General features: G+C 40.1%; 69 protein-coding genes, 1 rRNA gene and 2 other annotated features. All 70 genes read left to right on the forward strand.

What is annotated here, in order from left to right; translation table 11 throughout:
- Positions 1 to 156 precede the first annotated feature (156 nt).
- The 70 genes from rrf (at position 157) to rplM (ending at position 55790) form a co-directional block, all read left to right on the forward strand.
- Positions 157 to 272 (forward strand): 5S ribosomal RNA (gene rrf, locus ACFFHF_RS17345).
- Between the two features lie 255 nt (positions 273 to 527).
- On the forward strand, positions 528 to 989 hold the full coding sequence (locus tag ACFFHF_RS17350) for a CtsR family transcriptional regulator (RefSeq protein ID WP_066058665.1): 462 nt from the start codon (positions 528 to 530) through the stop codon (positions 987 to 989).
- A 52-nt stretch (positions 990 to 1041) separates the two neighbouring features.
- On the forward strand, positions 1042 to 1596 hold the full coding sequence (gene mcsA, locus ACFFHF_RS17355) for a protein-arginine kinase activator protein McsA (protein ID WP_377058710.1): 555 nt from the start codon (positions 1042 to 1044) through the stop codon (positions 1594 to 1596).
- Between the two features lie 3 nt (positions 1597 to 1599).
- Positions 1600 to 2664: a protein-arginine kinase McsB gene (gene mcsB, locus ACFFHF_RS17360; protein ID WP_160547985.1), complete on the forward strand. Its 1065-nt coding sequence runs from the start codon at positions 1600 to 1602 to the stop codon at positions 2662 to 2664.
- A gap of 20 nt (positions 2665 to 2684) precedes the next feature.
- Complete coding sequence (gene clpC, locus ACFFHF_RS17365; protein ID WP_160547984.1) at positions 2685 to 5120, forward strand: ATP-dependent protease ATP-binding subunit ClpC; 2436 nt, start codon at positions 2685 to 2687, stop codon at positions 5118 to 5120.
- Positions 5121 to 5258: 138 nt separating this feature from the next.
- On the forward strand, positions 5259 to 6635 hold the full coding sequence (gene radA, locus ACFFHF_RS17370; RefSeq protein WP_160547983.1) for a DNA repair protein RadA: 1377 nt from the start codon (positions 5259 to 5261) through the stop codon (positions 6633 to 6635).
- Positions 6636 to 6831: 196 nt separating this feature from the next.
- A complete protein-coding gene (locus ACFFHF_RS17375) occupies positions 6832 to 7923 on the forward strand; it encodes a PIN domain-containing protein (RefSeq protein ID WP_160547982.1) in 1092 nt (363 codons plus the stop codon).
- A 20-nt stretch (positions 7924 to 7943) separates the two neighbouring features.
- Positions 7944 to 8642: a 2-C-methyl-D-erythritol 4-phosphate cytidylyltransferase gene (gene ispD / locus ACFFHF_RS17380; RefSeq protein WP_160547981.1), complete on the forward strand. Its 699-nt coding sequence runs from the start codon at positions 7944 to 7946 to the stop codon at positions 8640 to 8642.
- Between the two features lie 5 nt (positions 8643 to 8647).
- Positions 8648 to 9130 (forward strand): 2-C-methyl-D-erythritol 2,4-cyclodiphosphate synthase, encoded by a 483-nt coding sequence (ispF, locus tag ACFFHF_RS17385; protein WP_160547980.1) that lies wholly within the window; start codon positions 8648 to 8650, stop codon positions 9128 to 9130.
- Positions 9131 to 9195: 65 nt separating this feature from the next.
- Positions 9196 to 10656 (forward strand): glutamate--tRNA ligase, encoded by a 1461-nt coding sequence (gene gltX / locus ACFFHF_RS17390; RefSeq protein WP_160547979.1) that lies wholly within the window; start codon positions 9196 to 9198, stop codon positions 10654 to 10656.
- A gap of 43 nt (positions 10657 to 10699) precedes the next feature.
- Positions 10700 to 10928: a binding site (T-box leader), on the forward strand.
- Positions 10929 to 10991: 63 nt separating this feature from the next.
- Entirely contained in the window at positions 10992 to 11660 is a 669-nt protein-coding gene (gene cysE, locus ACFFHF_RS17395) for a serine O-acetyltransferase (protein ID WP_160547978.1), read from the forward strand.
- Positions 11641 to 13038, forward strand: a complete 1398-nt coding sequence (gene cysS, locus ACFFHF_RS17400) for a cysteine--tRNA ligase (RefSeq protein WP_340901777.1) — start codon at positions 11641 to 11643, stop codon at positions 13036 to 13038. Before cysE ends, cysS begins: the two co-directional genes overlap by 20 nt.
- Before the next feature lie 3 nt (positions 13039 to 13041).
- Positions 13042 to 13446 carry a ribonuclease III domain-containing protein gene (locus ACFFHF_RS17405; protein ID WP_160547977.1) on the forward strand — a complete coding sequence of 135 codons (405 nt, stop codon included), beginning with the start codon at positions 13042 to 13044 and terminating at the stop codon, positions 13444 to 13446.
- A 16-nt stretch (positions 13447 to 13462) separates the two neighbouring features.
- Positions 13463 to 14206, forward strand: coding sequence for a 23S rRNA (guanosine(2251)-2'-O)-methyltransferase RlmB (gene rlmB / locus ACFFHF_RS17410; protein WP_160547976.1), 744 nt, complete (start codon positions 13463 to 13465; stop codon positions 14204 to 14206).
- Between the two features lies 1 nt (position 14207).
- The gene (locus ACFFHF_RS17415) at positions 14208 to 14714 is read left to right on the forward strand and encodes an NYN domain-containing protein (RefSeq protein WP_160547975.1); all 507 of its coding nucleotides are present in this window, start codon (positions 14208 to 14210) and stop codon (positions 14712 to 14714) included.
- Positions 14715 to 14839: 125 nt separating this feature from the next.
- Positions 14840 to 15451 (forward strand): RNA polymerase sporulation sigma factor SigH, encoded by a 612-nt coding sequence (gene sigH / locus ACFFHF_RS17420; protein WP_377058716.1) that lies wholly within the window; start codon positions 14840 to 14842, stop codon positions 15449 to 15451.
- A gap of 94 nt (positions 15452 to 15545) precedes the next feature.
- Entirely contained in the window at positions 15546 to 15689 is a 144-nt protein-coding gene (gene rpmG, locus ACFFHF_RS17425) for a 50S ribosomal protein L33 (RefSeq protein WP_119706256.1), read from the forward strand.
- 49 nt (positions 15690 to 15738) lie between these two features.
- On the forward strand, positions 15739 to 15918 hold the full coding sequence (secE, locus tag ACFFHF_RS17430) for a preprotein translocase subunit SecE (RefSeq protein WP_160547973.1): 180 nt from the start codon (positions 15739 to 15741) through the stop codon (positions 15916 to 15918).
- A 166-nt stretch (positions 15919 to 16084) separates the two neighbouring features.
- Positions 16085 to 16618 (forward strand): transcription termination/antitermination protein NusG, encoded by a 534-nt coding sequence (nusG, locus tag ACFFHF_RS17435; RefSeq protein WP_160547972.1) that lies wholly within the window; start codon positions 16085 to 16087, stop codon positions 16616 to 16618.
- A 174-nt stretch (positions 16619 to 16792) separates the two neighbouring features.
- Entirely contained in the window at positions 16793 to 17218 is a 426-nt protein-coding gene (gene rplK / locus ACFFHF_RS17440; RefSeq protein ID WP_251523673.1) for a 50S ribosomal protein L11, read from the forward strand.
- 163 nt (positions 17219 to 17381) lie between these two features.
- Positions 17382 to 18080 (forward strand): 50S ribosomal protein L1, encoded by a 699-nt coding sequence (gene rplA / locus ACFFHF_RS17445; RefSeq protein ID WP_119706258.1) that lies wholly within the window; start codon positions 17382 to 17384, stop codon positions 18078 to 18080.
- 57 nt (positions 18081 to 18137) lie between these two features.
- Positions 18138 to 18284, forward strand: a sequence feature (ribosomal protein L10 leader region).
- Positions 18285 to 18316: 32 nt separating this feature from the next.
- A complete protein-coding gene (gene rplJ / locus ACFFHF_RS17450) occupies positions 18317 to 18817 on the forward strand; it encodes a 50S ribosomal protein L10 (RefSeq protein ID WP_160547971.1) in 501 nt (166 codons plus the stop codon).
- Positions 18818 to 18877: 60 nt separating this feature from the next.
- The gene (gene rplL, locus ACFFHF_RS17455) at positions 18878 to 19243 is read left to right on the forward strand and encodes a 50S ribosomal protein L7/L12 (protein WP_160547970.1); all 366 of its coding nucleotides are present in this window, start codon (positions 18878 to 18880) and stop codon (positions 19241 to 19243) included.
- A gap of 110 nt (positions 19244 to 19353) precedes the next feature.
- Entirely contained in the window at positions 19354 to 19956 is a 603-nt protein-coding gene (locus tag ACFFHF_RS17460) for a methyltransferase (RefSeq protein ID WP_160547969.1), read from the forward strand.
- A gap of 318 nt (positions 19957 to 20274) precedes the next feature.
- Positions 20275 to 23844 (forward strand): DNA-directed RNA polymerase subunit beta, encoded by a 3570-nt coding sequence (gene rpoB / locus ACFFHF_RS17465; protein ID WP_445677899.1) that lies wholly within the window; start codon positions 20275 to 20277, stop codon positions 23842 to 23844.
- A gap of 169 nt (positions 23845 to 24013) precedes the next feature.
- Complete coding sequence (rpoC, locus tag ACFFHF_RS17470; RefSeq protein ID WP_160547967.1) at positions 24014 to 27610, forward strand: DNA-directed RNA polymerase subunit beta'; 3597 nt, start codon at positions 24014 to 24016, stop codon at positions 27608 to 27610.
- 147 nt (positions 27611 to 27757) lie between these two features.
- Positions 27758 to 28006 (forward strand): 50S ribosomal protein L7ae-like protein, encoded by a 249-nt coding sequence (locus ACFFHF_RS17475; protein WP_119706264.1) that lies wholly within the window; start codon positions 27758 to 27760, stop codon positions 28004 to 28006.
- Positions 28007 to 28112: 106 nt separating this feature from the next.
- Positions 28113 to 28535 carry a 30S ribosomal protein S12 gene (gene rpsL / locus ACFFHF_RS17480; RefSeq protein ID WP_066058589.1) on the forward strand — a complete coding sequence of 141 codons (423 nt, stop codon included), beginning with the start codon at positions 28113 to 28115 and terminating at the stop codon, positions 28533 to 28535.
- Positions 28536 to 28585: 50 nt separating this feature from the next.
- Positions 28586 to 29056: a 30S ribosomal protein S7 gene (gene rpsG, locus ACFFHF_RS17485; RefSeq protein WP_119706265.1), complete on the forward strand. Its 471-nt coding sequence runs from the start codon at positions 28586 to 28588 to the stop codon at positions 29054 to 29056.
- Positions 29057 to 29119: 63 nt separating this feature from the next.
- Positions 29120 to 31198 carry an elongation factor G gene (fusA, locus tag ACFFHF_RS17490; protein ID WP_160547966.1) on the forward strand — a complete coding sequence of 693 codons (2079 nt, stop codon included), beginning with the start codon at positions 29120 to 29122 and terminating at the stop codon, positions 31196 to 31198.
- A 131-nt stretch (positions 31199 to 31329) separates the two neighbouring features.
- Complete coding sequence (gene tuf / locus ACFFHF_RS17495; protein ID WP_160547965.1) at positions 31330 to 32517, forward strand: elongation factor Tu; 1188 nt, start codon at positions 31330 to 31332, stop codon at positions 32515 to 32517.
- Between the two features lie 170 nt (positions 32518 to 32687).
- On the forward strand, positions 32688 to 33407 hold the full coding sequence (locus tag ACFFHF_RS17500; RefSeq protein WP_160547964.1) for a phosphoadenylyl-sulfate reductase: 720 nt from the start codon (positions 32688 to 32690) through the stop codon (positions 33405 to 33407).
- A gap of 13 nt (positions 33408 to 33420) precedes the next feature.
- On the forward strand, positions 33421 to 34500 hold the full coding sequence (cysP, locus tag ACFFHF_RS17505; RefSeq protein ID WP_160547963.1) for a sulfate permease: 1080 nt from the start codon (positions 33421 to 33423) through the stop codon (positions 34498 to 34500).
- A gap of 2 nt (positions 34501 to 34502) precedes the next feature.
- Positions 34503 to 35651, forward strand: a complete 1149-nt coding sequence (gene sat / locus ACFFHF_RS17510) for a sulfate adenylyltransferase (RefSeq protein WP_160547962.1) — start codon at positions 34503 to 34505, stop codon at positions 35649 to 35651.
- 13 nt (positions 35652 to 35664) lie between these two features.
- Positions 35665 to 36264 (forward strand): adenylyl-sulfate kinase, encoded by a 600-nt coding sequence (gene cysC / locus ACFFHF_RS17515; RefSeq protein ID WP_119706271.1) that lies wholly within the window; start codon positions 35665 to 35667, stop codon positions 36262 to 36264.
- Between the two features lie 372 nt (positions 36265 to 36636).
- A complete protein-coding gene (gene rpsJ, locus ACFFHF_RS17520; RefSeq protein WP_009336571.1) occupies positions 36637 to 36945 on the forward strand; it encodes a 30S ribosomal protein S10 in 309 nt (102 codons plus the stop codon).
- Positions 36946 to 36984: 39 nt separating this feature from the next.
- Positions 36985 to 37611 (forward strand): 50S ribosomal protein L3, encoded by a 627-nt coding sequence (gene rplC / locus ACFFHF_RS17525; protein WP_066058566.1) that lies wholly within the window; start codon positions 36985 to 36987, stop codon positions 37609 to 37611.
- A 29-nt stretch (positions 37612 to 37640) separates the two neighbouring features.
- Positions 37641 to 38264, forward strand: a complete 624-nt coding sequence (rplD, locus tag ACFFHF_RS17530) for a 50S ribosomal protein L4 (RefSeq protein WP_066058564.1) — start codon at positions 37641 to 37643, stop codon at positions 38262 to 38264.
- Complete coding sequence (gene rplW / locus ACFFHF_RS17535; RefSeq protein ID WP_066058561.1) at positions 38264 to 38548, forward strand: 50S ribosomal protein L23; 285 nt, start codon at positions 38264 to 38266, stop codon at positions 38546 to 38548. Before rplD ends, rplW begins: the two co-directional genes overlap by 1 nt.
- Before the next feature lie 31 nt (positions 38549 to 38579).
- Positions 38580 to 39410, forward strand: a complete 831-nt coding sequence (rplB, locus tag ACFFHF_RS17540; protein ID WP_066058560.1) for a 50S ribosomal protein L2 — start codon at positions 38580 to 38582, stop codon at positions 39408 to 39410.
- Between the two features lie 60 nt (positions 39411 to 39470).
- Positions 39471 to 39749 carry a 30S ribosomal protein S19 gene (gene rpsS / locus ACFFHF_RS17545; RefSeq protein ID WP_066058557.1) on the forward strand — a complete coding sequence of 93 codons (279 nt, stop codon included), beginning with the start codon at positions 39471 to 39473 and terminating at the stop codon, positions 39747 to 39749.
- A gap of 18 nt (positions 39750 to 39767) precedes the next feature.
- The gene (rplV, locus tag ACFFHF_RS17550; RefSeq protein ID WP_119706273.1) at positions 39768 to 40109 is read left to right on the forward strand and encodes a 50S ribosomal protein L22; all 342 of its coding nucleotides are present in this window, start codon (positions 39768 to 39770) and stop codon (positions 40107 to 40109) included.
- A gap of 2 nt (positions 40110 to 40111) precedes the next feature.
- The gene (gene rpsC, locus ACFFHF_RS17555) at positions 40112 to 40768 is read left to right on the forward strand and encodes a 30S ribosomal protein S3 (protein ID WP_119706274.1); all 657 of its coding nucleotides are present in this window, start codon (positions 40112 to 40114) and stop codon (positions 40766 to 40768) included.
- A gap of 1 nt (position 40769) precedes the next feature.
- Positions 40770 to 41204 (forward strand): 50S ribosomal protein L16, encoded by a 435-nt coding sequence (gene rplP / locus ACFFHF_RS17560; RefSeq protein WP_160547961.1) that lies wholly within the window; start codon positions 40770 to 40772, stop codon positions 41202 to 41204.
- A complete protein-coding gene (gene rpmC / locus ACFFHF_RS17565; protein ID WP_119706276.1) occupies positions 41194 to 41397 on the forward strand; it encodes a 50S ribosomal protein L29 in 204 nt (67 codons plus the stop codon). The genes rplP and rpmC overlap by 11 nt, the downstream gene beginning before the upstream one ends.
- A gap of 20 nt (positions 41398 to 41417) precedes the next feature.
- Positions 41418 to 41681, forward strand: a complete 264-nt coding sequence (gene rpsQ / locus ACFFHF_RS17570; RefSeq protein WP_066058542.1) for a 30S ribosomal protein S17 — start codon at positions 41418 to 41420, stop codon at positions 41679 to 41681.
- A gap of 42 nt (positions 41682 to 41723) precedes the next feature.
- Complete coding sequence (rplN, locus tag ACFFHF_RS17575) at positions 41724 to 42092, forward strand: 50S ribosomal protein L14 (protein WP_066058539.1); 369 nt, start codon at positions 41724 to 41726, stop codon at positions 42090 to 42092.
- A gap of 35 nt (positions 42093 to 42127) precedes the next feature.
- Positions 42128 to 42439: a 50S ribosomal protein L24 gene (gene rplX, locus ACFFHF_RS17580; protein WP_160547960.1), complete on the forward strand. Its 312-nt coding sequence runs from the start codon at positions 42128 to 42130 to the stop codon at positions 42437 to 42439.
- A gap of 24 nt (positions 42440 to 42463) precedes the next feature.
- The gene (rplE, locus tag ACFFHF_RS17585) at positions 42464 to 43003 is read left to right on the forward strand and encodes a 50S ribosomal protein L5 (protein WP_066058530.1); all 540 of its coding nucleotides are present in this window, start codon (positions 42464 to 42466) and stop codon (positions 43001 to 43003) included.
- A 25-nt stretch (positions 43004 to 43028) separates the two neighbouring features.
- Complete coding sequence (gene rpsN, locus ACFFHF_RS17590; protein WP_001085700.1) at positions 43029 to 43214, forward strand: 30S ribosomal protein S14; 186 nt, start codon at positions 43029 to 43031, stop codon at positions 43212 to 43214.
- Positions 43215 to 43244: 30 nt separating this feature from the next.
- Entirely contained in the window at positions 43245 to 43643 is a 399-nt protein-coding gene (gene rpsH, locus ACFFHF_RS17595; protein ID WP_066058527.1) for a 30S ribosomal protein S8, read from the forward strand.
- A 31-nt stretch (positions 43644 to 43674) separates the two neighbouring features.
- Entirely contained in the window at positions 43675 to 44211 is a 537-nt protein-coding gene (rplF, locus tag ACFFHF_RS17600; protein WP_119706279.1) for a 50S ribosomal protein L6, read from the forward strand.
- 33 nt (positions 44212 to 44244) lie between these two features.
- Complete coding sequence (rplR, locus tag ACFFHF_RS17605) at positions 44245 to 44607, forward strand: 50S ribosomal protein L18 (RefSeq protein ID WP_066058521.1); 363 nt, start codon at positions 44245 to 44247, stop codon at positions 44605 to 44607.
- Positions 44608 to 44631: 24 nt separating this feature from the next.
- Positions 44632 to 45132 carry a 30S ribosomal protein S5 gene (rpsE, locus tag ACFFHF_RS17610; RefSeq protein WP_066058517.1) on the forward strand — a complete coding sequence of 167 codons (501 nt, stop codon included), beginning with the start codon at positions 44632 to 44634 and terminating at the stop codon, positions 45130 to 45132.
- Positions 45133 to 45146: 14 nt separating this feature from the next.
- The gene (rpmD, locus tag ACFFHF_RS17615) at positions 45147 to 45329 is read left to right on the forward strand and encodes a 50S ribosomal protein L30 (RefSeq protein ID WP_119706280.1); all 183 of its coding nucleotides are present in this window, start codon (positions 45147 to 45149) and stop codon (positions 45327 to 45329) included.
- Between the two features lie 34 nt (positions 45330 to 45363).
- Positions 45364 to 45804, forward strand: coding sequence for a 50S ribosomal protein L15 (gene rplO, locus ACFFHF_RS17620; RefSeq protein ID WP_066058511.1), 441 nt, complete (start codon positions 45364 to 45366; stop codon positions 45802 to 45804).
- Positions 45804 to 47096: a preprotein translocase subunit SecY gene (gene secY, locus ACFFHF_RS17625; protein ID WP_340901799.1), complete on the forward strand. Its 1293-nt coding sequence runs from the start codon at positions 45804 to 45806 to the stop codon at positions 47094 to 47096. The genes rplO and secY overlap by 1 nt, the downstream gene beginning before the upstream one ends.
- A 58-nt stretch (positions 47097 to 47154) precedes the next feature.
- Entirely contained in the window at positions 47155 to 47805 is a 651-nt protein-coding gene (locus ACFFHF_RS17630; RefSeq protein ID WP_377058711.1) for an adenylate kinase, read from the forward strand.
- Positions 47806 to 48552, forward strand: a complete 747-nt coding sequence (gene map, locus ACFFHF_RS17635; RefSeq protein ID WP_160547958.1) for a type I methionyl aminopeptidase — start codon at positions 47806 to 47808, stop codon at positions 48550 to 48552.
- 202 nt (positions 48553 to 48754) lie between these two features.
- Complete coding sequence (infA, locus tag ACFFHF_RS17640; RefSeq protein WP_034676129.1) at positions 48755 to 48973, forward strand: translation initiation factor IF-1; 219 nt, start codon at positions 48755 to 48757, stop codon at positions 48971 to 48973.
- A gap of 36 nt (positions 48974 to 49009) precedes the next feature.
- Complete coding sequence (rpmJ, locus tag ACFFHF_RS17645) at positions 49010 to 49123, forward strand: 50S ribosomal protein L36 (RefSeq protein ID WP_000868344.1); 114 nt, start codon at positions 49010 to 49012, stop codon at positions 49121 to 49123.
- A 23-nt stretch (positions 49124 to 49146) separates the two neighbouring features.
- Entirely contained in the window at positions 49147 to 49512 is a 366-nt protein-coding gene (gene rpsM, locus ACFFHF_RS17650) for a 30S ribosomal protein S13 (RefSeq protein WP_160547957.1), read from the forward strand.
- A gap of 21 nt (positions 49513 to 49533) precedes the next feature.
- Entirely contained in the window at positions 49534 to 49923 is a 390-nt protein-coding gene (gene rpsK / locus ACFFHF_RS17655) for a 30S ribosomal protein S11 (protein WP_160547956.1), read from the forward strand.
- Positions 49924 to 50095: 172 nt separating this feature from the next.
- Positions 50096 to 51040, forward strand: a complete 945-nt coding sequence (locus ACFFHF_RS17660) for a DNA-directed RNA polymerase subunit alpha (RefSeq protein WP_160547955.1) — start codon at positions 50096 to 50098, stop codon at positions 51038 to 51040.
- Between the two features lie 77 nt (positions 51041 to 51117).
- Positions 51118 to 51480, forward strand: a complete 363-nt coding sequence (gene rplQ, locus ACFFHF_RS17665; protein WP_066058495.1) for a 50S ribosomal protein L17 — start codon at positions 51118 to 51120, stop codon at positions 51478 to 51480.
- Positions 51481 to 51863: 383 nt separating this feature from the next.
- Positions 51864 to 52712, forward strand: coding sequence for an energy-coupling factor ABC transporter ATP-binding protein (locus ACFFHF_RS17670; RefSeq protein WP_377058712.1), 849 nt, complete (start codon positions 51864 to 51866; stop codon positions 52710 to 52712).
- Entirely contained in the window at positions 52688 to 53554 is an 867-nt protein-coding gene (locus tag ACFFHF_RS17675; protein ID WP_160547954.1) for an energy-coupling factor ABC transporter ATP-binding protein, read from the forward strand. The genes ACFFHF_RS17670 and ACFFHF_RS17675 overlap by 25 nt, the downstream gene beginning before the upstream one ends.
- Positions 53551 to 54348, forward strand: coding sequence for an energy-coupling factor transporter transmembrane component T family protein (locus ACFFHF_RS17680; protein WP_340906125.1), 798 nt, complete (start codon positions 53551 to 53553; stop codon positions 54346 to 54348). The genes ACFFHF_RS17675 and ACFFHF_RS17680 overlap by 4 nt, the downstream gene beginning before the upstream one ends.
- Before the next feature lie 13 nt (positions 54349 to 54361).
- Positions 54362 to 55102 carry a tRNA pseudouridine(38-40) synthase TruA gene (gene truA / locus ACFFHF_RS17685; RefSeq protein ID WP_160547952.1) on the forward strand — a complete coding sequence of 247 codons (741 nt, stop codon included), beginning with the start codon at positions 54362 to 54364 and terminating at the stop codon, positions 55100 to 55102.
- 250 nt (positions 55103 to 55352) lie between these two features.
- The gene (gene rplM / locus ACFFHF_RS17690) at positions 55353 to 55790 is read left to right on the forward strand and encodes a 50S ribosomal protein L13 (protein ID WP_066058483.1); all 438 of its coding nucleotides are present in this window, start codon (positions 55353 to 55355) and stop codon (positions 55788 to 55790) included.
- Positions 55791 to 55800 lie beyond the last annotated feature (10 nt).

A 55800-nucleotide genomic window follows, 5' to 3' on the forward strand; every position in this document is an offset into this window, starting at 1 on the left:
TAAGACGAATCACGCAAGAAGGCCTGCCTTCTGGAGGGATTTGGCTTATGACCTCGAGCGGCTAGGCGCTGTAGCTGGACAACGATGAAACGTATTTCTTTCTTCTTCATTCATTATCTAGTTTTGAAGGAATGATTTTCTTCAATTGAATACTGGTCTAGTGGCGATAGCGAAAAGGTCACACCCGTTCCCATACCGAACACGGAAGTTAAGCTTTTCAGCGCCGATGGTAGTTGAGGGTTTCCCTCTGTGAGAGTAGGACGTCGCTAGGCAAAGAAAGAAGCACCTGATTGGGTGCTTTTTTTGTTGTGTATTTTTCTAATTAACCGTAAGATCTTATCTTTAAATGAAAATAAAAAGGTTCTATCATCTCAAAAAGTAATAAAGAAATATAATTATGAATTCCTTCCTAGTTTGAGAGCACGAAATTTGGGGAAAAATTTATAAGGTGTTGTTCATTGCATGAAACTACGTTCATCATGTATAATTAATGTCAAATATAGTCAAAGTCAGAGAGGGGGGATATGGTGAGGAACATCTCCGATATCATTGAGCAGTACTTAAAGGAAGTACTCGATATGAGTGAAAGAGAACTCGTTGAAATTAAGCGTAGTGAAATAGCCGATAAGTTTCAGTGTGTACCATCACAAATCAACTACGTAATTAACACACGATTTACCATTGAAAAAGGGTATGTTGTAGAAAGTAAACGAGGTGGTGGTGGATATATTCGAATCATGAAAGTTCAATCACACGATAACGCTCACCTTATTGACCAGCTGCTAACTGTGATCTCTTCTAGAGTGTCACAAAGTAGTGCAGAGCATGTGATTTTTAGGCTCGTTGAGGAAGATGTGATCTCAACGAGAGAAGCAAAAATTATGCTCAGTGTCATTGATCGCTCCGTCCTGTATATTGACTTACCATATCGTGATGAACTTCGTTCGAGAATGCTAAAGGCTATGTTAACAACATTGAAATATAAATAATAAGATCTTACGCCTTTAGAAAAAAGTAAAGCCATTTATTGAGGTGAGTAACATGATTTGTCAGGAGTGTAATGAAAGGCCAGCTACACTTCATTTTACAAAGATTAACAATGGTAAGAAAACTGAGTTCCACTTATGTGAGGTGTGTGCCCAAGAAAAAGGAGAGCACTTTGTAGTCACTAATACTTCTGGTTTTTCCATTAATAATCTATTGGCTGGACTATTAAACTTCGATCATAAATATCAGCTTGCTCAACAAAAAGCTTCACTTTATGAGCAACAACAAGTATTGCAATGTGAAAGCTGTTCGATGACATATAAGCAATTCAGTCAAGTCGGGCGGTTTGGATGTGCACAGTGCTATGAGACGTTTAAGGATCAACTTCAACCGATACTACGACGGCTCCATAGTGGAAACTCCACACATAACGGAAAGATACCTAAGCGTATAGGTGGCAACATTCACTACAAAAAGAAAATGGAAGAACTAAAGGTTGATTTGAAGTCTGCAATAGAAAATGAAGAGTTTGAACAAGCAGCCATTGTAAGGGACGAAATAAGAGAAATTGAAAAGCTGTTACGCAGTGAAAGTGAAGGAGAGGAATAGTACATGTCTCTTGAAAAATTTATTAATCAAGCCATAAGCTCATGGATGAGTGCAGAAGGGCCTGATTCAGACATTGTTCTAAGTTCTCGAATTCGGCTCGCGCGGAATATAAATGAGTATAAGTTCCCAACCCTCTTCTCTAATGAAGAAGCACAAGAGGTTATTCAGACAATGGAGAAGGCATTATTAAATCATTCCATTCCTAACTTAAGTCCATTAGAACTTCTAAGAATGGAAGAACTTCAGCCAATACAAAAACGAGTATTAATGGAGAAGCATTTAATCAGTCCTCATCTAGTTGAAAACTCTACTTTAGGTGCCTGTCTTTTATCAGAAAATGAAGAAGTTTGCATTATGGTTAATGAAGAAGACCATATTCGAATTCAATGCTTATACCCTGGATTCCAGGTAAGCGAGGCGTTGACTCTGGCTGATCGAATTGATGATGAATTAGAAGAGCATATCAATTATGCATTTGATGAACAGGTAGGATACTTAACGAGCTGTCCGACAAATGTGGGAACAGGGATGCGCGCTTCTGTAATGATGCATCTACCAGGTTTGACATTAACGCAACAAATGAATCGTATTATTCCAGCCATCAATCAACTGGGCCTCGTCGTCAGAGGCATATATGGAGAGGGTAGTGAGGCGTTAGGCAACATCTTTCAAATATCCAATCAGATCACGTTAGGTAAATCTGAAGAGGATATTGTTGAAGACTTAAAGGGAGTTGTCACCCAACTAATTGCCCAGGAAAGGTCAGCACGTGGGGCATTAGCAAAGACTTCTAACATACAATTAGAAGATAGAGTTTTTCGCTCCCTAGGTGTTCTAACACATAGTAGAATCATTGAAACAAAGGAAGCAGCCAGCTGTTTGTCTGATGTAAGATTAGGGATTGATATGGGCTATATTGAAAACATATCAAAAAATATATTGAATGAATTAATGATATTAACACAGCCAGGATTTCTCCAGCAATATGCGGGAGGACCACTAAGACCCAACGAGCGTGATATTCGTCGCGCCTCTTTAATAAGGGAAAGAATAAAAATGGAAAATTAACCTTAGAGGAGGATGTTCATATGATGTTTGGACGTTTTACAGAGAGAGCTCAAAAGGTACTTGCACTAGCACAGGAAGAAGCTATTCGTTTAGGTCATAACAATATTGGAACAGAGCATATTTTACTTGGATTGGTAAGAGAAGGCGAAGGTATCGCAGCAAAAGCATTATATGCTTTAGGATTAGGATCAGAGAAAATACAAAAAGAAGTAGAAAATCTGATTGGTAGGGGGCAAGATGCTTCTCAGACCATTCACTATACACCACGAGCAAAAAAGGTGATTGAACTTTCCATGGATGAAGCAAGAAAGCTTGGCCATTCATATGTAGGAACAGAGCATATATTGCTTGGTCTTATTCGTGAAGGTGAAGGGGTAGCAGCGAGGGTATTAAACAATTTAGGCGTAAGCTTAAACAAAGCAAGACAGCAAGTGCTTCAACTGTTAGGTAGCAGTGAGTCAAGCAATCACCAAGGGGGTACGGCAGCTAGTGCGAATACACCTACCTTAGATAGCTTAGCACGTGACTTAACAGCTATTGCTAGAGAAGGAAGTCTTGATCCTGTTATTGGTAGAAGCAAAGAAATTCAACGTGTGATCGAGGTATTAAGCCGACGTACGAAAAATAACCCAGTGTTAATTGGGGAGCCTGGAGTAGGGAAAACGGCTATTGCTGAAGGTTTGGCTCAACAAATTGTAAATAATGAGGTTCCTGAAACATTAAGAGATAAGCGTGTTATGACGCTTGATATGGGTACGGTTGTAGCGGGTACAAAGTATCGAGGTGAGTTTGAGGACCGTTTAAAGAAAGTAATGGATGAGATCCGTCAGGCAGGAAATATCATTTTATTCATCGATGAGTTGCATACACTTATCGGTGCTGGTGGAGCAGAAGGTGCGATTGATGCTTCAAATATCTTAAAGCCTTCATTAGCTCGTGGAGAACTTCAATGTATTGGGGCAACAACCCTCGATGAGTACCGTAAATATATTGAAAAGGATGCCGCTTTAGAAAGACGTTTCCAGCCAATCATGGTAGATGAACCAACAGCGGATGAATCTGTACAAATTTTAAAAGGATTGAGAGATCGTTACGAAGCACATCATAGAGTGTCCATTACGGATGAAGCGATTGAGGCAGCTGTAAAATTGTCAGACCGTTATATTTCGGATCGCTTCCTTCCTGATAAGGCCATTGATTTAATTGATGAAGCAGGATCAAAAGTAAGATTGCGTTCTTACACGACTCCTCCAAACTTAAAGGAGCTTGAAGCCAAGCTTGAAGAAGTTCGCAAGGAAAAGGATGCTGCAGTTCAAAGTCAAGAATTTGAAAAGGCTGCATCTTTACGAGATTCAGAGCAAAGACTTCGTGAACAACTTGAGGAGACAAAGAAAACCTGGAAAGAGAAGCAAGGGAAAGAGAACTCAGAGGTTACGGTCGATGATATTGCTACGGTTGTGGCAAGTTGGACGGGAATTCCTGTTTCACGACTGGCACAAACAGAAACAGATAAGTTATTAAAGCTTGAAGAAATTCTTCATTCTCGTTTAATCGGTCAAGAGGAAGCTGTAAAGGCTATTTCAAAGGCTGTCCGTCGTGCTCGTGCTGGTTTGAAAGATCCAAAGCGCCCTATCGGCTCGTTTATTTTCCTTGGTCCAACAGGTGTTGGTAAAACCGAGCTTGCACGTGCATTAGCAGAAGCGATGTTTGGCGATGAGGACGCAATGATTCGCGTTGATATGTCAGAGTATATGGAAAAACATTCGACTTCCAGACTAGTAGGTTCTCCTCCAGGTTATGTAGGATACGATGAAGGTGGACAATTGACAGAAAAGGTAAGAAGAAAGCCTTACTCTGTTATTTTATTAGATGAAATTGAAAAAGCTCATCCAGATGTATTTAATATTTTGCTTCAAGTACTTGAAGATGGACGTTTAACGGACTCAAAAGGAAGAAGTGTTGACTTCCGAAATACAGTTGTAATTATGACATCTAACGTTGGAGCAGAAGCGTTAAAGCGTAATAAGTATGTTGGATTTAACATTCAAGATGGAGAGCAGGACTTTAAAGATATGAAGGGCAAGGTAATGGAAGAGCTGAAAAAGGCATTCCGTCCAGAGTTCCTAAACCGTATCGATGAGATTATTGTTTTCCATTCATTAGAGAAGAAGCACTTGAAACAGATCGTAACTTTAATGTCTGATCAGCTAATTAAGAGATTAAATGAACAGGATATTACATTAGAGCTAACCGATGCTGCAAAAGAGAAAATTTCTGAAGAAGGATACGACCCTGAATACGGTGCTCGACCTTTAAGAAGAGCGATTCAGAAGCATATTGAAGACCGTCTATCAGAAGAGTTATTAAGAGGTACGGTACTGACAGGACAAAAGGTTGTCATTGATTATGTGGATGGTGATTTTGCTGTTAGGGCAGGAGAACCTATTCATAAATAATCATAAAAATAGGAGCACACGTAAGAGATTACGTGTGCCTTCTATTTTCTTTTGGGAAATACTTATCACTGCAATGGATTTATAACATGTCTTATAATAAGAGAGTATGGCAAGGAAGGTGTAAAGGGGGATATACGTTTGGCAAAAGTAAAAACAAAATTTATGTGTAATGATTGCGGCTATGAATCTCCCAAATGGATGGGGAAATGCCCTGGGTGTGGACAATGGAATACGATGGTGGAAGAGATAGAAAAGAAGGTATCCAATCACCGTGCAACCTTTGCTCATTCCGTAGGTTCAACAACCATGTCTAAAGCAACACCAATTACCTCTATTGAAACGATGACAGAGCCCCGTATACAAACGGACTTGGTTGAGTTAAATCGTGTGTTAGGTGGCGGAATCGTTAAGGGCTCCCTTGTGTTAATAGGCGGTGATCCTGGAATTGGGAAGTCCACTCTGCTTCTACAGGTTTCTTCTCAACTGGCAAAAAAGCAACATTCCGTTCTTTATATATCAGGGGAAGAGTCCATGAGACAAACGAAGCTAAGGGCCGATCGCCTAGGAGTCACATCAGAAAACTTACTCGTCTATTCTGAAACGGACCTAGAAGAGATCAGTCGAACAATTGAAAAGGAAAACCCGAGTTTTGTCATTGTGGATTCTATCCAAACCATATTCCACCCTCAAGTAACCTCTGCACCAGGAAGTGTTTCTCAAGTAAGAGAGTGTACAGCTGAGCTTATGAGGATAGGGAAGACAAAGGGGATTGCCATTTTCATCGTAGGTCATGTGACAAAGGAAGGCTCGATTGCGGGTCCTAGACTTCTCGAACATATGGTCGATACCGTGCTCTATTTTGAAGGAGAGCGTCACCATACGTATCGGATTGTCAGAGCGGTGAAAAATCGTTTTGGTTCCACAAATGAAATGGGAATTTTTGAAATGAAGGAATTTGGATTAGAAGAGGTTCATAATCCATCTGAAATATTCCTTGAGGAGCGATCACAAGGGGCGGCAGGATCGACAGTAGTTGCTTCGATGGAAGGTACACGACCGGTTTTAGTAGAGATACAAGCACTTATTTCACCAACTAGTTTTGGAAATCCTAGGAGAATGGCTACAGGAATTGATCATAACAGAGTTTCACTGCTAATGGCTGTGTTGGAGAAACGAGTTGGGTTGTTGCTTCAAAATCAGGATGCCTACTTAAAGGTTGCTGGTGGAGTGAAGTTGGATGAACCAGCAATTGATTTAGCGGTAGCAATTAGCATTGCTTCAAGTTTCCGTGATAAGCCAACCAGACCAACCGATTGTATTATAGGTGAAGTAGGTTTGACAGGGGAGATAAGAAGGGTATCTAGAATAGAGCAGCGTGTTCAAGAAGCAGCTAAGTTAGGGTTTGAACGAGTCATTATTCCTGCCAATAACATAGGTGGATGGTCAGCCCCAAAAGGGATTCAGTTGATTGGAGTATCTACTGTAGCGGATGCACTAAAAGCGACATTTGAATAAGTGAAAGATAAAGGGTAAAAAATTGACACCAATATTTGCTAGGTGCTACCCTTAGTAATAATAATCATTAGAAATCACCCGCAATTATACTGAAATAACAAAGAGATTACAGGATAATGACAAACAATAATTTTCTATGTAATATTACGTTTCAATTTATAGAATTTGTTTATAATGTATAAAAGGAGGTGAAGGAATGTTAAAGCGTATTGTTCAAGCCTGTTTCTTAATTACAGGTGGTACTTTAGGGATCTTTTTAATCTCTGATTTATTAACTCTTATCTCATTAGACGACATTCCTCTGATAAATAATCATTATGTTACCGCTATTTTAGGTGCTATTATTTTTTATCTTATTACTTTTTGGGCGGTCGAGTATGTCGTCAATTTCGTGAAATGGGTAGAAGAATCCCTTGTGAAAGTACCTATAACAGATATTATTTTTGGTAGCGTAGGATTAGTGTTTGGATTAATCATTGCCTTTTTAGTTGGTTATGCTTTAACGGGTATTGAAGTACCTATTTTAAATACGGTTGCTCCCGTACTATTGACACTTCTATTTGGTTATTTAGGTTTCCAGGTTGGTTTTAAAAAGAGAGACGAGTTATTAACCCTTTTTACAAAATCGAAAAAGAAGTCTAGTGACGAAGAAATAGAGGCTGAGCCTACTAATGCTAAAAATGAATTAAAAATATTAGATACAAGTGTTATTATTGATGGACGTATTGCTGATATCTGTCAAACAGGTTTCTTAGATGGAACGATTGTCATTCCACAATTTGTCCTTGAAGAATTGCAGCATATTGCTGATTCCTCAGATGTATTAAAGCGAAACCGTGGTAGAAGAGGTCTTGATATTTTAAATCGAATTCAAAAAGAGCTAGCGATGAATGTTGAAATATATGAAGGCGATTTTGAGGATGTACAAGAGGTAGATTCAAAACTTGTTAAGCTTGCTAAGTTAACAAGTGGGGTAGTTGTAACTAATGACTTTAATCTTAATAAAGTGTGTGAACTTCAAAAGGTCGCCGTATTAAACATTAATGACTTGGCAAATGCTGTTAAGCCAGTGGTATTACCTGGAGAAGAAATGAATGTTCAAGTCATTAAAGATGGCAAGGAGCATAATCAAGGGATTGCTTATCTCGATGATGGCACGATGATTGTGGTGGAAGATGGTAGAGATTATATTGGTAAGCAGCTTGATGTATTGGTAACAAGTGTATTACAGACATCAGCTGGTCGAATGATTTTTGCTAAACCGAAGTTACTAGAAAAAGCATTATAGAAATAGTTAGGGGATATCTTATGTCTTACCAAGTTATTATCCCTGCAGCAGGACAAGGGAAAAGAATGCGGGCAGGCAAAAATAAGGTGTTGCTTCAGCTAAAGGATATTCCTATATTAATTCATACTCTGAGAGTATTTGAATTAGATGACGCATGTAAGGGAATTATTTTAGCTATTTCAGCCGGAGATGAAGATCATTTTTCCAGTCTCTTAAAAAAGTATCGAATTAAAAAGGTTACCTCTCTTGTTGCTGGTGGGAACGAAAGACAGCATAGTGTATACAATGGGTTGCAGGCAGCAAAGAAAGAGGGAATTGTACTCGTACATGATGCAGCTAGGCCATTTATTGAAAAAAGAGTGATCCATGAATTAGTATCGGTAGCTGAAAAGGATGGAGCGGCTGTAGTAGCGGTGCCTGTTAAGGATACGATTAAGAAGGTAAATAATTTTGAAGTAGTTGAGACGATTGAGCGTTCAAGCTTGTGGGCCATTCAAACCCCACAAGCTTTTCGCGTGTCGTTGCTAGAAGAAGCTCATAACCTAGCGTTGGTACAGAATTTTTTAGGGACGGATGAAGCCAGTTTAGTAGAACGACTACATATACCTGTAAAAATTGTTGAGGGCGACTACGATAATATCAAACTGACGACACCAGAAGATTTGTATTTTGCAGAGGCAATCATTAAGCAACGTGACTACCAAAAGAGGGGACTTTAATAACGATGTTTAGAATTGGACAAGGATTTGACGTTCATCAGCTCACAGAAGGTAGACCTTTGATATTAGGAGGTATAACGATTCCTTATGAAAAAGGATTGTTAGGGCATTCTGATGCAGATGTCCTTCTTCACACAGTGACAGATGCAGTTTTAGGGGCGATTGGTGAAGGAGATATTGGAAGACACTTCCCGGATACGGACCCAGAGTTTAAGGATGCCGATTCAGCGAAACTTCTTGAACATGTATGGTCATTAGTTGAGAATCGAGGGTATGAGCTTGTGAATGCAGATTGCACCATTATTGCACAAAAACCTAAGATGGCACCATATATTGAGCAAATGAAGAACCGAATCGCTGAATTATTGAAAGCTACACCCGATCAAGTAAATGTGAAAGCAACAACGACAGAAAAGCTTGGGTTTACCGGAAGAGGAGAAGGAATTGCCTCTCAAGCAGTGGTGCTCTTAAAAAAGAAAGAGCTCTAGGAATTGTCTTTTCACAATGATAAAATAAATGTCAAAAATAGATTGAACTCTTAGGAGGAAAAAGAATGTCTAACACTGTACGTGTTCGTTATGCACCAAGTCCAACGGGGCATTTACATATTGGAAACGCTCGTACTGCGCTATTTAACTACTTGTTTGCGCGTCATCAAGGTGGAAAGTTTATTATCCGAATTGAAGACACTGATAAGAAGCGTAATATTGCTGGTGGGGAAGAGAGTCAGCTAAAATACTTAAAATGGTTAGGGATCGATTGGGATGAGAGCGTTGATGTCGGTGGATCATATGGTCCATATCGACAATCAGAACGTAACGACTTATATGAAGTGTATTATAAGCAACTTCTAGAAGAGGGCAAAGCTTATAAATGCTATTGTACAGAAGAAGAATTAGAAGCAGAACGTAATGAGCAAGCGGAGAAGGGTGAGATGGGTGGCTATTCAGGCAAATGTCGTCATCTAACGAGTGAGCAGCGTGAAGGTTTAGAAAAAGAAGGCAGACAGCCAAGTGTTCGCTTTCTAGTTCCTGAAGGAAAGGTTTTCAGCTTTAACGATATGGTTAAAGGGGACGTTTCTTTTGAGGCAGATGGAATCGGCGGAGATTTTGTTATTGTAAAAAAGGACGGAACACCAACATATAATTTTGCTGTAGCCGTTGATGATCACTTAATGGAAATCACACATGTGTTGCGTGGTGATGATCATATCTCAAATACACCAAAGCAAATGATGATCTACGAAGCATTAGGTTGGGAAACACCGGTGTTTGGACATATGACATTGATCGTGAATGAAAGCCGAAAGAAGCTGAGCAAACGAGATGAGTCCATTATTCAGTTCATTGAACAGTATGAGGAATTAGGATATCTTCCTGAAGCATTATTTAATTTTATTACTTTACTCGGCTGGTCACCATCTGGAGAAGAAGAGATTTTCTCGAAGGAAGAGTTGATTTCTATTTTTGAAGCGAATCGACTTTCGAAATCTCCGGCTCTATTTGATAAGCAAAAGCTTACGTGGATGAATAACCAATACATGAAGAAGCAAGAGGTTGATGTCGTGTATGAGCTTGCTCTGCCACATCTTCAAAAGGCGGGTCTTATTAGTGAGGCAATGACTCCAGAGGAAATAGAATGGACGAAAAACCTCGTAGCACTTTATCAAGAGCAGTTGAGCTATGGGGCTGAAATTGTCGAGCTATCTGAGTTATTCTTCAAGGAAGAGCTGGAGCTAGAGGAAGAAGCAAAGGCGGTTCTTCAGGAGGAAGGCGTGAAGGAAGTATTATCTACTTTTGCGAATGAGATTGAAAAGCTTCCAAGTCTCCAGCCAGAGGATGTTCAAGCAACGTTGAAGAGTGTTCAAAAAGCAACGGGGCAAAAGGGTAAGAAGCTCTTTATGCCGGTTCGTGTGGCTGCTACTGGTCAAACACATGGTCCCGATCTACCGAAAGCCATTGCGCTAATCGGAAAAGAAAAAATATTACAGCGAATTGTGAGCATTATTGGTTAACAGATTGGAAAAAATGTAATATAGTAAAGATAATTATATAATTTAGAAAATGTTGAAGAGGAAAAGTAAAAAAGCAATGCTTTTTAGAGAGAACCATCATCGGCTGAAAGTGGTTTAAGTCCCTTGTTTTTTGAAGTGCCCCTCTGAGTCCTGATTCGAAACGGGGTCATTCCCTTAGTAGAATGAGGCGGATTTCTTCCGTTACAAGAGTTGAGTTGAAGTAACTTAGGTTACTTAAACAGAGTGGAACCGCGCAACAAAGCGTCTCTGTCATTTTTGACAGGGGCGTTTTTATTTTTATAAAAAAGCAGCATTTACGTTTAGGGGGAACGATAATGTTTAAAATGCTAAGGGAAGATGTTGAAGTAGTTTTTGAACAAGATCCAGCGGCAAGGACGTATTTGGAGGTTATCTTAACATATTCAGGTTTGCATTCCATCTGGGCTCATCGAATGGCACATGCTCTATATAAGAGAAAATTTTATTTTATGGCAAGGGTCATTTCGCAGGTAAGTCGCTTCTTCACAGGGATAGAAATTCACCCAGGTGCAACCATCGGAAGACGTTTTTTTATCGATCATGGCATGGGGGTTGTCATTGGTGAAACATGTGAAATTGGTGACAATGTGACGGTGTTTCAGGGAGTTACACTCGGAGGAACTGGAAAAGAGAAAGGAAAGCGACATCCAACGATAAAGGACAATGCTCTTATTGCAACGGGTGCGAAAGTATTAGGGTCAATCACGGTTGGTGAAAATTCTAAGATAGGCGCAGGTTCTGTTGTACTAAAGGATGTCCCTCCGAATTCGACAGTAGTTGGTATTCCTGGGAAAGTGGTAATAAGGGATGGAAAGAAAGTAGAGAAAGATTTAAATCACTGTGATCTACCAGATCCAACTGGTGATCGTTTTAAAGCATTAGAATCCGAAATTAACCATTTAAGAAGACAACTAGAACAGGTAGAGAAGGAAAGGAGTTACGAGCGTGAGCATTCAAATATATAATACATTGACTCGTTCAAAAGAGCCGTTCATACCTCTTGAAGAAGGTAAAGTAAAGATGTATGTTTGCGGACCTACAGTTTATAACTATATCCATATAGGAAACGCTAGACCACCTATTGTGTTTGATACAGTAAGAAGATACTTAGAGTACAGGGGCTATGAGGTTCAATATATCTCCAATTTCACCGATGTGGATGATAAGCTTATTCGCGTAGCAAATGAGCTGGGTGAAGATGTCCCAACGATTGCTGATCGTTTTATTAAAGCGTACTTTGAAGATGTTACAGCACTTGGATGCAAAAGAGCAGATGTGCATCCTCGAGTTACAGAAAGTATGGATATTATTTTAGATTTTATTTCTACATTGATTGAAAAGGGATATGCCTATGAGTCCGAGGGAGATGTATACTATCACACTCGCAAATTTAAGGAGTATGGTAAACTGTCTCACCAATCAATTGATGAACTGCGACTAGGAACGAGAATTGCCATCGGTGAAAAGAAACAAGATTCCTTAGACTTTGTCCTTTGGAAGGCAGCAAAGCCGGGTGAAATCTTCTGGGAAAGCCCATGGGGGAAAGGAAGACCGGGTTGGCATATTGAGTGCTCTGCCATGGCGAAGAAGTATTTAGGTGATACCATTGACATTCATGCAGGAGGACAGGATCTGGCTTTCCCTCATCATGAGAATGAAATTGCCCAATCAGAAGCGCTAACAGAAAAAACATTTGCGCGCTATTGGATGCATAACGGGTACATTAATATTGATAATGAAAAAATGTCAAAATCACTAGGAAACTTTGTTCTCGTTCACGATATTATCAAAAAACATGATCCGCAGGTACTACGCTTCTTCATGTTAGCAGTCCATTATCGCAATCCTATTAACTATACTGATGAATTGTTAGAAAATACAAAAGCAGGACTTGAACGATTGAAAACTTCGTACCAAAACTTAAAACATCGACGGGATGCAAGTACCAACTTAACGGATAATGATCAAGAGTGGTTGACAAAAGTTACCACCTTACATGATGAGTTTGTTCGTGATATGGATGATGATTTTAATACAGCAAATGGGATCACTAAGTTATTCGACCTATCTAAGTTGGCTAACATGTATCTTATAGAAAAAAATACATCTATTGTTGTAATCGATGCATTTATGAGAGAGTTTGAAGTGTTATTTGGAATCTTAGGTTTAACGCTTGAAGCGGATCAACTGCTTGACGAAGAAATAGAAGCATTAATTGAACAACGAATCCAGGCTAGAAAAGATCGGAATTTCCAGTTATCTGACCAAATTCGTGATCAGTTAAAAGAGATGAATATTATTTTAGAAGATACGCCTCAAGGCACAAGATGGAAAAGAGGCTAAAATATGCTTCACTTTGAAAATACGATAGATGCGAAACAATTGAATAGTCTCGCTTTAGCATATATAGGGGACTCCATTTTTGAAGTTTATGTTAGAAGATATCTCCTTGAATCAGGGAAGGTAAGACCAAATCAGCTTCATAAGGAGTCAACCAAGTATGTTTCAGCAAAAGCTCAGTGTCAATTCATCCATCACTTTCTGGATTCGAAGCTTTTGAGTGAGGAAGAAGAGGCTGTTGTTAGAAGGGGCAGAAATGCAAAATCTGGAACAGTGCCAAAGAACACAGATGTACAGACATATCGCTATGGGACAGCGTTTGAAGCATTAATCGGATATCTATATTTGATGAACAGAGAGGAGCGACTTGATGAGTTGATCACAGTCGCCCTCTCTCAAGTTGGAGAATGAAAGGAGGAACAATAAGATGAGCCAAGACTTTATTATTGGAAAAAACCCAGTTATAGAAGCACTAAAGTCAGAACGCGATGTGAATAAAATATTTATCGCAGAAGGTTCCCAAACGGGTCAAATGCAACAGGTCATTGGGCTAGCAAAAGCACAAAATGTCATCGTTCAATTTGTTCCTAAAAAGAAAATCGATCAGATGGTAGAAGGAAATCACCAAGGGGTCGTTGCGGCAGTGGCTGCCTATCAGTATGCGGAGCTGGATGACTTGTTTAAGGCAGCAGAAGCAAAAGGAGAAACACCTTTTTTCCTTCTGTTAGATGAAATTGAGGATCCACATAATCTAGGATCCATTATGAGAACAGCGGATTCCACTGGTGCACACGGAATCATCATTCCGAAACGAAGAGCAGTTGGGTTAACAGCAACCGTAGCAAAAGCATCAACGGGTGCCATTGAGTATGTTCCTGTTGTCCGAGTGACGAATATGGCACAAACCATTGATGAACTAAAGGAACGAGGATTATGGATTGCAGGTACCGATGCGTTGGGAAAACAGGACTTTCGTTCGCTCGATGGGACAATGCCTTTAGGTCTTGTGATTGGTAGTGAAGGTAAAGGAATGGGGAGACTCATCCGTGATAAATGTGACTTTTTGGTTAGCCTGCCAATGAAAGGACATGTCACCTCTTTAAATGCTTCGGTAGCAGCTGCCCTTTTAATGTATGAGGTGTATCGAAAACGATATCCACTAGAGGGATAAAATGGACATTCTGTTAGTGGATGGATACAATATCATCGGAGCCTGGCCAGAGCTTCGAGAGCTGAAAAATAAGGATCTAGCTGCCGCTAGGGACCGTCTGGTTGAGAGGATGGCCGAGTATCAAGCCTACTCAGGTTATCGTGTCATCGTTGTTTTTGATGCACATTTTGTAAAAGGAACAGAGAAAAAGTATAAAAATTATAAAGTCGAAGTTATCTTCACAAGAAATAATGAAACTGCGGATGAACGCATTGAAAAACTTGCGATCTCTTTAAATAATAGGAAAACTCAAATTCATGTGGCCACCTCTGATTTTACAGAACAATGGGCCATATTTGGACAAGGAGCCCTAAGAAAATCAGCACGAGAGTTATTAATTGAGATGGATTCGGTTGAAAAGAAGATAGAAAAAAAGGTAAAGAACATCCAGGAAAATAGCCCTGCTTCAAAAATACCGTTAAGTAGTGAAGTGGCAGAAATTTTCGAAAAATGGCGTCGAGGAAAGTGAAGAGCGGTTGACGCTTTAAAAAGGCCTACTGTATAATATTTCTATCTATGCTTGTTCGGTCGGGGGGATCCGAAGTGAATGCTGACTACAAGACAACAAAAATCAACGAAAATTATTTACATTTAATGCAGCTTGAGGATGAAGAAATAGTTGATTTAGTGCACAAAGGTGATAGTGAAGCATTAGATTACTTGATTCATAAGTATCGAAACTTCGTTAGAGCTAAAGCTAGATCCTATTTCTTAATCGGTGCTGACAAAGAGGACATTGTTCAAGAAGGAATGATCGGTCTTTACAAAGCGATCAGAGATTTCCGAGAAGACAAGCTCACTTCCTTTAAAGCGTTTGCAGAACTTTGTATTACGAGACAAATCATTACCGCCATTAAAACGGCAACAAGACAAAAGCATATTCCACTGAACTCTTATGTGTCGTTGGACAAGCCGATCTATGATGAAGAATCCGATCGTACGTTAATGGATGTTATTTCTGGAGCTAAAGTGTTAGATCCGGAGGAACTTATTATCAATCAAGAGGAATTTGATCATATTGAGGTGAAAATGGCAGAGCTTCTAAGTGATTTAGAGCGGAAAGTCCTAGCTCTATACCTTGATGGCCAGTCATATCAGGAAATATCAGAGGAGCTTAACCGTCATGTGAAATCGATTGATAATGCGCTCCAACGTGTGAAAAGGAAGCTTGAGAAATACCTTGAGGTAAGGGAGCTCACCCTGTAGTATGACAGGGTAGATGGTAATAGAGCTCTGTTGACATTGATAAGTGTCCATGATACAGTTTTATGGACAAAATAGTAAGTTAGAGGTGGCATTTTTGACAAAAAAGGTAGTTTTGGCCTGTGTAACTTGCGGTTCGAGAAACTATTCAACGATGAGCAATAAAGAGTCGGAACGGTTAGAGCTGAAGAAGTTTTGTAGAACATGCAGTGCTCATACCATCCACCGTCAAACAAAGTAGTAGGCACCACCTATAGATAGAGTAAGACAAGGAAGTTGGGGGTATCCACATGCAGCGCGTAGTCGATTTTTTTAAAGATGTCAGCCGTGAAATGCGCAAGGTTAGTTGGCCAAAGCGTAAGGAACTGACGAACTACACAGTTACAGTATTAGCTACAGTTATATTTTTTGCTCTTTTCTTTGCTGTAATAGATTTAGGGATTTCAGAATTAATTCGTTTAATTCCTTGAATAACACCCGTAACATAATGGTATAATGGTAACAAACATAGGAAACTTTTAGCAAAGCCCGGCAACGGGTTTTTTCATTTGTAAAAAAATAAAAGCTAACAATGCTTTCTAGTTTAATAATATGGATTTTTTTATATAGGGAGGGAAGGACAATTCGTCCTCGACAATGGAAAAGAATTGGTATGTAGTTCATACTTACTCTGGTTATGAGAACAAGGTAAAAGCAAACCTTGAAAAGCGTGTAGAGTCTATGGCGATGCAAGACAAAATCTTCCGAGTAGTAGTGCCTGAAGAAGAAGAAACAGATATTAAGAATGGTAAAAAGAAAGTAGTTAAAAGAAAAGTATTCCCAGGTTACGTATTAGTTGAAATCTTAATGACAGATGACTCTTGGTATGTGGTTCGAAATACTCCTGGAGTAACTGGTTTCGTAGGTTCAGCTGGATCTGGTTCTAAGCCGACACCTTTACTGCCGGAAGAAGTGAATTTCATTCTTAAACGTATGGGACTTGAGCAGAAGCGTGTGGATGTAAACTTTGAACTTGGAGAAACGGTACAAGTCAAGGAGGGTCCATTTGCAAACTTTACTGGATCTATTGAAGAAATTGACAAAGACAAGTCTAAAGTCAAGGTTCTTGTAAATATGTTTGGTCGGGATACCCCTGTAGAACTTGAATTTACACAGATTGAAAAAATATAACCTGAAAAAACTTGAAATAGGTTTCGAAAGATGGTAATATTTCAAAGGTCAGTATGTCTCAAACATTGAGACCGGACAAAAGGAAACAGTTCTTTATTCTAAATAAAGACTATTATATGAGTGGGAGGGGAAAATCCCCTATTACCACATCACGGACTTAAGGAGGTGTGTCTCGTGGCTAAAAAAGTAATTAAGATTGTTAAGTTGCAAATCCCTGCTGCTAAAGCTAATCCAGCACCACCAGTTGGTCCTGCACTTGGTCAAGCCGGTGTTAACATCATGGGATTCTGTAAAGAGTTCAACGCTCGTACAGCTGAACAAGCTGGCTTAATCATTCCTGTTGAGATTACGGTTTTTGAAGACCGTTCATTTACATTTATTACAAAAACTCCTCCTGCTGCAGTTCTTCTTAAGAAGGCGGCTGGCATTGAGTCTGGTTCTGGTGAACCGAACCGTAATAAAGTAGCAACAGTCAAGCGTGACAAGGTGCGCGAGATTGCTGAAACAAAAATGCCTGATCTAAATGCGGCTAGCGTTGAAGCAGCTATGCGTATGGTTGAAGGTACTGCACGCAGCATGGGTATTGTTATCGAAGACTAATTCATGCTCGAATGTTTCTTTAGTTAAGGGGTTGCGGTGTTGAATTTGGTTTCACGCGCAACCTTTCTTATGTCTAGCGGGTGTGTTAAAGCACAGCGCTGTTATTCGTGGGAGGTTAGTTAAGAACTTTTCCGCTAAAACCACAATCTAGGAGGAAATAAAAATGGCTAAAAAAGGTAAGAAGTTTTTAGAAGCTTCAAAGCTTGTTGACCGTACAAAAGCATATCCGGTTGAAGAAGCTATTGAACTTGCTAAAAAGACAAACTTTGCAAAGTTTGATGCATCTGTAGAAGTTGCTTTCCGTCTTGGAGTAGATCCAAAGAAAGCTGACCAACAAATCCGTGGAGCAGTTGTGCTTCCAAACGGAACTGGTAAAACACAACGTGTACTTGTATTTGCTAAAGGTGAAAAGGCGAAAGAAGCAGAAGCAGCTGGCGCTGATTATGTAGGAGATGCAGACTACATCAACAAAATTAACCAAGGTTGGTTTGAGTTTGACGTAATCGTTGCTACACCTGACATGATGGGTGAAGTTGGTAAGCTTGGTCGTGTGTTAGGACCTAAAGGCTTAATGCCAAACCCTAAGACTGGTACAGTTACATTTGATGTAACAAAAGCAGTTAATGAAATCAAAGCTGGTAAAGTTGAATACCGTGTTGATAAAGCTGGAAACATCCACGTACCAATCGGGAAAACTTCTTTCGAAAACGAAAAGCTTGTTGAAAACTTCACTACAATTTTCGAAACAATGCTTAAAGTGAAGCCTTCTGCTGCAAAAGGAACTTACATGAAGAACGTAACTGTTACTTCAACAATGGGACCTGGAGTAAAAGTAGACCCTTCAACTGTAAATGCAAAGTAATTTAAAAATATAATTGACAACAGAATAAAATTCTACTAGAATAGATTTTGTTGTGAAAATAGAATAACATTTGTACCGCAGACAGTAGGTGCCTTCAAGGCTTAATCTCCTACCGAGGTCATACGATAGATTGAACAGTTCGTGTAAACGACTATTGTATACTTCCTCCATGTCTGCAAGGCATGGAGGTTTATATTTTCTGGTATAAATGTAGTAAATCTACAGGAGGTGTAAGGATGAGCAACGCTATCGAAACTAAAAAAGTAATCGTAGACGAAATCGCTGATAAGTTAAAAACTGCTAAAACAACAGTTGTTGTTGACTATCGTGGTTTAAATGTTTCTGAAGTAACAGAACTTCGTAAACAACTTCGTGAAGCTGGTATCGAGTTCAAGGTTTACAAAAACTCTTTAACTCGTCGTGCTGCTGAAGCTTCTGAACTTGCTGGCCTTAACGACGCTCTTACAGGTCCTAACGCTATCGCATTCAGTAACGAAGATGTTGTTGCCCCAGCTAAAATTTTAAATGACTTCGCTAAAAAGCATGAAGCTCTTGAAATTAAAGCAGGTGTAATTGAAGGGAACGTTGCATCATTAGAAGATATTAAGGCTCTTGCTGAACTACCATCACGCGAAGGCTTACTATCTATGCTACTCAGCGTACTTCAAGCTCCAATCCGCAACCTTGCTCTTGCTACAAAAGCTGTTGCAGATCAAAAAGAAGAACAAGGCGCGTAAGTTAGAATTATCGTTCGTGAAATAAACTATTAAAACACAATTTTAAGGAGGAACTTTATCATGACTAAAGAACAAATCATTGAAGCAGTTAAAAGCATGACTGTTTTAGAACTTAACGACCTAGTAAAAGCTATCGAAGAAGAATTTGGTGTAACTGCTGCTGCTCCTGTAGCTGTAGTTGGTGGAGCTGCTGGTGGAGACGCTGCTGCTGAACAAACTGAATTTGACGTTGTTCTTGCTTCTGCAGGCGACCAAAAAATCAAAGTTATCAAAGTTGTACGTGAAATCACAGGTCTTGGACTTAAAGAAGCAAAAGAACTTGTTGACAACACTCCAAAGGCAGTTAAAGAAGGAGCTTCTAAAGAAGAAGCTGAAGAAATCAAAGCTAAGCTTGAAGAAGTTGGAGCAAACGTTGAAGTTAAGTAATAATGATATTGAAAGGCTCGCTGCATAAGCGAGCCTTTTGCTTTTTAAAAAAGGTTCGATTATAATTTTTTCGTATAAGTTTTCTCTACTAAAAATTTGGAAGTGGTAGTATGGCAGAGCATTATTTCTCGCGCGAGCAAAAAGTTGAGAGTAATCGAAAGACATGGAGTTTCACACTTAGAAATCAAAGCCTATCTTTTATTACTGATAATGGTGTGTTTTCGAAAAGTGAAGTAGATTTTGGATCGAGGTTACTCATTGAGGCGTTTCAATTTCCAAACATCGATGGACCGATTTTAGATGTTGGTTGCGGCTATGGTCCGATTGGGATTTCTCTAGCAAAAGAACAAGTAGCCAAAGAGATACATATGGTAGATGTGAATGAGCGGGCGATTGGATTAGCAAAAGACAATGCAACTCTAAATAAAGTTTCAAATGTAACGATATACGAAAGTGATCGGTTAACTCAGGTAAAAGGCAAAGGGTTTGCTGCTATCTTAACAAACCCTCCAATTCGTGCAGGAAAGCAAGTAGTTCACGATATATTTGAACAAAGTTTTGATCATTTAGCTCCTAGCGGTGAGCTGTGGGTTGTCATTCAAAAAAAACAGGGTGCACCATCTGCAATAGAGAAATTAAGTGAAATATTTGGTTCAGTTGAAACCATCGAAAAGAAAAAAGGGTATTTTATTTTGAAAGCTAAAAAGATTTGACTTGACATTTTGGCTATGTTAATGTTATAAAATGCCAACATGATATATTGTGTAAAATTGCTAAATTCAACTGTAGTTGTATAAATTTGGCAATATGCGGCGATGCTAATAAAATAATAGTAGAAAATTGGAGAATGCGGTTTTTAAGAAAAAACCCTTTTTCTTTTTGTCTTATGAAAAAAGGTGCATGTAAGCGTTGTTGACTTAAGTCGAGCGGTCAAGTGGGAAAATCCTCCTGTCTGGATAAAAGCATCTCGTTTGCCCATCTATTTTTTATAAGAAATTTATAGAAGTAATCATAAAAGCTTGATTTGAGGGGTGAATCTGTTGACAGGTCAACTAGTTCAGTATGGACGACACCGCCAGCGAAGAAGTTATGCGAGAATCAGTGAAGTATTAGAATTACCTAACTTAATTGAGATTCAAACAGCTTCGTATCAATGGTTCCTTGATGAAGGATTGCGTGAAATGTTCCAGGATATTTCACCGATTGAAGATTTCACAGGTAATTTGTCATTAGAATTTATTGATTATAGTTTAAGTGAGCCAAAGTATTCTGTTGAAGAATCCAAGGAACGAGATGTTACATACTCTGCTCCACTTCGTGTAAAAGTGCGTCTTGTTAATAAAGAAACTGGGGAAGTAAAAGACCAAGATGTATTCATGGGTGACTTCCCGCTTATGACGGAAACAGGTACATTCGTTATTAATGGTGCCGAGCGCGTTATCGTATCTCAGCTTGTGCGTTCACCAAGTGTTTATTATAGTGGAAAACTTGATAAAAACGGAAAACGAGGATATACAGCAACTGTAATCCCGAACCGTGGTGCTTGGTTAGAATATGAAACTGATGCGAAGGATGTTGTGTACGTTAGAATAGATCGTACGAGGAAATTACCCGTTACGGTTCTTTTGCGTGCATTAGGATTCGGCTCAGACCAAGAAATCATTGAGTTAATAGGAGACAATGAGTACATTCGTAATACGCTTGAAAAAGATAATACAGAAGGTACTGAGAAAGCTCTATTAGAAATTTATGAGCGTCTTCGTCCGGGTGAACCACCAACGGTTGAAAATGCAAAAAGTTTACTTGTTTCTAGATTCTTTGACCCTAAGCGCTATGACCTAGCGAATGTTGGTCGTTACAAAATTAACAAGAAGCTGCATATAAAGAATCGTCTATTTGGTCAACGTCTTGCAGAAACATTGGTTGATCCTGAAACGGGAGAAATCATTGCGGAAAAAGGTGTGCTTTTAGACCGCCGTACGTTAGATCGTATTCTTCCACAATTAGAAAAGAATATTGGATTTAAGACGTTCACTCCAGTTGGAGGAGTAGTACAAGAAGATATTCTTTTACAATCAATTAAGATTTTTGCTCCAAATGAGGATGGCGAAAAGGCAATTAATGTGATTGGAAATGCATATGTACCAGAAGCGGTTAAGAACATTGACCCATCTGATATTATTGCTTCCATTAGCTATTTCTTTAACCTTCTACATTCGGTAGGAGATACAGATGATATTGACCACTTAGGAAATCGTCGTCTGCGCTCAGTAGGAGAATTACTTCAAAATCAATTCCGTATCGGTTTATCAAGAATGGAAAGAGTTGTTCGTGAAAGAATGTCCATTCAAGATACAAATACGATTACACCACAGCAATTAATTAATATACGTCCTGTAATTGCGTCAATTAAAGAGTTCTTTGGTAGCTCTCAGTTATCGCAGTTCATGGATCAAACCAATCCATTAGCTGAGCTTACTCATAAGCGTCGTTTATCAGCGTTAGGACCAGGTGGTTTAACACGTGAACGTGCTGGCTTCGAAGTACGTGACGTTCACTACTCTCACTATGGCCGTATGTGTCCAATTGAAACACCGGAAGGCCCGAACATTGGACTAATCAACTCATTATCTTCCTTTGCAAAAGTAAATCGATTCGGGTTTATCGAAACGCCATATCGTCGTGTAGATCCTGAAACAGGAAAAGTTACAAGCCATATCGACTACCTAACTGCAGACGAAGAAGATAACTATGTAGTAGCACAAGCAAATGTAAAACTAGGAGAAGATGGATCATTCCTAGATAACGATATTATTGCTCGTTTCCGTGGTGAGAACACAGTTGTTAATCGTGAGCGTGTAGACTACATGGACGTTTCTCCTAAACAAGTAGTTTCTGCTGCGACAGCATGTATTCCGTTCCTTGAAAATGATGACTCCAACCGTGCTCTTATGGGTGCGAACATGCAACGTCAGGCTGTACCATTGATGCAACCAGAAGCCCCTCGTGTAGGTACGGGTATGGAATATGTTTCTGGTAAAGACTCTGGAGCAGCTGTGATCTGTAAACACGATGGAATCGTGGAGCATGTTGAAGCTCGTCAAGTGTGGGTAAGAAGAGTGACTGAAGTAGATGGCCAAGAAGTGAAGGGCGATCTAGATAAATATAGAATGCAAAAATTCATTCGTTCAAACCAAGGTACTTGCTATAACCAAAGACCAATCGTGGCTGTAGGTAATCGTGTAACAAAAGGAGAGATCCTTGCAGACGGACCATCTATGGAGCTTGGGGAACTTGCTCTAGGTCGTAACGTTCTTGTTGCCTTCATGACTTGGGATGGTTATAACTATGAAGATGCAATCATCATGAGTGAAAGACTAGTAAAAGACGATGTGTATACTTCTATCCATATCGAAGAATACGAGTCAGAGTCTCGTGATACAAAGCTTGGACCAGAGGAAATCACTCGTGATATTCCAAACGTAGGGGAAGATGCTCTAAGAAATCTCGATGAGCGTGGAATCGTACGTGTCGGAGCTGAGGTGAAGGACGGAGATTTACTAGTTGGTAAAGTAACGCCTAAAGGTGTAACAGAACTAACTGCTGAGGAACGCTTATTACATGCAATCTTCGGTGAAAAAGCACGTGAAGTTAGAGATACATCTCTTCGTGTACCTCACGGTGGTGGCGGTATTGTCCTAGATGTAAAAGTCTTTAACCGTGAAGATGGAGATGAGTTACCTCCAGGTGTAAACCAACTTGTTCGTGCTTATATTGTTCAGAAGCGTAAGATCTCTGAAGGGGACAAGATGGCTGGTCGACATGGGAATAAAGGGGTTATCTCACGTATATTACCGGAAGAAGATATGCCTTTCTTACCAGATGGAACGCCGGTTGACATCATGTTAAACCCATTAGGAGTACCATCACGTATGAACATCGGTCAGGTACTTGAGCTTCATCTAGGTATGGCTGCAAGAGCACTAGGTATTCATGTTGCTTCTCCTGTATTTGATGGAGCGCGTGAAGAAGATGTTTGGTCAACTATTGAAGAAGCAGGTATGGCTCGAGATGCGAAGACAGTACTATACGACGGCCGTTCTGGTGAACCATTCGATAATCGTGTTTCTGTCGGCGTAATGTATATGATCAAACTTGCTCACATGGTTGATGATAAACTACATGCTCGTTCAACTGGACCTTACTCACTTGTAACGCAACAACCACTTGGTGGTAAAGCACAATTTGGTGGACAGCGTTTTGGTGAGATGGAGGTTTGGGCATTAGAAGCTTACGGTGCTGCTTATACGCTTCAAGAAATCTTGACGGTTAAGTCGGATGATGTAGTAGGACGTGTGAAGACGTATGAAGCAATCGTTAAAGGTGAGAATGTCCCAGAACCAGGTGTGCCAGAATCATTCCGTGTATTAATGAAGGAGCTTCAAAGCTTAGGTATGGATGTTAAGATCCTTTCAGGCGATGAGCAAGAGATTGAAATGCGCGATCTAGAAGAAGATGATGAGGTACAACAAGCTGATGCTTTGACGATTTTACCTGATTTTGAAGAGTCTGAATCAGAAAAAGTAGGTACAAAAGAGTAGTAATCCACTCACATATATAAAGACCATCTCCTTGACTGATGAGGTATTAGGAGATGGGCTGATTTTTCAAGGAATCATTCCCTAACATATTGTTGGCATAGAGACTTATTTAGAATCTAAGCCTTTCATATAAGGGTAAAACCCGTAGATCAAAAGGGAGGTAGGCCCCTTGCTAGATGTCAATAATTTTGAGTTTATGAAGATTGGTCTTGCTTCACCAGATAAGATTCGTTCATGGTCTTTTGGAGAAGTAAAAAAGCCAGAAACAATTAACTACCGTACACTAAAACCTGAAAAAGATGGGTTATTCTGTGAGCGTATTTTCGGGCCGACAAAGGACTGGGAATGTCATTGCGGTAAGTATAAACGTGTTAGATATAAAGGTGTAGTCTGCGATCGTTGTGGAGTGGAAGTCACTCGCGCAAAAGTACGTCGTGAGCGTATGGGTCACATTGAATTAGCCGCACCTGTATCTCATATTTGGTACTTCAAAGGGATCCCAAGTCGTATGGGTCTTGTTTTAGATATGTCTCCTCGTGCACTTGAAGAGGTTATCTATTTTGCTTCGTATGTAGTTACAGATGCTGGTGATACAGCATTAGAAAAGAAGCAGCTTCTATCTGAGAAGGAATATCGTGCATACCGTGACAAATACGGTAATAAATTCCAAGCGTCAATGGGTGCTGAATCTATTAAAAAGCTGCTTTCTGATATTGATTTAAACAAAGATGTTGAAGCATTGAAGGAAGAGTTAAGAACGGCACAAGGTCAACGTCGTACAAGAGCCATTAAGCGTCTTGAGGTTCTAGAAGCATTCCGTAACTCAGGCAATGAGCCGTCATGGATGATCCTTGATGTTCTGCCAGTAATTCCGCCAGAATTACGTCCAATGGTTCAATTAGATGGAGGGCGTTTTGCTACTTCTGACTTGAACGATTTATACCGTCGTGTAATCAACCGTAACAATCGCCTGAAGCGTCTATTAGATTTAGGAGCTCCAAGCATCATCGTTCAAAACGAAAAGCGTATGCTTCAAGAAGCAGTAGATGCTTTAATTGATAACGGTCGTCGCGGACGTCCGGTAACAGGACCAGGTAACCGTCCTTTAAAATCACTTTCACATATGTTGAAAGGGAAGCAAGGTCGTTTCCGTCAAAACTTACTGGGTAAGCGTGTTGACTATTCTGGTCGTTCCGTTATCGTTGTAGGACCAAACTTAAAGATGTATCAGTGTGGTTTGCCAAAAGAAATGGCACTAGAACTGTTTAAGCCGTTCGTTATGAAGGAATTGGTTGAAAAAGGTCTAGCGCACAACATCAAATCAGCTAAGCGTAAAATTGAACGAGTTCAGCCCGAAATCTGGGATGTACTTGAAGAAGTAATTAGAGAGCATCCTGTTCTTCTTAACCGTGCTCCGACTCTTCATAGACTTGGTATCCAAGCATTTGAACCAACGCTAGTAGAAGGTCGTGCGATTCGTCTTCATCCGCTTGTATGTACAGCATACAATGCTGACTTTGACGGTGACCAAATGGCCGTTCACGTTCCGCTTTCTTCTGAAGCTCAAGCAGAGGCAAGATTATTAATGCTTGCTGCTCAAAACATCCTTAACCCGAAGGATGGAAAGCCTGTAGTTACTCCGTCTCAGGATATGGTATTAGGAAACTATTACTTAACTCTTGAACGTGCGGGTTCTGTTGGGGAAGGTATGGTTTTCAAGGACACAAATGAAGCGATATTAGCTTACCAAAATGGTTATGTACACTTACATACTCGTGTAGCTGTACATGCAGGTTCATTGAATAATGAGACGTTCACGGAAGAGCAAAACAAAAAACTTCTATTAACTACGGTTGGAAAACTGATCTTTAATGAAATTTTGCCTAGCTCATTCCCTTACATTAACGAGCCTACAAAATCTAATCTTGAAGTAGAAACACCTGCAAGATTCTTTGTAGAGCCTGGTACGAATGTAAAACAAGTAATTAGCGAAATGGATGTTGTAGATCCATTCAAAAAGGGAATTCTAGGAAACATCATTGCGGAAGTATTTAAGAAGTTTAAGATTACTGAAACTTCAAAGATGCTTGACCGAATGAAGGACCTAGGGTTTAAACACTCTACAAAAGCTGGTATTACAGTTGGGGTTGCAGACATCGTTGTATTAGGTGAAAAGCAAGAAATTATCGCTGAGGCACAAACAAAGGTAGATAATGTTCAAAAGCAATTTAGACGTGGTTTAATCACTGAAGATGAGCGTTATGATCGTGTTATCTCTATCTGGAGTGCTGCGAAGGATGTAATCCAAGCGAAGCTAATGAAATCATTAGATAAAACAAACCCAATCTTCATGATGAGTGACTCTGGTGCCCGTGGTAACGCATCTAACTTTACGCAGCTTGCTGGTATGCGTGGTCTAATGGCCAACCCGGCTGGTCGAATCATTGAATTACCGATCAAATCAAGTTTCCGTGAAGGCTTAACCGTATTAGAGTACTTCATCTCTACTCACGGCGCGCGTAAAGGTCTTGCCGATACAGCACTAAAAACGGCTGACTCTGGATACTTAACTCGTCGTCTCGTTGACGTAGCACAGGACGTTATTGTTCGTGATGATGATTGCGGTACGGATCGTGGATTGCATATTGCTGCCCTAAGAGACGGAACAGAAATCATCGAGTCTCTAGAAGAACGTTTAATCGGACGTTATGCAAGAAAAGCAATTAAAAACCCTGAAACAAAAGAAGTAATGGTCCGTGAAAATGAATTAATTACAGAAGACCTAGCAGCTGAAGTGGCTAGCGCTGGTGTTGAAGATGTGTGGATTCGTTCTGCGTTTACATGTAATTCTCGTCACGGTGTATGTAAGAAATGTTATGGTCGTAACTTAGCAACTGGTCAAGAGGTAGAAGTGGGAGAAGCTGTTGGTATCATCGCTGCCCAATCTATCGGTGAACCAGGAACGCAGTTAACGATGCGTACATTCCATACAGGTGGAGTTGCCGGAGATGATATCACACAAGGTCTACCTCGTATTCAAGAGATATTTGAAGCGCGTAACCCGAAAGGTCAAGCGGTCATCTCTGAAATCGAAGGTGTGGTTGTGGGTATTAATGAAGGTCGCGACCGCCAACATGAAATTATCGTTCAGGGTGAAGTAGAGTCAAGAACCTACACAGCTCCGTACACAGCACGTCTAAAAGTGGGTGTAAACGATAAGGTTGAACGTGGTGAAGAATTGACAGAAGGTTCTATCGATCCTAAGGAATTAATTAAGGTGAGAGACGTAACAGCTGTTCAAGAATACCTGCTTCGTGAAGTTCAAAAAGTATACCGTATGCAAGGGGTAGAAATTGGCGACAAGCACGTAGAAGTAATGGTACGGCAAATGCTTCGTAAGGTTCGTGTCATTGATGCAGGTGAAACGGAAGTATTACCTGGATCACTCCTTGATGTTCATCAGTTCAGAGATGCAAACGAAAAAGCATTGCTTTCTGGTAAAATGCCTGCAACAGGACGTCCTGTATTACTGGGTATTACTAAGGCTTCACTTGAAACAGATAGCTTCTTATCTGCTGCTTCGTTCCAAGAAACAACAAGAGTACTTACAGACGCTGCTATTAAAGGTAAGCGCGATGAGTTACTCGGTCTGAAGGAAAATGTAATTATCGGTAAACTTGTTCCGGCTGGAACTGGAATGCAACGTTATCGTAAAGCTGAGCCAGTAACAAACATTGAACAAGAAGAAGTTTTAACCGTAGAATAATCATTCATGCGGCACTCTACATGGAGTGCCGCACATTAAATGAATATCTCTAGTAATAAAAATTCCAATAGGTGTTGACAGCGAGTTTCATAGGTGTTAATATATCAAAGGTGCTCCTATAAACCTGTTACTTTGGAGGATGTAATCATGTCTTATGAAAAAGTAATGCAGGCAAAGAGATTTATCGTAGGAACTAAGCAAACAGTAAAAGCCATCAAAAGCGGCACTATTTCCGAAGTACTAGTAGCTAAGGATGCTGAACCACGTGTGACAGCAAAGGTAATTAGTACAGCACAGGAAGTAGGCGTTCCAATTATATACGTAGATTCTATGAAAAAGCTTGGTAAAGCTTGTGGGATCGAAGTAGGTGCTTCTACTGTAGCAATAACTTTTTAAAAACTGTTTTTATAGAAAGATATCTATAAAGACTTTGTTTTTTGTTTCAAAATGAACCACCTGGATGTGTGGGCTTTGAAATAGTAGATGAAGGGAGGAAAAAGAAATGCCTACAATTAATCAATTAGTGCGTAAGCCACGTTCTTCGAAAGAGGAAAAGTCTAAATCACCTGCACTAAACAAAGGTTACAACAGCTTCAAGAAATCACAAACGAACGTATCTTCACCTCAAAAGCGTGGGGTATGTACGCGTGTTGGTACTATGACACCGAAGAAGCCGAACTCAGCATTACGTAAATATGCTCGTGTACGCTTAACTAACGGAATTGAAGTAACAGCATACATTCCTGGAATTGGTCACAACCTACAAGAGCACAGCGTAGTACTTATTCGCGGTGGTCGTGTAAAGGACTTACCAGGGGTACGTTATCATATCGTTCGTGGTGCACTAGATACAGCTGGTGTAAACAACCGTATGCAAGGTCGTTCTAAATACGGAACTAAGAGACCAAAAGCAGCTAAGAAATAATGATTACTACAAAAAACTAAAATCACACTTCTGTGAAAGGAGGAACAAACATGCCTCGTAAAGGTCCTGTAGCAAAGAGAGACGTATTACCAGATCCGTTATATAACTCAAAGCTAATCACTCGTTTGATCAACAAAATGATGATCGACGGTAAAAGAGGAAAGTCACAAGCAATCCTTTACTCTGCATTCGAACTTATTCGTGAGCGCAGTGGTAAAGAACCAATCGAAGTATTCGATGCAGCACTTAAAAATATCATGCCAGTTCTTGAAGTTAAAGCACGCCGTGTAGGTGGTTCTAACTATCAAGTACCAGTAGAGGTGCGTCCAGATCGTCGTACAACTCTAGGTCTTCGTTGGTTAGTAAACTACTCTCGCCTTCGTGGAGAAAAGACGATGGAAGAGCGTTTAGCTAACGAAATCTTAGATGCAGCTAATAACACTGGTGCATCAGTTAAGAAGCGTGAAGACACTCACAAAATGGCTGAAGCAAACAAAGCATTTGCTCACTATCGTTGGTAGAATTTACTTTTACCCTAATATAAAAATAAACTAAAACACTCATACGAGAAAGGAGAAATACCAATGGCAAGAGAGTTCTCCTTAGCAAATACAAGAAATATCGGTATCATGGCACACATCGATGCTGGTAAAACAACAACAACTGAGCGTGTACTTTATTACACTGGTCGTATTCATAAGATTGGTGAAACACATGAAGGTGCATCTCAAATGGACTGGATGGAGCAGGAACAGGAGCGCGGAATTACAATCACTTCCGCTGCTACAACTGCTCAATGGAAAGGCCACCGAGTTAACATCATCGATACACCAGGACACGTAGACTTCACAGTTGAAGTTGAACGTTCTCTTCGTGTACTTGATGGCGCAGTTGCTGTACTTGATGCACAGTCTGGTGTTGAGCCTCAAACTGAAACAGTTTGGCGCCAAGCAACGACTTACGGTGTACCACGTGTTGTATTTGTAAACAAGATGGACAAAATTGGTGCTGATTTCAAGTATTCAATCAAAACACTTCATGATCGCTTACAAGCGAATGCTGCTGCAATTCAACTTCCAATCGGAGCTGAAGATCAATTCTCAGCAATAATTGACCTTGTTGAAATGAATGCAACATTCTATGGTAACGACCTTGGAACAGATATTGAAGTTCGTGAAATCCCTGAAGAGTACCGTGCTGAAGCAGAAGAATACCGTGAAAAATTAATTGAAGCGGTATCTGAGTTTGACGAAGTATTAATGGAAAAATACCTTGGTGGCGAAGAAATCACTAACGATGAGCTGAAATCAGCGATTCGTAAAGGTACTGTTAACGTTGAGTTCTACCCAGTTATCTGTGGTTCAGCATTCAAAAACAAAGGTGTTCAATTGATGCTTGACGCTGTAATTGACTACCTGCCATCACCATTAGATGTACCTGCAATCAAAGGTACTTTACCTGATAGCGATGAAGTAGTTGAGCGTCACTCAAGCGATGAAGAGCCTTTCTCAGCTCTAGCGTTCAAAGTTATGACTGACCCTTATGTTGGAAAACTAACTTTCTTCCGTGTGTACTCTGGTACATTAAGCTCAGGTTCTTACGTTCAAAACTCTACTAAAGGTAAGCGTGAGCGTGTAGGTCGTATTCTACAAATGCATGCTAACAGCCGTGAAGAGATTTCAATGGTATACGCTGGTGACATCGCAGCTGCTGTAGGTCTAAAAGATACTACAACTGGAGATACACTATGTGATGAAAAGAACCTAGTTATCCTAGAGTCTATGGAATTCCCAGAGCCAGTTATTCAATTATCTATCGAGCCTAAGTCTAAAGCTGACCAAGATAAAATGACTACTGCTCTACAAAAGCTTCAAGAAGAGGATCCTACATTCCGTGCGCATACTGACCAGGAAACTGGACAAGTTATCATTGCAGGTATGGGTGAGCTTCACTTAGATATTCTAGTAGACCGTATGCGTCGTGAATTCAAAGTTGAAGCAAACGTTGGTGCTCCTCAGGTTGCTTACCGCGAAACAATCCGTTCTTCTGCTAGTGTAGAAGGAAAGTTCGCTCGCCAATCTGGTGGTCGTGGACAATTCGGACACGTTTGGATTGAATTCTCTCCAAACGAAGAAGGAAAAGGATTTGAATTCGTAAACGGAATCGTTGGTGGTGTTGTTCCTCGTGAATACATCCCAGCTGTACAAGCAGGTCTTGAAGACTCACTTGACAGAGGTATGATTGCTGGATTCCCTGTTGTTGATATCAAAGCTAGATTATTTGATGGATCTTACCATGATGTTGACTCATCTGAAATGGCGTTTAAGATCGCTGCGTCTATGGCACTTAAAGCAGCAGCTTCTAAGTGTAACCCAGTTATTCTTGAGCCTATCATGAGAGTCGAAGTTATTATTCCTGAAGAGTATCTTGGTGATATTATGGGTAACGTAACTTCACGTCGTGGTCGTGTAGAAGGTATGGAAGCACGCGGAAACGCTCAAGTTGTTCGTGCAATGGTTCCACTTTCTGAAATGTTTGGATATGCAACTAGCCTTCGTTCTAGTACGCAAGGTCGTGGAGTATTCTCTATGCACTTCGATCACTATGAAGAGGTTCCAAAATCAATCTCTGAAGAAATCATCAAAAAAAATAAAGGCGAATAATTGATTTTCGCCCTTTTTTAAAGTATAACTACTTATGTAAGTGTGGACATTGGTAGGTGCTGGTAACAGCTGCCTCTCTGTCCATAAATATACTTAGACTATTTTTTATATATTAAAGGAGGATTTTTCTAATGGGAAAAGCTAAATTTGACCGTTCAAAGCCACACGTTAACATCGGTACAATTGGTCACGTTGACCATGGTAAAACAACTTTAACAGCTGCAATCACTTCTGTACTTGCTAAAGTAGGTGGAGCAGAAGCTCGTGCATATGATCAAATCGACGGTGCTCCAGAAGAAAGAGAGCGTGGAATCACAATCTCTACTGCGCACGTTGAGTACGAAACTGCTAACCGTCACTACGCACATGTTGACTGCCCAGGTCACGCTGACTACGTTAAGAACATGATCACTGGTGCTGCACAAATGGATGGCGGAATCCTAGTTGTATCTGCAACTGATGGCCCAATGCCACAAACTCGTGAGCACATCCTACTTTCTCGTCAGGTTGGTGTACCTCACCTTGTAGTATTCATGAACAAGTGTGATATGGTAGACGACGAAGAGCTTCTTGAATTAGTAGAAATGGAAATCCGCGACCTACTTTCTGAGTATGACTTCCCTGGAGATGACATTCCTGTAATCAAAGGTTCTGCTCTTAAAGCATTAGAAGGTGAAGCTGAATGGGAAGAGAAAATCAACGAGCTTATGGCTGCGGTTGATGAGTATGTTCCAACACCAGCACGTGACACTGAAAAGCCATTCATGATGCCAGTTGAGGATGTATTCTCAATCACTGGTCGTGGAACTGTTGCTACTGGACGTGTTGAGCGTGGAGTAGTTAAAGTTGGGGACGTTATTGAAATCGTTGGTTTCACTGAAGAGCCTAAGTCTACTACTGTAACAGGTGTAGAAATGTTCCGTAAGCTTCTTGACTATGCAGAAGCTGGAGACAACATTGGAGCACTTCTTCGTGGGGTTTCTCGTGAAGAAATCGAGCGTGGACAAGTTTTGGCTAAGCCAAAATCAATCACTCCACACACAAAGTTCAAAGCGGAAGTTTATGTTCTTTCTAAAGAAGAAGGTGGACGTCATACTCCATTCTTCACTAACTACCGCCCACAATTCTATTTCCGTACTTCTGATATTACAGGTATCTGTAACCTTCCAGAAGGTGTTGAAATGGTTATGCCTGGCGACAACATCGAAATGACTGTTGAACTAATCGCTCCAGTTGCGATCGAAGAAGGTACTAAGTTCTCTATCCGTGAGGGTGGACGTACTGTAGGCGCTGGCGTAGTTGCTACAATCATTGAATAATTAATGAATCAAAAAAGCAGATGGATGATCCATCTGCTTTTTTTATATGCTAATTTTTATCTAAAGTCATTGACAATTTTGCTCTTAGTTGATAAATTTAATTAAACCTATCTGTTAAGTTGGAATTAAAAACTAAATTAGAGATACAATAATGTTAGGAGTGGTATTGCATGGTCGAGTCAAAATTGACCTTTTCATCATATGATCATTATTCATTCCCTAGCTTCGACGAGGAGAATGAAACAAAAGGTGCACTGGATGCGTTGCGTTGGAGTTATGAGCAATACGATGAAAATGAAATTGTGTACGCATGTAGTTTTGGAATAGAAGGCATGGTCATGATTGATCTAATTTCGAAAGTTAAGCCAGATGCAAAAGTAGTATTCTTAGACACAGGTCTTCATTTTAAAGAGACGTACGAGTTAATAGATAAAGTAAAAGAACGTTATCCGCAACTACAAATTGAACTTAAAAAACCTTCTTTAACATTAGAAGAGCAGGCAGAACAACATGGTGATGAGCTCTGGAAGACAGCTCCAAACAAGTGCTGTGAAATAAGAAAAATCATTCCGTTAAGAGAAGCCTTATCGGGTGCCACTGCATGGATAAGTGGATTAAGAAGAGAGCAGTCAGAAACGAGAAAGAACACGCAGTATTTCAATAAAGATAACAAATTTGAATCGATAAAAGTATGTCCTCTCATTCATTGGACATGGAAGGATGTTTGGAGATACACACACAAAAATGATCTTCCTTACAATGTTCTTCATGACAATGGGTACCCTAGTATTGGATGTGCACCATGTACCTCCCCTGCATTTAACGCAGAGGATATGAGATCAGGTCGATGGACAGGAACAGGTAAGACAGAATGCGGATTACACCAATAGGAGGGCTTTGCCCATGATTATCACTTATACGGCTATTATTGTTGCTCTCTTTTTGGCAATGAATATTGGTGCAAGTGGGGCTGCCGCCTCCATTTCTATCGCATACGGCTCTGGGGCGCTTCCGAAAAAGAAAGTCGCTCTGCTTGTCTGTGGAGTAGCGATATTTTTAGGTGCTGTACTCGGTGGAAGTGAAGTTGTCAAAACTATCGGTTCAAATATTGTGCCATCATCAATACTTGATGAAAAAGTAGTTCTCATTATTCTATCCTCCGCTGCACTTTCATTATTTATTGCTAACTTAATGGGCATACCGTTGTCCACTAGCGAGATAACAGTTGGATCTGTTGTAGGTGTGGGTGTTGCATTTAAGGCACTATTTGTTAAGAACATTTTAGTTATTGTTGCTTTCTGGTTTATCGTTCCAATAGCAGCGTTTTCTATGGCGCTCTTGTGGGGTAGAGGAATAAAGTTGCTTGAAAAGAAGTTTCCTGCAGTTAAGAATGGAAAGTATAATAAGCCAATTACCATCTTTGTTATTGTGGTTGGGTTTCTTGAAGCTTTTTCAGCAGGAATGAACAATGTTGCGAATGCTGCTGGTCCTCTAGTAGGAGCTGGAGTAGTTTCTATTACAACCGGAGTTTGGGTTGGTGGATTATTCATTGCTCTAGGAGCTATATTCCTTGGAGGAAGAGTACTTCAAACAAACGGCAAAAAAATCACAAGCTTTTCCTTGCTTGAAGGTGGGGCTATTTCAAGTACAGGTGCGATCTTGGTAATATTAGCTTCTGTATTTGGATTACCAGTACCGTTAACTCAAGTTACTAGTACTGCAATTATTGGAATAGGTTTTGCTCAAAGAGGAAAGGTAATTTTTCAACAAAGTATTATAAATAAGATACTCAAGGTATGGGTTGTATCTCCTATTCTTTCACTTGTCCTATCTTATGGACTTGTGAAAATCTTTGTTGATACTGATATATATACAGTTGTTGTGTTGTTTAGTGTAAGTATTGCCACTCTAGGGACACTGTCCTTGGCAAATACGATAAAGAAAGAGAACCGAACATACTTTGAAAATAGCGGAGGTATTTAATTATGACACTTAGTACACCACACGGAGGAAAACTTATTAATCTTTGGGAGCCGGAATACAAAGTTGAACATATCGAACTTTCCATTGATTTAGATAAGACAGCTTTAAGCGATCTAGAACTAATTGGAAATGGTGCATATAGCCCGATTACTGGTTTTTTCAATAAAAAGGATTATGAATCAGTAGTGAATAACTTACGCTTAGCTGATGGTCATGTATGGAGTATACCGATTACTCTTCCGGTAGATGAAGACAAAGCGAGCACTTTGTCCATTGGTGCAGAAGCGAAACTTGTTTTTGAAGGGGAAGTATACGGAGTCATCACGATTAATGACATCTATACTCCGGATAAGGAAGTTGAGGCGAAAGCGGTATACCAAACAGATGAATTAGCTCATCCAGGTGTACGTAAATTATTTGAAAGAAAGAATGTTTACGTTGGTGGACCAATTAAGGTCGTAAAGCGATTGGAAAGAGAAAGATTTAACGAGTACTATCTAGATCCAACAGAAACAAGAAGTATCTTTGCTGAAAACGGGTGGAAGACTGTGGTAGGTTTCCAAACGAGAAATCCTGTCCATCGTGCACATGAATACATTCAAAAGTCAGCCCTAGAAATTGTTGATGGCCTATTCTTAAATCCGTTGGTGGGAGAAACAAAATCTGATGATATTCCAGCGGACGTAAGAATGAAGAGTTATCAAGTGTTATTAAAGAACTACTATCCGGAAGATCGAGTGTACCTTGCTGTATTCCCAGCAGCGATGCGTTATGCAGGCCCAAGAGAAGCTATCTTCCATGCGATGGTTCGTAAAAATTATGGTTGTACGCATTTTATTGTAGGAAGAGATCATGCGGGTGTGGGCAATTACTACGGAACATATGATGCACAAAAGATTTTTGATCAATTTACACAAGAAGAATTAGGTTTAACACTTCTATTCTTTGAACATAGCTTCTACTGCAAAAAGTGTGGAAACATGGCTTCAACAAAAACTTGTCCACATTCAAAAGAAGATCATGTGATTCTATCTGGAACAAAGGTAAGAGAAATGCTTCATAATGGGGAAGTACCACCAAGTGAATTTAGCCGTAAAGAAGTTGTAGAAGTACTAATTGAGGGCTTAAAATCTCACAGTGTGAAGGCATAGTTGGAGGGGTAATATGAGTACAAATATTACATGGCATGAAGCTTCATTAAATAAAGAGCTAAGAAGAAAGCAATTTGGACATCACAGCTTTGTTCTATGGTTCACTGGCTTATCTGGTTCAGGTAAGTCTACGGTAGCCAATGCAGCTGCTAAAGCGCTTTTTGATCAAGGGTTAAATCCTTATGTATTAGATGGAGATAATATTCGTCATGGATTAAATAAGGATCTTGGTTTTTCTGAAGAAGATCGTACAGAAAATATTCGTAGAATCGGAGAAGTATCAAAGCTCTTTGTAGATAGTGGACAAATTGTAATAACGGCATTTATCTCTCCATTTATTAAGGATAGAGAACTTGTTCGTGAACTTCTTGAGGCTGATGAGTTTATTGAAGTATATATTAAGTGTCCGGTAGACGAGTGCGAGAAGAGAGATCCTAAGGGTTTATATGAAAAAGCACGAAAAGGACTTATTCGTGACTTCACAGGTATCGACTCACCGTATGAAGAGCCAGTAAATCCAGAAATCGTAGTAGAGACAAATAAGTATTCTATAGAAGAAAGTGTGGAGCAAATTCTACAACACTTAAAATCTAAGGGATATATAAAAGAATAAGTACTAGTTAGAAGACTAGAAAGAGCCGTTACAAGGGATATTGGGAGATTCCTTTGTACCGGCCTTTTTTATGGGGATATTCCTAGATTGAAAGAAGGAAAGAGTGGAATTATTTCACACAAAGTTTATTGTTGATGCTAGTTGAAAAGAAGAAGTGTAACAGCTATAATAGGAAAAGTGTTCGAAACATAAACAAAAAAACATATTTATGTTGCAATTGCTTTATAGTTTCAGTATAATAGACAATGTTGGTCTTTGACTGCGATGAAGTGAAAGGTTGCTGACACACCCGGCCGCTTTGCCATGGCGAGTGTGTGGGAAATTTTCACGGAGAATGTCTATTTTTAATATAGGCGAAAAGGAGGGAAAATAATGGCAAAACAAAAGATTCGTATTCGTTTAAAAGCTTATGATCACAGAATTCTTGATCAATCAGCTGAGAAGATTGTTGAAACTGCAAAGCGTTCTGGTGCGGCTGTATCTGGTCCGATTCCATTACCGACTGAAAAGTCAATTTACACAATTCTTCGTGCGGTGCATAAGTACAAAGATTCTCGTGAGCAATTCGAGATGCGTACTCATAAGCGTCTAATCGACATCGTGAATCCAACTCCACAAACAGTTGATTCATTAATGCGTTTAGATTTACCATCTGGTGTAGATATCGAAATCAAACTTTAATGAAATAAAATAATAAATATTTTAGGAGGTGTGACTTTAATGACCAAAGGAATCTTAGGAAGAAAAATCGGTATGACTCAAGTGTTTGCTGCAAACGGTGATCTTATCCCTGTAACTGTAGTAGAAGCAGCTCCAAACGTTGTTCTTCAAAAGAAAACGTCTGAAACTGATGGATATACTTCAGTACAATTAGGTTTTGAAGATAAGCGTGAAAAGCTTTCTAACAAACCTGAAAGAGGACACGTTGCAAAAGCTAACACTGCTCCTAAGCGCTTCGTTCGTGAATTACGCGACGTAAACGTTGATGAGTATGAAGTTGGTCAAGAAGTCAAAGTAACAATTTTCGCAGAAGGCGAAATCGTAGATGTAACAGGAATTTCAAAGGGTAAAGGTTTCCAAGGTGTTATCAAACGCCACGGACAATCTCGCGGACCAATGGCACACGGTTCACGTTATCACCGTCGCCCAGGTTCAATGGGTCCTGTAGCTCCAAACCGTGTATTCAAAGGTAAGTTATTGCCTGGACGTATGGGTGGAGAGCAAATCACTGTACAAAACCTTGAAATCGTAAGAGTGGATGCTGAACGCAACCTTCTATTAATTAAAGGTAATGTACCAGGTGCTAGAAAAGCACTAGTAAAAGTTAAAAGTGCGGTAAAAGCATAAACATTTAAGTCAGAAAGGAGGAAATAAGAATGCCGAAAGTAGCATTGTTAAACCAAACTGGATCACAAGTTGGCGAAATCGAACTTAACGATTCAATCTTTGGTATCGAGCCTAATAATCACGTTCTTTTCGAAGCGGTTATTATGCAAAGAGCTTCTTTACGTCAAGGAACTCACAAAACAAAAATTCGCTCTGAAGTAGCTGGCGGTGGACGTAAACCATGGCGTCAAAAGGGTACTGGTCGTGCTCGTCAAGGTTCAATCCGTTCTCCACAATGGCGCGGAGGTGGTACTGTATTTGGACCAGTTCCACGTAGCTATAGCTATAAATTACCTAAAAAGGTTCGTCGCTTAGCGATTAAATCTGCATTATCTACAAAGGTTTTAGAAGAAAACATTTTAGTACTTGAAAACCTTGCTTTCGAAACTCCAAAAACTAAAGACTTTAAAGGTGTATTAGCAGGACTATCTGTTAATTCAAAAGCACTTATCGTAACTGCTGACCTTGATGAGAACGTAGCATTATCTGCACGTAACATCCCTGGTGTTACTGTTGTTTCTGCTAACGGAATTAGCGTATTGGATGTTTTAAATCATGATAAGTTGATCATGACTAAAGCAGCGGTTGAAAAAGTAGAGGAGGTGCTTGCATAATGGATGCACGCGATATCATTAAGCGCCCCGTTATCACTGAACGTTCTACTGACCTAATGGCTGAAAAGAAATATACTTTTGAAGTTGATGTTAGAGCTAACAAAACTCAAGTAAAAGACGCTGTAGAAGAAATTTTTGGTGTCAAAGTTGATAAAGTTAACGTACAGAACTACAAAGGTAAATTCAAGCGCATGGGTAAATTCGGAGGCTACACGAACAAGCGTCGTAAAGCAATCGTTAAATTAACAGCTGATAGCAAAGAAATCGAATTATTCGAGGTTTAATTTAGAATAGAAGAAGAGGAGGGAAAAAATTATGGCGATTAAAAAGTATAAACCTACCTCTAACGGTCGTCGCGGTATGACAGTTTCTGATTTTGCTGAAATTACAACAAGCACACCAGAAAAGTCTCTACTTGCTCCTTTAAAAAGAAAAGGTGGACGCAACAACCAAGGTAAGTTAACAGTACGTCATCAAGGTGGCGGCCATAAGCGTCAATATCGTATCATCGATTTTAAGCGTAACAAAGATGGCATTCCAGGACGCGTTGCTACAATCGAGTACGATCCAAACCGTTCTGCGAACATCGCATTAATTAACTACGTAGATGGAGAAAAGCGTTATATCTTAGCTCCTAAGAACTTAGTAGTTGGAACAGAAATCATGTCAGGTCCTGAAGCGGACATTAAAGTAGGTAACGCATTACCACTAGCGAACATTCCAGTTGGTACAGTTATCCACAACATCGAGTTAAAACCTGGTAAGGGTGGACAATTAGTACGTTCTGCAGGTACTTCTGCACAGGTTCTTGGTAAAGAGGGAAAGTACGTATTAGTACGTCTAAACTCTGGTGAAGTTCGTATGATTCTTGCTACTTGCCGTGCGACTGTAGGTCAAGTAGGTAACGAGCAACACGAACTTATCAACATCGGTAAAGCTGGACGTTCTCGCTGGTTAGGCAAGCGCCCAACAGTTCGTGGTTCTGTAATGAACCCTAACGATCACCCACACGGTGGTGGAGAAGGACGCTCACCAATCGGACGTAAGTCTCCAATGACTCCATGGGGTAAACCAACTCTTGGATTCAAGACTCGTAAGAAAAAGAACAAATCAGATAAATTTATCGTTCGTCGTCGTAAAAAATAACGGGATTGTACTACGGTTCCAACGTAGAACCGTAGAGCAGTCACGAAGGGAGGTTCAGACATGGGTCGCAGCTTAAAAAAAGGACCTTTTGTTGATGAGCATTTAATCACAAAGATCGAAAAGTTAAATGAAACTGAAAGCAAGCAAGTTACTAAAACTTGGTCTCGCCGTTCTACGATCTTCCCGCAATTCATCGGACACACGATTGCTGTATATGATGGTCGTAAACATGTTCCTGTATATGTCACTGAAGACATGGTAGGTCATAAGCTTGGAGAATTCGCTCCAACTCGTACTTACAAAGGTCATGCTAGTGATGACAAGAAAACAAGACGTTAATGAGAGGAGGGCATTCTAATGCAAGCTAAAGCTGTATTAAGAACAGTACGTATTGCTCCTCGTAAAGCTCGTTTAGTCGTAGATTTAATTCGAGGTAAGCAAGTAGGAGAAGCGGTAGCAATTTTAAAGCATACACCAAAAACTGCTTCACCAGTTATTGAAAAATTACTAAACTCTGCGATTGCTAACGCAGAACATAATTATGAAATGGACGTTAACAGCTTAGTAGTATCTCAAGCATTCGTTGACGAAGGACCAACTTTAAAACGTTTCCGTCCTCGTGCAATGGGCCGTGCAAGTGCTATTAACAAGCGTACTAGCCATATTACTATCGTATTAACAGAGAAGAAGGAGGGATAATAGTGGGTCAAAAAGTTAATCCAGTCGGCTTGCGTATTGGTATCATCCGTGATTGGGAATCCAAATGGTTCGCAGGAAAAGACTATGCTGATCTTTTACACGAAGACCTTAAAGTACGTGAGTACATTACAAAGCGTCTAAGCGATGCTTCTGTATCTAAAGTAGAAATCGAGCGTGCAGCTAATCGCATTAACATCACTATCCACACTGCAAAACCAGGTATGGTTATTGGTAAAGGTGGTACTGAGGTTGAAGCACTTCGTAAAGCTCTTAACTCACTTACTGGCAAGCGTGTTCATATCAACATTCTTGAAATCAAAAAAGCAGACATCGATGCTAAGCTTGTTGCGGAAAACATTGCTCGTCAATTAGAAAACCGCGTATCTTTCCGTCGTGCTCAAAAACAAGTTATTCAACGTGCAATGCGCGCTGGTGCAAAAGGTATCAAAACTATGGTATCTGGTCGTCTAGGCGGTGCAGACATCGCTCGTTCGGAGTCTTACAGTGAAGGAACTGTTCCACTTCATACTCTTCGTGCTGACATCGATTACGCTACAGCAGAAGCAGATACAACTTACGGTAAGTTAGGTGTAAAAGTATGGATCTACCGTGGAGAGGTCCTTCCTACTAAGAAGAAATCTGAGGAAGGAGGCAAATAATATGTTAGTCCCTAAACGCGTTAAGTATCGCCGTCAACACCGTGGAAAAATGCGCGGAATGGCTAAAGGTGGTACAGAGGTTAACTTCGGTGAATTCGGTCTACAAGCTACTGAAGCTTCTTGGATTACAAACCGCCAAATTGAATCTGCTCGTATCGCAATGACACGTTATATGAAACGTGGCGGTAAAGTTTGGATTAAAATATTCCCTCATAAGCCTTATACAGCTAAGCCTCTAGAAGTCCGAATGGGTTCTGGTAAAGGTGCTCCTGAAGGATGGGTAGCAGTTGTTAAGCCTGGGAAAGTAATGTTTGAAGTTGCTGGTGTTTCTGAAGAAATCGCACGTGAAGCATTACGTTTAGCAGCACACAAGCTTCCAGTAAAATGTAAGTTTGTAAAACGAGAAGAAATTGGTGGTGAATCAAATGAAAGCTAATGAAATTCGTGACCTTACCACTGCCGAAATAGAACAAAAAGTAAAATCTTTAAAAGAAGAGCTTTTCAACCTTCGCTTTCAATTGGCGACTGGACAACTTGAAAACACAGCTCGCATTCGTGAAGTACGCAAAGCGATTGCTCGCATGAAAACAGTAGTTCGTGAAAGAGAAATCGGCGTTAACAATCGATAATTGAAGGAGGTTTGCGAAAGATGAGTGAACGCAACCAACGCAAAGTTTACACTGGACGCGTTGTTTCTGACAAAATGGATAAAACCGTTACTGTCTTAGTTGAAACATACAAAAAGCATCCACTATACGGTAAACGCGTTAAGTACTCTAAAAAGTTCAAGGCTCATGATGAGCAGAACGTAGCAAAAATCGGCGATGTTGTTCGTATTATGGAAACACGTCCACTATCTGCTACGAAGCGCTTCCGCCTTGTTGAAGTAGTAGAAACAGCAGTTATTATTTAATGATGATCGGAAATAGCTACATCCCGAAGGGAGGTTACACACATGATTCAACAAGAAACACGTTTAAAAGTTGCTGACAATTCAGGTGCTCGTGAAGTACTTACAATTAAAGTTCTTGGTGGTTCAGGCCGCAAGACTGCTAATATTGGTGACATTATCGTTGTTACAGTGAAACAAGCAACACCAGGTGGCGTTGTTAAAAAGGGTGACGTTGTAAAAGCGGTAGTTGTTCGAACTAAAAGCGGCGTTCGTCGTGCAGATGGCACATACATTCGTTTCGATGAGAACGCTTGTGTAATTATCCGTGACGACAAGAGTCCACGCGGAACGCGTATCTTCGGACCTGTTGCTCGTGAACTTCGCGACAGCAACTTCATGAAGATCGTATCACTAGCTCCAGAAGTACTATAATCTTAAAATATATGCCTTTAAGGAGGTGCGAACAGATGCATGTGAAAAAAGGTGACAAAGTTATGGTCATCTCTGGTAAGGATAAAGGCAAAACAGGTGTTATTTTAGCTGCTTACCCAAAACAAAGCCGTGTGCTAGTTGAAGGTGTGAACATCGTAAAGAAACACTCTAAGCCATCCCAAATGAATCCACAAGGTGGAATCATTAACCGAGAGGCACCTATTCATGTATCAAACGTCATGCCTATCGATCCTAAGACTGGTACGCCAACTCGTGTAGGGTTCAAAGAGGTTGACGGTAAAAAAGTACGTGTTGCAAAAAAATCCGGTGAAGTACTAGATAAATAAGTCTAAAAGAAGGGAGGTACAAAAATGAACCGCCTAAAAGAAAAATATGTTAAAGAAATTACTCCTGCTCTTGTGAGCAAGTTTAACTATAAATCAATTATGCAAGTACCGAAGCTTGAAAAGATCGTTATCAACATGGGTGTTGGTGATGCAGTACAAAACGCGAAAGCACTTGATAATGCGGTAGAAGAATTAGCTGCTATCTCTGGTCAAAAGCCAGTAGTTACTCGCGCTAAGAAATCTATTGCTGGTTTCCGTCTACGTGAAGGTATGCCAATCGGTGCGAAGGTTACTCTTCGTGGAGAGCGTATGTACGAATTCTTCGACAAGTTGGTTTCTGTATCTCTTCCACGTGTACGTGACTTCCGCGGTATTTCTAAAAAGTCTTTCGACGGACGTGGAAACTACACATTAGGTGTAAAAGAACAGTTAATCTTCCCTGAAATTGATTACGATAAAGTAAGTAAAGTTCGTGGTATGGATATTGTTATCGTTACTACAGCTAATACTGATGAAGAAGCTCGTGAACTGTTAACTCAATTTGGAATGCCATTCCAAAAGTAATCGGTAAATAGAGGGAGGCGAAAACGTGGCTAAAAAGTCAATGATTGCGAAACAAAAACGCACGCCTAAATTCAAGGTTCAAGAATACACACGTTGCGAACGTTGCGGACGTCCACATTCTGTATACCGTAAATTTAAGCTTTGCCGTATTTGTTTCCGTGAATTAGCATACAAAGGGCAAATTCCTGGTGTGAAAAAAGCTAGCTGGTAAAACTAGAGTTTGGGAAGGAGGTAAAAAACAATGGTCATGACAGATCCAATTGCAGATTTGCTAACTCGCATCCGTAATGCGAATATGGTTCGTCACGAAAAATTAGAAGTTCCTGCTTCTAACACGAAGAAAGAAATCGCTGAAATCTTAAAGCGTGAAGGCTTCGTGCGTGATGTTGAATATATCGAGGATAACAAGCAAGGAATCATCCGTATCTTCTTAAAGTACGGTTCAAATAACGAACGTGTTATTACTGGTCTTAAGCGTATCAGTAAGCCTGGTCTTCGTGTATATGCAAAAGCTACAGAGGTTCCACGCGTACTTAACGGTCTTGGAATCGCATTAGTATCTACTTCTCAAGGCGTTCTTACTGATAAAGAAGCTCGCGCAAAGCAAGTAGGCGGAGAAGTATTAGCATACGTTTGGTAATAGAGTTTCTTAAAGAATGGAGGTGCACTAAATGTCTCGCGTAGGTAAAAAACCAGTTGAAATTCCATCTGGCGTTACAGTAACAGTTGATGGAAGCAACGTAACAGTAAAAGGTCCTAAAGGTGAACTAAGTCGTTCATTTAATCCAGATATCGAAATTAAGGTAGAGGAGAACGTAATTAACGTATCTCGTCCATCTGATGCGAAGGAGCACCGCGCATTGCACGGTACTACTCGCGCATTACTTTCAAACATGGTTGAAGGTGTATCAAAAGGGTTCGAAAGAACACTTGAATTAATCGGGGTTGGTTACCGTGCTCAAAAGCAAGGTACGAAGCTTGTATTAAACGTTGGATACTCTCATCCAGTTGAGATCGAACCTGAAACAGGTATCGAAATCGAAGTACCTTCAAATACACGTGTAATTGTAAAAGGTACAAACAAGGAGCGCGTTGGCGCACTTGCTGCTAACATTCGTGACGTTCGTCCTCCAGAGCCTTATAAAGGTAAAGGAATCCGTTATGAAGGCGAATTCGTTCGTCGTAAAGAAGGTAAAACAGGTAAGTAATGCCCTAAGGGGTAAACGAAAGGAGTGACCAAAATGATTACGAAGGCTGACAAAAATGCAACGCGTAAGAAAAGACACGCACGTGTGCGTTCAAAACTTAGCGGTACTGCAGCTCGTCCTCGTCTAAATGTGTTCCGTTCAAGCAAGCACATTTATGCACAACTAATCGACGATGTAAGTGGAGTAACTTTAGCGAGTGCTTCAACTTTAGATAAAGAAATCGGTCTTGAATCTACTGGTAACGTTGATGCAGCGGTTAAGGTCGGAGAATTAGTTGCAAAGCGTGCTGTAGAAAAAGGCGTTAAAGCTGTTGTTTTCGATCGTGGAGGATACTTATATCATGGACGCGTGAAAGCACTAGCAGATGCTGCTCGTGAAAACGGCTTAGAATTTTAATAGACAAAGGAGGGACACAAAAAGATGCGTCGTATTGATCCAAACAAACTTGAACTTGAAGAACGCGTAGTTACGGTTAACCGTGTTGCGAAAGTTGTTAAAGGTGGACGTCGTTTCCGTTTCTCTGCTCTTGTAGTAGTAGGTGACAAAAACGGCCACGTTGGCTTTGGTACTGGTAAAGCTCAAGAAGTACCAGATGCAATCCGTAAAGCAATTGAAGATGCTAAGAAAAATTTAATCGAGGTACCAATGGTTGGTACTACGATTCCACACCAAGTAATCGGACACTTCGGTGCTGGTGAAATCCTTCTAAAGCCTGCTTCTGAAGGTACTGGGGTTATCGCTGGTGGTCCAGTTCGTGCGGTACTAGAATTAGCTGGTGTAGCTGATATCTTATCAAAATCTTTAGGTACTAACACACCAATTAACATGGTTCGTGCAACTTTGGACGGTTTAAAACAACTAAAACGTGCTGAAGACGTAGCTAAATTGCGTGGAAAATCAGTAGAAGAACTGTTAGGTTAAGGGAGGGAAAAATAATGGCTAATAAATTAGAAATTACCCTCACTCGCAGTGTGATTGGTCGTCCACAAGATCAAAAAGAAACTGTTAAAGCACTTGGTTTACGTAAAATTCACCAAACTGTTGAGCAACAAGATAATGCTGCTATTCGCGGTATGATCAATAAAGTTGCCCACCTTGTAACAGTTGTAGAAAAATAAATCGATTTTTTTCTTTTAATAAGGAGGTGCCAATATGAAACTTCATGAATTAAAACCTGCAGAAGGTTCTCGTCGTGAGCGCAAGCGTCTTGGACGTGGTATCGGTTCTGGGCAAGGTAAAACTGCTGGTAAAGGTCATAAAGGTCAAAACGCTCGTTCTGGTGGCGGTGTACGCCCTGGCTTCGAGGGTGGTCAAACACCTTTATTCCAACGTTTACCTAAACGTGGATTTACCAACATCAACCGCAAGGAATACGCTATTGTAAACCTTGATGCACTTAACCGTTTCGAAGACGGAACTGAAGTTACTCCAGAACTTCTTATTGAAACTGGTGTGGTTAGCAGTGAAAAAGCAGGAATCAAGATTCTTGCTAAAGGCAATGTTGAGAAAAAGCTTACTGTAAAAGCTCATAAATTCTCCTCTGCTGCAAAGGAAGCTATCGAAGCTGCCGGCGGTCAAACTGAGGTGATTTAATGTTTCAGACAATCTCCAATTTTATGCGCGTGGGTGATATAAGACGAAAAATCATATTCACCCTTTTAATGTTGATTGTATTTAGAATCGGGACATTTATTCCTGTTCCACATGTAAATACCGATATTTTAAAAGCACAAGATCAACTTAGTGTATTTGGAGTTTTGAATACATTTGGCGGTGGAGCGCTTAGCAACTTCTCCATCCTTGCCATGGGTATCATGCCGTATATTACAGCGTCTATTATCATTCAACTTTTACAGATGGATGTAGTACCGAAGTTTACGGAATGGTCAAAGCAAGGAGATGTAGGTCGTCGTAAGCTTGCTCAGTTTACTCGCTACTTTACGATCGTACTTGGATTCATCCAAGCGTTCGGAATGTCCTATGGTTTTAATAATCTTGCTGGTGGATTATTAATTGAAAAGCCTGGTATTGGAACCTATTTTTTAATTGCTACTGTATTAACAGGCGGAACGGCTTTCCTTTTATGGTTAGGTGAACAAATCACTTCAAAAGGAGTCGGAAATGGTATTTCGATTATCATCTTTGCTGGTATCGTTGCTAGCATTCCGAATATAGCTAACCAAATATATGCACAGCAGTTTCAAGATGCTGGGGATCAGCTTTTCTTAAATATCGTAACAGTTCTGTTGATCGTTTTAGCTGTAATTGCGATTATTGTTGGAACCATTTTTATTCAACAAGCTTTACGTAAAATCCCAATTCAATATGCAAAGAAAATGACTGCTGGTTCTTCGCCTGCTGGACAATCCACTCACTTACCTTTAAAGGTAAATGCTGCTGGTGTTATCCCTGTTATCTTTGCAGTTTCGTTTATTATTACTCCTAGAACGATTGCACAGTTCTTTGAGCAAAATAGCGTAACAATTTGGATTGAACGAATTTTTGATTATACACATCCAATTGGAATGGTCATCTATTGTGCGCTAATTATTGCGTTCACATATTTCTATGCATTCATTCAAGTAAACCCAGAACAAGTGGCTGAGAACTTGAAGAAGCAAGGTGGGTATATTCCTGGAATTCGTCCAGGTAAGAACACTCAAGAATTTTTAACTCGCGTATTATATCGCTTAACATTTGTTGGTGCGCTGTTCTTATCAGCCATTGCCATTCTTCCAGTCTTTTTTGTAAAGTTTGCGGGTCTTCCGGAATCTGCTCAAATTGGTGGAACGAGCTTGCTCATCGTTATCGGGGTTGCACTTGAAACAATGAAACAGCTTGAAGCTCAGCTTGTTAAGCGTCACTATAAAGGTTTTATAAAATAATTCGGATTTGGGGACTAATGTTCCCAAACACCGTTTTAGAGACTGAGGGGGAGCCAGAGTGAATTTAGTTTTGATGGGGCTGCCAGGTGCGGGAAAAGGCACTCAAGCTGAAAAAATCGTTGAAAAATATTCTATCCCTCATATCTCGACAGGAGATATGTTCCGTGCTGCTATGAAGGAAGGAACAGAACTAGGGTTAAAAGCTAAATCTTTCATGGATCAAGGTGCACTTGTTCCAGATGAAGTAACAATTGGTATTGTTCGTGAGAGATTAAGTAAAGATGACTGTCAAAAAGGATTCTTACTTGATGGTTTTCCTAGAACTGTTGCTCAGGCAGAAGCGCTAGAGAATATGCTTACTGAATTAGATAAGAAAATTGACTACTGTTTAAATATTGATGTAGACCACAATATTCTGATGGAACGTTTAACTGGTCGTCGTATTTGTAAAGAATGTGGAGCTACTTATCACTTGGTTTTCAATCCTCCTGCAAAGGATGGAACTTGTGACCGTTGTGGTGGAGAGCTTTATCAGCGTGCAGATGATAACGAAGAAACGGTTCATAACCGCTTAGAAGTGAACATTCAACAGTCAGAACCTTTGCTTCATTTCTATGAAACAAAAGGTTACCTAAAAAATATTAATGGTCAACAAGATATTAATGATGTATTCAAAGATATTGACAGCCTTCTTCGGGAGCTTACGTAAATGATTATTTGCAAGACTCCGCGTGAGATTGAAATAATGCGTGAAGCTGGTCGCATCGTTGCACTTACGCACCAGGAGTTGAAAAAGCATATCGTTCCCGGTATAACTACGAAGGAGCTGGATAAAGTTGCTGAAGCTTTTATAAGAAAGCATAATGCAATTCCTTCCTTTAAAGGCTATAACGGCTTTACAGGTAGCATCTGTGCTTCTGTAAATGAAGAACTAGTGCATGGAATTCCTGGGAATCGTGTATTGAACAACGGTGATATTATCAGTATTGATATCGGTGCTGAGTATAATGGCTATCATGGTGATTCAGCTTGGACTTATGCGGTAGGTTCTATTGATGAGGAGACAAAGCGTCTATTAGATGTTACGGAGGAATCCTTATACAAGGGACTTAATGAAGCAAAGCCAGGTGATCGTCTGTCGAACATCTCCCACGCGATTCAAACTTATGTGGAAGCAAACGGGTTTTCAGTTGTACGCGAGTATGTAGGGCACGGAATAGGGCAAGACTTACATGAGGATCCACAAATTCCCCATTATGGTCCACCTAATAAAGGCCCGCGTTTAAAACCTGGGATGGTACTAGCGGTTGAGCCGATGGTGAATGCAGGAAGTCGTTATGTTAAGACCTTAGCTGACGATTGGACCGTTGTTACAGTTGATGGGCGTAGGTGTGCTCACTTTGAACATACCATTGCGATCACTGAAACGGGTTTTGAAATTCTTACAAAAGCTTAACTTGTAAAACCAAAGGAACTGTCAAGTGTTTAGTAATATTTTATTATTAAAATTGGGCAAATCCTTTTTAATATGCTATAATTATAAGGTTGCTAGAAAATTGTAGTGTATTAACCGGTCGTGTTGCATTGGAAAGCTACGATTTCTTTCAGTAAGTATTTAATGGATCATGTAACTGATGAGTAGAAGGGAGACTAGTTCTATGGCGAAAGATGATGTAATTGAAATTGAAGGTAAGGTTCTTGAAACTTTGCCTAACGCTATGTTTAAGGTAGAATTAGAAAATGGTCATACAGTACTAGCTCATGTTTCCGGTAAAATTCGTATGCACTTCATCCGTATTTTGCCTGGTGATAAAGTAACTGTTGAGCTATCCCCATATGACTTAACACGCGGAAGAATTACTTACCGCTTTAAATAATCTGTTGCACTCCGTAATATCAAGGAGGTTAGGATAATGAAAGTGAGACCATCTGTTAAGCCGATCTGCGAAAAGTGTAAAGTTATCCGTAGACGCGGCAAAGTTATGGTTATTTGTGAAAACCCTAAGCATAAACAAAAACAAGGCTAATAATGAGGGAGGTGCTCTAGTAAATGGCACGTATTGCAGGTGTAGATATTCCACGTGAAAAGCGTGTAGTAATCTCATTAACTTACATCTATGGTATTGGTAAAAATACTGCACATAAAGTTTTGGCTGAAGCTGGTGTTTCAGAAGAGACTCGTGTGCGTGATTTAACGGAAGAAGAGCTTAACAAAATCCGTGATATCGTTGACAAATTAAAGGTTGAAGGTGACCTTCGTCGTGAAATTTCTTTAAACATCAAGCGTTTAATGGAAATTGGTTCATACCGTGGTCTTCGTCATCGTCGTGGATTACCAGTTCGCGGACAAAACACGAAGAACAATGCACGTACTCGTAAAGGTCCACGTAAGACTGTAGCTAACAAGAAGAAATAATCGGTAAAGGAGGTACTTTAAATGGCTCGTAAAACTAATACTCGTAAGCGTCGTGTAAAAAAGAATATTGAACAAGGGATTGCTCATATCCGTTCTACATTCAATAACACGATTGTAACAATCACTGATGTTCATGGAAATGCTCTTTCATGGTCAAGTGCTGGTTCTTTAGGATTCAAAGGTTCTCGTAAATCTACTCCTTTTGCAGCACAAATGGCAGCTGAAACAGCAGCTAAATCATCTATGGAACATGGAATGAAAACTTTAGAAGTAACAGTTAAAGGACCTGGTGCAGGACGTGAAGCTGCTATCCGTGCTCTTCAAGCTGCTGGTCTAGAAGTTACTGCTATTAGAGACGTAACTCCAGTTCCTCATAACGGATGTCGTCCACCAAAACGTCGTCGTGTATAATTTTTCTGTATAGAAAAAAAATCCCTGTCTATAATGGGATATGATAAGAATTTTATACGTTTATACAGGATCATTTTTCCAGTTGTTGTGCACAAGCGGGAACGTATACAGGGGGAATTTCGGTTAAACAAAACTAACCGAGGTTTCGACGTTTTGAAGGAGGGTATATTTGATGATCGAAATAGAAAAACCAAAAATCGAAACGGTTGAGATCAGCGATGATGCCAAGTACGGGAAGTTCGTCGTAGAACCACTAGAACGTGGATATGGTACTACTTTGGGTAACTCCTTACGTCGTATCCTATTGTCGTCACTCCCAGGTGCGGCGGTCACATCGATTCAAGTCGATGGGGTGCTTCATGAATTCTCAACAATTGAAGGCGTCGTAGAAGATGTTACTTCTATTATTTTAAATATTAAGAAACTGGCACTGAAAATCTACTCTGATGAAGAGAAGACGCTTGAAATTGATGTGCAAGGTGAGGGAGTAGTGACTGCGGCTGACGTAACTCATGACAGTGATGTCGAGATATTAAACCCGGATCAACACATTGCGACCCTTGGTTCGAACGGCAATCTTCGCATGCGCTTAACTGCTAAGCGTGGAAGAGGGTATACACCTGCTGATCAGAACAAGAGAGAGGATCAACCAATCGGTGTTATTCCAATCGACTCCATCTACACTCCAGTTTCACGTGTTGTCTACCAAGTAGAAAACACTCGTGTCGGTCAATTGACTAACTATGATAAGTTAACTTTCGATGTATGGACTGATGGAAGCACTGGTCCTCAAGATGCTGTTGCACTTGGAGCGAAAATCTTAACTGAGCATTTAAACATCTTCGTTGGTTTAACTGATGAAGCACAAAATGCTGAGATCATGGTTGAAAAAGAAGAAGATCAAAAAGAAAAAGTACTTGAGATGACGATTGAAGAATTGGATTTATCCGTTCGTTCATACAATTGCTTAAAGCGTGCTGGCATCAATACTGTTCAAGAGCTTGCTAACAAGACTGAAGAGGATATGATGAAGGTACGTAACTTAGGTCGTAAGTCTCTTGAGGAAGTAAAACACAAACTTGAAGAGCTTGGATTAGGATTACGTAAAGACGATTGATCTTTGGTCAAACCTTTTACCATTCCAAGTCTTAAGCAACTAGAGATAAATGACTTCAACAAAGGAGGGAAACTTTCATGGGATACAGAAAGTTAGGACGCACTAGTGCTCAACGTAAGGCTATGTTACGTGATTTAACAACAGACTTAATCATTAATGAGCGTATTGAAACAACTGAAGCTCGTGCTAAAGAACTTCGTTCAGTAGTTGAGAAAATGATTACTCTTGGTAAGCGTGGGGACCTTCATGCTCGTCGTCAAGCATCTGCTTACGTTCGTCACGAAGTAGCTAACGCTGAAACTAACCAAGATGCTGTTCAAAAATTATTCAGTGACATCGCTGGCCGTTACGAAGAGCGTCAAGGCGGTTACACTAGAATCATGAAACTTGGACCACGTCGTGGAGACGGAGCTCCAATGGTTATTATCGAATTAGTTTAATAGCTAGTACAGACAACAAGGGTGAAGGACAGTTTACACAGGAACTTGTTCTCTGCCCTTTTGCTGTAATGAGCCGTTGACTGTCTAAAGTTCTAAGCCCAACGAGTGTTACGATGAGGGTGTATGTTATTTTTTTCACTTCTCGTCTAGCTCATGCGCCTTGCTCTCATTTGGAATGAAGAGGAGGCGCAGGCTTTATTTAGGAAAGAGCATTGAAATAAGAAGTCAATGAGACATTCATTCATGCCATCATACATATTATTTTTATTTATATTTTAACGGTGAATGGTCCATGTCTTCACTTTCAAAGCTCGCCAAGATTGGCGAGTTTTCTTTATAATATGGGGTTTTTCTTATAGGTTAGGTATGGTAGTTGAGAGGAGATGAGTAATTTGGTAACATCCATTGTTCAGATAGAGAATGTCTCTTTTAAATATGATCTTCAAGAGGAGTACGCCTTAAATGATGTCTCCTTTAACATAAATAAAGGCGAATGGCTTGCCATTGTCGGTCATAATGGATCTGGTAAGTCAACGCTTGCGAAACTTTTAAATGGTCTTCAGTTTGCTGAAAAAGGCTCCATTACTATTGGAGGAACAAAGTTATCTGAAGAAACGGTTTGGGATACCAGAAAAATGGTTGGGATGGTTTTCCAAAATCCAGACAATCAGTTTGTCGGTACGACTGTTCAGGATGACGTTGCCTTTGGACTGGAGAACCATGGAGTTCCTCGAGAGGAAATGATTATCCGCGTACAAGAAGCATTAGAACAAGTAAAGATGAGTCAGTTTCTATTACAAGAACCTCATCATCTTTCAGGTGGACAAAAGCAGCGTGTAGCTATAGCTTCTGTATTAGCTCTAAAACCGGCTATTATCGTTTTAGACGAGGCTACATCTATGCTTGACCCAAAAGGGCGCGAGCAGGTTCTAGAAACGATCCGGGAGCTTAAAAGTGATAATGAATTAACCGTCGTTTCTATTACACATGATTTAGAGGAAGCTGCTAAGGCTGATCGAATGATTGTTATGAATAGAGGACAGCTGTATAAAGAAGGTACCCCGAAGGAAATTTTTCAACTAGAAGAAGAGCTTATTTCATTAGGATTGGATATTCCTTTTTCCGTAAAACTTAGCAAGAAGTTAAAAGAGTTAGGCATGACCTTAGATAAACATTTTCTATCAGAAGAAGAGTTGGTGAAACAATTATGGACATCTCACTCCAAGAAGTAGAGTACAAATATTCAGCAAATACACCCTTTGAACGTCTTGCTTTAGTAGATGTCTCCATTGATATAAAAGCAGGAACTTTTTTGGCGATCATAGGTCATACCGGTTCTGGAAAATCCACCGTTATTCAGCATTTAAATGCCCTGTTAAAACCGACAAGTGGCAAGGTTGTAATTGGTGATCGAGTCATTACGAGCGATAAAAAGCAAAAGAATTTAAAGGAAGTAAGAAAAAGAGTGGGTATTGTTTTTCAATTCCCTGAACATCAGCTGTTTGAAGAAACCGTAGAAAAGGATATATGCTTTGGACCAATGAATTTTGGTGTTTCTGAATCGGAAGCAAAGGAGCGGGCAAAGGTTGCGATCCGACAAGTAGGCTTACAGGAGGGAATTCTTCAAAAATCTCCTTTTGATTTATCAGGAGGACAGATGAGAAGGGTAGCCATTGCCGGAGTTCTTGCCATGCAACCCGATGTAATTGTACTTGATGAGCCAACAGCGGGGCTAGATCCTCGTGGAAGAAAAGAAATAATGGATATGTTTTATTCCTTGCATAAAGAACGAAGCCTTTCTACCATTCTTGTTACTCATAGTATGGAGGATGCAGCCCTTTACGCTGACCAGATTGCAATTATGCACCAAGGCCGTGTATACAGGAAAGGAAATCCTACTGAGATATTCAGCGACCCTGAGGGGCTGTTTGAGCTTGGGCTTGATGTTCCTGAGGTGGTTCGCTTTCAACGAAAGTTTGAGGCCGAATTTGGACAACCACTAGGGAAAACATGTTTAACCATCGAAGAATTATCCGAAACGATTGTTAAACATATGCAGGGAGGAACTAAATAATGGATAAAATGATATTTGGTCGTTATATACCTGCTGACTCTGTGTTGCATCGTATGGATCCACGTTCCAAACTCGTTCTAATTTTTTTATTTGTTTGTGTCGTGTTTCTAGCAAATAATGCTTTAACGTATGGAACTTTACTGGTGTATACACTTATCATGCTTTCTTTATCTAAAATATCTATTCGATTTATCATGGCAGGTTTAAAGCCGGTTTTGTGGTTAGTTGTCTTTACATTGCTTCTTCATCTCTTTTTAACGAAGGAAGGGAATCTCCTGTTTCAATGGGGGTGGATCGAAGTATATGAAGAAGGAATCAAGCAAGGTCTATTTATTTCATTGCGTTTCTTTTTGCTTATTCTTATGACTTCTCTTTTAACCTTAACAACTACACCTATTGAAATAACAGATGGCTTAGAAGAGCTTCTTGGACCGTTAAAGAGAGTGAAATTTCCGGTCCATGAACTTGCGTTAATGATGTCTATATCCTTAAGATTCATTCCAACTCTTATGCAAGAGACAGATAAAATAATGAAGGCACAGTCTGCTCGAGGTGTCGACTTTACTGGAGGACCGGTAAAGGATCGTGTAAAGGCAATCATCCCATTGCTTATTCCTCTATTTATTTCTTCATTTAAACGTGCAGAGGAGCTTGCTATTGCGATGGAGGCAAGGGGATACCGTGGCGGTGAGGGGAGAACGAAGTATCGACAATTAAGCTGGGGAGCCAGAGATACATCTATGCTACTTGCCTTAGGGCTAGTTACGGCTTTACTAGCAGTCTTACGAGGGTAGAGGTATGGTTCTCATGAAGAGATATAAGTGTAAAATATCTTATGATGGGACGGCCTTTCATGGCTACCAGGTTCAGCCTAATAAGCGTACGATTCAATCAGAGCTTGAAGCAGCCCTTACAAAGCTCCACAAAGGTAGAGAAGTAAAGGTTACCGCTTCCGGTCGTACAGATGCAGGTGTGCATGCAAAGGGGCAGGTAATTCATTTCGATTCAGACCTGTCCATTCCCTTATCAAGGTGGCAACTAGCGTTACATGGAGCTTTACCAAGTGAGATTGCCATTTTAGAGGTGGAGGAAGTGACTCTAGACTTTCATTCACGTTTTGATGCAATCGGAAAAGAGTATCGGTATTTTATTGATAACCGAAAAATTCGTGATCCGTTTCAAAGGAATTACTCGTATCATTTTCCTTACCCTTTGGACCTAGATAGGATAAAAGAAGCTTGTACCCATTTTATTGGTGAGTACGATTTTACTAGCTTTTGTTCCGCGAAGACAGAGGTCGTGGATCGTGTAAGAACGATATATGATCTAGATATTTTATCTGAGGGTGAACAGCTGGTATTTCGTTTTCGAGGAAATGGATTTCTGTATAATATGGTTCGTATCATTGTTGGAACCCTTATACAGGTAGGGAATGGGGAAATTAGGCCCGACTCTATTCCAGGAATTCTAGAAAAGCGAGACCGAACATTTGCTGGGAAAACAGCTCCCTCGCAAGGGTTATACCTGTGGAAAGTGTTTTATGAGTAGAATCGTAGTTAAAAAGTAGAAAAGATTAATAAAAAAATTCTATGACAACTATTCCTGGTGTAACATTTCCTTGACATCAGGACAGATGCAGTATATGATATCAGATGTATGTATTTTAATCCCATGATAAGCCCCGTTAACTTATTATGTCGAGATATACGTAAAACATGACTGAACACATGTCGGAACACGTGTGGAATGCATGTCAGAACAAATTTTATGAATGTATAATTTAGGAGGGAACTATTCAATGCGTACAACGTTTATGGCTAATTCAAACAATATTGAACGTAAATGGTACGTGATTGATGCAGAAGGCAAAACTCTTGGACGTCTTGCTTCAGAAGTTGCATCAATTCTACGTGGAAAACATAAACCAACTTTCACACCACATGTTGACACTGGTGATAACGTAATTCTAATCAATGCTTCAAAGATCGAGTTAACTGGTAAGAAGTTAACTGACAAGATCTACTACCGTCACACTATGCACCCAGGTGGTTTAAAAACTAGAACGGCTCTTGAAATGCGTACAAACTACGCTGAAAGAATGTTAGAGCTTGCTATTAAAGGCATGCTTCCTAAAAATTCTTTAGGTCGTCAAATGTTCAGAAAGTTACACGTATACGCTGGTAGCGAGCATCCGCACCAAGCACAACAACCTGAAGTTTACGAACTTCGTGGATAATTAAAGGGAG

Origin of the sequence: Robertmurraya beringensis, from assembly GCF_042433785.1 — a bacterium.
In the GTDB taxonomy this organism is placed as follows: Bacteria; Bacillota; Bacilli; order Bacillales; family Cytobacillaceae; genus Robertmurraya_A; species Robertmurraya_A beringensis.

What these genes read in the sequence shown, in the direction of transcription:
- rpsQ (WP_066058542.1), top strand. Translation starts at nt 41,418, where the DNA reads ATGAGTGAACGCAACCAACGCAAAGTTTACACTGGACGCGTTGTTTCT.
- ACFFHF_RS17500 (WP_160547964.1), top strand. Translation starts at nt 32,688, where the DNA reads ATGGTCGAGTCAAAATTGACCTTTTCATCATATGATCATTATTCATTC.
- nusG (WP_160547972.1), top strand. Translation starts at nt 16,085, where the DNA reads ATGGAAAAGAATTGGTATGTAGTTCATACTTACTCTGGTTATGAGAAC.
- rplX (WP_160547960.1), top strand. Translation starts at nt 42,128, where the DNA reads ATGCATGTGAAAAAAGGTGACAAAGTTATGGTCATCTCTGGTAAGGAT.
- rplA (WP_119706258.1), top strand. Translation starts at nt 17,382, where the DNA reads ATGGCTAAAAAAGGTAAGAAGTTTTTAGAAGCTTCAAAGCTTGTTGAC.
- rplO (WP_066058511.1), top strand. Translation starts at nt 45,364, where the DNA reads ATGAAACTTCATGAATTAAAACCTGCAGAAGGTTCTCGTCGTGAGCGC.
- ACFFHF_RS17415 (WP_160547975.1), top strand. Translation starts at nt 14,208, where the DNA reads ATGGACATTCTGTTAGTGGATGGATACAATATCATCGGAGCCTGGCCA.
- rpsE (WP_066058517.1), top strand. Translation starts at nt 44,632, where the DNA reads ATGCGTCGTATTGATCCAAACAAACTTGAACTTGAAGAACGCGTAGTT.
- rplJ (WP_160547971.1), top strand. Translation starts at nt 18,317, where the DNA reads ATGAGCAACGCTATCGAAACTAAAAAAGTAATCGTAGACGAAATCGCT.
- rpmJ (WP_000868344.1), top strand. Translation starts at nt 49,010, where the DNA reads ATGAAAGTGAGACCATCTGTTAAGCCGATCTGCGAAAAGTGTAAAGTT.
- sat (WP_160547962.1), top strand. Translation starts at nt 34,503, where the DNA reads ATGACACTTAGTACACCACACGGAGGAAAACTTATTAATCTTTGGGAG.
- rplN (WP_066058539.1), top strand. Translation starts at nt 41,724, where the DNA reads ATGATTCAACAAGAAACACGTTTAAAAGTTGCTGACAATTCAGGTGCT.
- gltX (WP_160547979.1), top strand. Translation starts at nt 9,196, where the DNA reads ATGTCTAACACTGTACGTGTTCGTTATGCACCAAGTCCAACGGGGCAT.
- rplV (WP_119706273.1), top strand. Translation starts at nt 39,768, where the DNA reads ATGCAAGCTAAAGCTGTATTAAGAACAGTACGTATTGCTCCTCGTAAA.
- rpsK (WP_160547956.1), top strand. Translation starts at nt 49,534, where the DNA reads ATGGCTCGTAAAACTAATACTCGTAAGCGTCGTGTAAAAAAGAATATT.
- tuf (WP_160547965.1), top strand. Translation starts at nt 31,330, where the DNA reads ATGGGAAAAGCTAAATTTGACCGTTCAAAGCCACACGTTAACATCGGT.
- ACFFHF_RS17460 (WP_160547969.1), top strand. Translation starts at nt 19,354, where the DNA reads ATGGCAGAGCATTATTTCTCGCGCGAGCAAAAAGTTGAGAGTAATCGA.
- mcsA (WP_377058710.1), top strand. Translation starts at nt 1,042, where the DNA reads ATGATTTGTCAGGAGTGTAATGAAAGGCCAGCTACACTTCATTTTACA.
- ispF (WP_160547980.1), top strand. Translation starts at nt 8,648, where the DNA reads ATGTTTAGAATTGGACAAGGATTTGACGTTCATCAGCTCACAGAAGGT.
- rpsG (WP_119706265.1), top strand. Translation starts at nt 28,586, where the DNA reads ATGCCTCGTAAAGGTCCTGTAGCAAAGAGAGACGTATTACCAGATCCG.
- rplD (WP_066058564.1), top strand. Translation starts at nt 37,641, where the DNA reads ATGCCGAAAGTAGCATTGTTAAACCAAACTGGATCACAAGTTGGCGAA.
- ACFFHF_RS17675 (WP_160547954.1), top strand. Translation starts at nt 52,688, where the DNA reads ATGGACATCTCACTCCAAGAAGTAGAGTACAAATATTCAGCAAATACA.
- cysC (WP_119706271.1), top strand. Translation starts at nt 35,665, where the DNA reads ATGAGTACAAATATTACATGGCATGAAGCTTCATTAAATAAAGAGCTA.
- rplF (WP_119706279.1), top strand. Translation starts at nt 43,675, where the DNA reads ATGTCTCGCGTAGGTAAAAAACCAGTTGAAATTCCATCTGGCGTTACA.
- ACFFHF_RS17375 (WP_160547982.1), top strand. Translation starts at nt 6,832, where the DNA reads ATGTTAAAGCGTATTGTTCAAGCCTGTTTCTTAATTACAGGTGGTACT.
- rpsS (WP_066058557.1), top strand. Translation starts at nt 39,471, where the DNA reads ATGGGTCGCAGCTTAAAAAAAGGACCTTTTGTTGATGAGCATTTAATC.
- rpmC (WP_119706276.1), top strand. Translation starts at nt 41,194, where the DNA reads ATGAAAGCTAATGAAATTCGTGACCTTACCACTGCCGAAATAGAACAA.
- rplW (WP_066058561.1), top strand. Translation starts at nt 38,264, where the DNA reads ATGGATGCACGCGATATCATTAAGCGCCCCGTTATCACTGAACGTTCT.
- sigH (WP_377058716.1), top strand. Translation starts at nt 14,840, where the DNA reads ATGCAGCTTGAGGATGAAGAAATAGTTGATTTAGTGCACAAAGGTGAT.
- rplE (WP_066058530.1), top strand. Translation starts at nt 42,464, where the DNA reads ATGAACCGCCTAAAAGAAAAATATGTTAAAGAAATTACTCCTGCTCTT.
- ACFFHF_RS17660 (WP_160547955.1), top strand. Translation starts at nt 50,096, where the DNA reads ATGATCGAAATAGAAAAACCAAAAATCGAAACGGTTGAGATCAGCGAT.
- rplC (WP_066058566.1), top strand. Translation starts at nt 36,985, where the DNA reads ATGACCAAAGGAATCTTAGGAAGAAAAATCGGTATGACTCAAGTGTTT.
- clpC (WP_160547984.1), top strand. Translation starts at nt 2,685, where the DNA reads ATGATGTTTGGACGTTTTACAGAGAGAGCTCAAAAGGTACTTGCACTA.
- ACFFHF_RS17405 (WP_160547977.1), top strand. Translation starts at nt 13,042, where the DNA reads ATGCTTCACTTTGAAAATACGATAGATGCGAAACAATTGAATAGTCTC.
- rplQ (WP_066058495.1), top strand. Translation starts at nt 51,118, where the DNA reads ATGGGATACAGAAAGTTAGGACGCACTAGTGCTCAACGTAAGGCTATG.
- rplM (WP_066058483.1), top strand. Translation starts at nt 55,353, where the DNA reads ATGCGTACAACGTTTATGGCTAATTCAAACAATATTGAACGTAAATGG.
- secY (WP_340901799.1), top strand. Translation starts at nt 45,804, where the DNA reads ATGTTTCAGACAATCTCCAATTTTATGCGCGTGGGTGATATAAGACGA.
- map (WP_160547958.1), top strand. Translation starts at nt 47,806, where the DNA reads ATGATTATTTGCAAGACTCCGCGTGAGATTGAAATAATGCGTGAAGCT.
- rplL (WP_160547970.1), top strand. Translation starts at nt 18,878, where the DNA reads ATGACTAAAGAACAAATCATTGAAGCAGTTAAAAGCATGACTGTTTTA.
- rpsJ (WP_009336571.1), top strand. Translation starts at nt 36,637, where the DNA reads ATGGCAAAACAAAAGATTCGTATTCGTTTAAAAGCTTATGATCACAGA.
- rlmB (WP_160547976.1), top strand. Translation starts at nt 13,463, where the DNA reads ATGAGCCAAGACTTTATTATTGGAAAAAACCCAGTTATAGAAGCACTA.
- mcsB (WP_160547985.1), top strand. Translation starts at nt 1,600, where the DNA reads ATGTCTCTTGAAAAATTTATTAATCAAGCCATAAGCTCATGGATGAGT.
- rplB (WP_066058560.1), top strand. Translation starts at nt 38,580, where the DNA reads ATGGCGATTAAAAAGTATAAACCTACCTCTAACGGTCGTCGCGGTATG.
- rplP (WP_160547961.1), top strand. Translation starts at nt 40,770, where the DNA reads ATGTTAGTCCCTAAACGCGTTAAGTATCGCCGTCAACACCGTGGAAAA.
- ispD (WP_160547981.1), top strand. Translation starts at nt 7,944, where the DNA reads ATGTCTTACCAAGTTATTATCCCTGCAGCAGGACAAGGGAAAAGAATG.
- cysE (WP_160547978.1), top strand. Translation starts at nt 10,992, where the DNA reads ATGTTTAAAATGCTAAGGGAAGATGTTGAAGTAGTTTTTGAACAAGAT.
- rpmD (WP_119706280.1), top strand. Translation starts at nt 45,147, where the DNA reads ATGGCTAATAAATTAGAAATTACCCTCACTCGCAGTGTGATTGGTCGT.
- infA (WP_034676129.1), top strand. Translation starts at nt 48,755, where the DNA reads ATGGCGAAAGATGATGTAATTGAAATTGAAGGTAAGGTTCTTGAAACT.
- ACFFHF_RS17670 (WP_377058712.1), top strand. Translation starts at nt 51,864, where the DNA reads ATGAGTAATTTGGTAACATCCATTGTTCAGATAGAGAATGTCTCTTTT.
- secE (WP_160547973.1), top strand. Translation starts at nt 15,739, where the DNA reads ATGCAGCGCGTAGTCGATTTTTTTAAAGATGTCAGCCGTGAAATGCGC.
- fusA (WP_160547966.1), top strand. Translation starts at nt 29,120, where the DNA reads ATGGCAAGAGAGTTCTCCTTAGCAAATACAAGAAATATCGGTATCATG.
- rpsL (WP_066058589.1), top strand. Translation starts at nt 28,113, where the DNA reads ATGCCTACAATTAATCAATTAGTGCGTAAGCCACGTTCTTCGAAAGAG.
- cysP (WP_160547963.1), top strand. Translation starts at nt 33,421, where the DNA reads ATGATTATCACTTATACGGCTATTATTGTTGCTCTCTTTTTGGCAATG.
- rpsH (WP_066058527.1), top strand. Translation starts at nt 43,245, where the DNA reads ATGGTCATGACAGATCCAATTGCAGATTTGCTAACTCGCATCCGTAAT.
- ACFFHF_RS17475 (WP_119706264.1), top strand. Translation starts at nt 27,758, where the DNA reads ATGTCTTATGAAAAAGTAATGCAGGCAAAGAGATTTATCGTAGGAACT.
- rplR (WP_066058521.1), top strand. Translation starts at nt 44,245, where the DNA reads ATGATTACGAAGGCTGACAAAAATGCAACGCGTAAGAAAAGACACGCA.
- rpsM (WP_160547957.1), top strand. Translation starts at nt 49,147, where the DNA reads ATGGCACGTATTGCAGGTGTAGATATTCCACGTGAAAAGCGTGTAGTA.
- truA (WP_160547952.1), top strand. Translation starts at nt 54,362, where the DNA reads ATGAAGAGATATAAGTGTAAAATATCTTATGATGGGACGGCCTTTCAT.